Source organism: Segetibacter sp., from assembly GCF_025963695.1.
Lineage (GTDB): Bacteria > Bacteroidota > Bacteroidia > Chitinophagales > Chitinophagaceae > Segetibacter.
Genome location: NZ_JAOQAH010000123.1, coordinates 1 through 40,532 on the forward strand (window position 1 = coordinate 1; position 40,532 = coordinate 40,532).

Here is a 40,532-nt window from a genome sequence, read left to right on the forward strand (position 1 = left end):
TCCCTGAACACAGCAAGCACCAGGGCCTTGTAAAAAACATTACTCCTTACGGTGTGTTTGTTGAACTTGAGCCAGGTATTGGTGGTATGATCCATATCAGCGATTTAAGCTGGTTGAAGCGTTACAACCATCCGGCTGACTATACTAAAGTTGGTGAGAAGATCGACATCATCATCATGGGTATAGATAAAGACAACCGCAAATTGCAGTTAGGCCACAAACAACTCGAAGAAGATCCTTGGAACACATTAGAGGATACATTCGGAATTGGAACTATTCACGAAGCAACTATTACCCGTAAGGATGACAAAGGCGCTTCAGTTCAATTACCTTATGGTCTCGAAGGGTTTGCACCTGCCCGTCACCTTGTAAAAGACGACGGAAAGAGCCTCGGAATTGATGAGCATGGTCAGTTTACAGTTATTGAGTTTGACCGCAACGAAAAACGTATTGTGGTTAGTCATACCCGCATTTGGGAGCAGGCACAACAGCAGGAAAAAGATGTGGCCCGCAAAGAAGCTCGTGTAGAAGCTGAAAAGACAAATAAAGCGGTGAAGACAATCCAGACGAAGGTTGAAAAAGCTACTTTGGGTGATCTAAGCTCTTTAGCTGCTATCAGAGATAGGTTACAACAAGAAGAAGGAGATAAGGGAGAGAACAAATAAGCCGATCTCTATAAATTTTACAAAATGCCCCTGGTTTTCCGGGGGCATCTTGTTTTCTATCCATTGTTATCAGCCTTTTTATCTCTGCAACGCACTAACAAACTAAGGGTGATTTTTTAACCTGCTTTCAAATTTTGATTTGGCATGGTACTAATGAAGATGTTTATTTTTTTATTACCGGCAGCAGATTATCTATTAAACATCGTTGTGTCACTCTCTTGTACGGCAAACAAAAAAATCAGCAGGTTCATTTTACCACGTTTCAAGCCCTTTTAGGGTTTTGGCTACGCTTGCTTCGCACTCTTGTACGTCTGCAATAAATGCATCGGTACTTAAAACTTACAATTGTTAGTTTTAAAGCAATTTAATTAAGCTTATTAAAAGCGGTATTTAAACTACTATAAGTGGTTTTATCCTTTATTTTGAATGTAGCTTTGCATTCCTTTTTGTAGTGAAATTAAAGTAGTTAATTCTTGTTTTAGTTTATGAGCGCACCTAATAATAAAGTTTCAGCTGCGGGCCTTATAATAGCTTTAGGAATAATTTACGGCGACATTGGAACGTCTCCGCTGTACGTACTTAATGAAGTAATCAAAGGAAAAATAATAAATGAGCTTTTAATCATCGGAAGCCTTTCTTGCATTATCTGGACTCTTACTTTACAGACAACGGTAAAATATGTAATCCTTACTCTTAAGGCTGATAACAGAGGTGAAGGAGGTATTTTTTCACTATTTGCTTTGGTACGCCGTAGGGGGCCCTGGCTGGTATTTCCTGCAATGATTGGCGGAGCGGCTTTACTTGCCGATGGCATGATCACTCCACCCATTTCTGTAACTTCCGCTGTCGAAGGTTTACGAAACCTTGATTTCCTTGGCTACATCTCCGACCGCACCATTATTTATATTGTTCTGGCAATCATTGCTGGTCTATTTTTCCTTCAGCAATTTGGTACCAATTCTATCGGTAAATTATTTGGACCTCTAATGGGCGGCTGGTTTATTATGCTGGCGGTTTTAGGCATTAGTCACCTGTTCGATGATATCCACATCTTCAAGTCATTTAACCCTTATTATGCAATTAAACTTCTCGTCGCCTATCCCAAAGGCTTTTGGATACTTGGTGCCGTATTTCTCTGCACCACAGGAGCTGAAGCACTTTATTCCGATCTTGGCCACTGCGGCAGGGAGAATATCAGGTTTTCATGGGGCTTTGTCAAAATCAGCCTGATTTTGAATTACCTGGGGCAAGGGGCGTGGTTACTTCAAAATTACACCGGTAAGGCAATTTCCCACGAAATGATTACTGATGGCTTTAATCCTTTTTACGCGCTCATGCCGTCCTGGTTTGTAGTGCCCGGAATTATTATAGCAACCACAGCTGCTGTCATTGCCAGTCAGGCACTCATTAGCGGTTCATTTACGCTTATTAGTGAGGCTATCCGTCTTAACCTTTGGCCTAAAATGAAGATTAAATACCCTAGCGAGGCGCGTGGCCAATTGTATATTCCTGGCATTAATACGTTACTTTTTATTGGTTGTGTTTGCATAGTTCTCCATTTTCAGAAATCAATTAACATGGGTGCCGCCTATGGTCTTGCCATTACCATGTGCATGATTGCTACAACCATTCTTTTTGCAAACTTCCTTGTTCTACATCGTACCGCCCGACCACTGGTTTACTTATACCTTGCTGTTTACCTTACTATAGAGTTCTCTTTCCTTATCGCTAACCTCGAAAAGTTTCCACATGGTGGCTATGTAACCCTGGTAGTTGGAGGATTTTTGTTTGCAGTAATGTACGTGTGGTACAGGGCACGAAAGATCAAAAACAGGTATGTTGAATTTGTTCCCCTCGATGACTATATTGGCCAGTTGGAAGAATTAAGCAACGATAGATCCATCATAAAACATGCTACTCACCTGGTCTATATGACTAGTGCTGATAATCCGAGGGAAATTGAGCATAAGATTATGCATTCCATTTTAAACAGGAAACCAAAAAGAGCCGATATATACTGGTTTGTGCACGTACATACGGTTGACGAGCCTTACACAAGTGATTACACTGTAAAGCATATTATTCCTAACGACATAATAAGAGTGGAATTCAGGCTAGGTTTTAGGGTACAACCAAGGATAAATCTAATGTTCAGGCAAGTCGTAGCAGATCTGGTGGCCAACAAAGAAGTAAATATCACCAGTCGTTACGAAAGTTTGGAGCGCAACAACATTGTAGGCGATTTCCAGTTTGTTGTTATGGAAAAATATTTAAGTAACGACAACGAACTACCGTTTTTAGAAAGGCTCGTCATGAGGTTTCATTTTTGGTTAAAAGACCTAAGCCTTTCAGAGGCAAAAAGTTTTGGACTGGATACCAGCTATGTGTCTGTGGAAAAGTTTGCGCTGATAGTTGCACCAATTAAAAATCTAAAGTTAAAAAGAGTCTTCAAGACAGGGGAGGAGGCTTATTAATAAAGACTAACATTCCTTCTGTTCTTTTTTGCAATTTTCGTCTGCACCTTACCTCTTTTGTATGTGTTGAAATGCGAAAAACAAGTATCCTAAAAATAGATGTTTTATCAATTGCCCGGTGTTATACACCCTGTTGCTAGTCTAAATGCAATAATCAGGTAATATAATGGAATGATTTTTTTACTGGTATTGCTGGTCACTTAACAGGTAAATAAAATCATTAGCAATGTTTAAAAAAGAATATGTCGCCTCTTATTTGAAATGGGGCTTTTTGTCAGCCCTGGCATTTTGTATTCCTATGTTTATTTTCCTTTCTTCTGAAGATTTTGTTAGTACCTGGTTGCTATTCCTGGGTAATGCAATAGTAATGGTTGTTATTGGAGCTTACATGTTGGCACTTAATAAATCTAAAGGTGAAAACGCAAGTACTCAAACAATGGTAGCTGCAGGACACATTGCTACGATTGTGGGAATAATTATATCGTGCATAGTGGCAGCAATTGCATTGCCGATGTTTATCCCCGACATTTTTAGTGGAGGAAAATCTGATGGTGCTTTAGTAAACGCTCCATCTCAAACCGGCACAGGTAAAACGAACGGCCTAATATTTATTTTATTCATGTGTGCTACGGTTGGCAATTTTTGTTTTGGCTCGTTTGCGTCTTTCATGATCCCCTATACTGCAAGAAAGAACCAAACAAAAGATAGAAAGTCGGAAGTACTAAATAATTAACGCTTAGAAAAACTTCGTGATCATATAAAAGCTATAAAGCCTTTCGTTTTTTCGAAAGGCTTTATAGCTTTTGAGGTTCGCTTTAGTCTTACTACATTTTAATATTAGTCTTACAACTTATATCACTTTCCTTCCTTTTCTTCTTTTACGTGTCGGTAGTGGCTAGCATTGAAAGGAGTTTTCCATCTGAAATAAACCATAGTGGCAGAAACAGAAATCTCGAACTGCTCAAATACCAAAAGAAGGTGTTGTCCTTGAGAACTTTTAACCATGTGTTTTTCAATTCTTCCAAAGGTGTCTTCTAATTGTGCTCTGATTGTATCTGTTTCTTCATTAGCATAACACTTTATTGCTTTTGCTACTCCCTCTGTTTGCACCCGCTCAATAACTGATATAAAGTCTTTATACGAAGACACGCATGGGTAAATAGGCTCCTCTTTTAAAACATAGCTTTCTTCCAGGGTTATATTTCCCGCAGGTATATGCAAGGGTTGATCTGTTAGAAAAAAATAGAATTTCTGCTCATTTTCTTTTGCAGTTTCATTCCAAGATGCAAAACGGAAAGTGTTTTCGTTTTCTGCGATTACATAGTGTAACTCATAATTCAAGAACTCCGGCTTCAGAGAATACAGGTTTACATTTATTTCCAGTTGCCTTTTGTCGATAATCATTTTTAGTAGTATAAATGACTTTTATATAGGAAAAAGCTATGCCAGCTAAAGCGTGTAAAAGGGCATAATTTTTTCTTCCTTTTTTTAAAACAGCGTTATGAACGGGCTTCACGATCTTTTGGATTTACTGCTCCATCATCTTACAGGCTTATATGCAGCGGAACAACAAATAAAAAAGGCCTTTCCCACAATCATAGAAAAGGTAAATCATAGCTCTCTTAAAAATGCCTTAAAGCACCATGACAGTTTAAGCGGTCAACAATTGAAAAGATTATTGGATATACCGGCATTAATAAAAAGTAAATTACCCAACGCTTCTGTTTCAGAAATTGGTTCGCGTGTTGAAGTCTCATCTTGTAAAGGCATAACGGGTTTAATCGACGAAGCAAACGAGCTTTTACAAAAAAGTTTGTCTACCGAAGTAATAGACGCAGCAATTATTGCATCTGTTCAAAAAATTGAGCATTACGAAATTTGTGCTTACGGTACAGCTGTTGCTTATGCAAACCAGTTAAACCTGCATGTTGTGGCAGCTTTACTAAACGAGACTCTCCAGGAAGAATATGATGCAGATGACCTTTTAACAGCCCTTGCTACGGCTGCAATAAATAAAGAAGGATTGCCTGGTGGGTTTGAAACAGCTAATGCTACTGCCGTTGAAGTAAGCGATACCGAACTGTCTGAAGGAGCCAACGAAGTTGAACATACGACGGTTTCAATAAACGAACGCACAATAAATTCGCCCGGTGGCAGGGCCGGAACATCTCATAGAAGATACGGAAATGGTGAATCAAGAGGCCATTGATATTGATGGAGGTATTGTGATTAAAAGTTTTTACGGCACAAACCGGTGCGCTGCCTCTCTATTATTTGCCTTAGTTATCAGAATCGTTTATTTGTTGCTGTATGATGGAGCCAGCTATCTACCCTTCATTAGGCATGGTTGCGTCGCACTCTTGTACATATTTGCTTTTACTCAACTGACTCCGTTTCAAAATTTCGTGTTTATGTTCCTCGTTCTTCTCCAATTGAATGTCTTAATGGCACAAAGAAGTTAAACTTTATACTGGCTTAAATGTTGTATCAACTTATATCACCTTTTTTGGCGAAATTGTAAATTATGTTAGGACATAGATTTGAGAAGTTTGACCCAAACATTAATGGGAAAACAAAGTTTGAGCAATTGCTCAATTTATTTTTACAATTACTTACTTATACTAATGGTGAGGTAAGCGAGGCGTTGCAATGGCTTAACCAATTAGATACCCAATACGGCCTTACCAATGATGAGTATGGCATGGGTGACTTTTTAGACGAGCTTAAAGAAAAAGGATACATCGACGAAAACCCTGTAAACGGAACCATCTCCATTACCTCAAAAACTGAGCAGGGCATACGAAGGAGCAGTCTTGAAGAGATTTTTGGCAAACTTAAAAAGTCGCGGCAGGGAAATCACGATACTTTTAAGCCGGGCGGCGGAGATGAGATTAGTCCGGATGTGAGGCAATTTCAGTTTGGCGACACAATGGAGCAAATTGATTTCACTGAGAGTATCAGGAACGCGCAGATAAATCACGGTATCGAAAGCTTTAGCATGCATGAGGATGATCTTAAAATCAGGGAGACTGATTATAAGACTCAAACTTCTACTGTGCTTATGATCGACATTAGCCATAGCATGATTTTGTACGGCGAGGACCGCATTACGCCAGCTAAGAAAGTGGCGATGGCTTTAAGCGAACTGATAACAACCAAGTATCCCAAAGACACCCTGGATATTGTTGTCTTTGGTAATGATGCCTGGCCGATTGAGATTAAAGATCTTCCATATTTACAGGTAGGTCCTTACCATACAAACACGGTAGCAGGACTCGAACTGGCGATGGACCTTTTAAGACGGCGGAAAAATCCGAACAAGCAAATTTTTATGATCACCGATGGTAAGCCAACCTGTTTAAAGATTGGTAAACGTTATTATAAGAATAGTTTTGGATTAGATAGGAAAGTCGTAAATCGTTGTATGAACCTGGCAGCTCAATGCAAGAAGCTTAAAATTCCTATTACAACGTTTATGATTGCCAGCGATCCATATTTGCAGAAGTTTGTTACTGAGTTTACCGAAACTAATAATGGCAAAGCCTTTTTTGCCTCACTTGACAAGTTGGGGGCTTTCATTTTTAAAGATTTTGAAAGCGGTAAGAGAAAGACCGTTTATTAGTTCGGGTACTTTACGAAATCGCAGAGTTCTTATTTTAAAACAGACTTACATGACTACCACCTGCCATATGCCTGCCGGGAACTTAATGAGGCGTTTTTGCAAAATCTAAAAAATACCTTTGGCAAAAAACACTTGTTATTGCTGCTGAGGAGGATGAAGATGACTCATTCGCCAGACAACCGCGATAAATTTAAGCAATCTTTGAAAGAGCTTAAAGGAGGCGATTTAGTTTCTGTTACCCTTTACGAATTGCGAAAGTTTAGACGATCAATCTTGCTAGAACTGCATTTATTGAGTATACTTTGTGACGAAATGAAAATTGGAAAATGCAGGATAAGATAGCTGGTTTAGTAGAAGATATTACGATGCCCTTGTGAACGTCTTGGTAAGCCTGAAGCTTTAAGGCATTATTTAAAAGGTTTTTGGCGCAGAAGGATAAATGAAGAACGTTGGCTTGTTTATGAAATAACTGAAACTGCTATCAATGTTATTTTTTGCCGGGACCATTATTCCAAGTTGTAAAAGCAGCAGCGTTGAACCTACAACAAATAGTATAAGTGAGTGACACAACGATGCCCCTATGAAAAACATAAGTTGATTATCAAAAAAATATAAATGGACATTACAAACATTAAGACTTTAGGTGATTTAAGAAAAAGTGGATATAAGAACAGGACCATTAAACAAGAAATACGGGAGAACCTGATAGGAAAGATTAAGGCGAAAGAAAACACTTTTCCCGGAATTGTCGGTTATGAAGAAACGGTGATTCCCGACACCGAAAGAGCTTTGCTAAGCCGCCACAATATTTTATTTCTTGGATTAAGAGGACAGGCAAAAACGAGAATGGCAAGGCAAATGGTTGACCTTTTAGATGAGTACATTCCTACAGTGGAAGGGAGTGAAATAAACGACGACCCGCTTAGGCCCATCAGCAAGTTTGCAAAAGACCTGGTAGCACTTCGCGGAGACGATACACCTATTCGCTGGGTGCATAGAAGTGAACGTTACGGGGAAAAGCTTGCTACGCCCGATGTGAGCGTTGCTGATCTTATAGGAGACATTGACCCGATAAAGGCAGCCAATCTAAAGCTAAGTTTTGCTGATGAAATGGTAATTCATTACGGCATTATTCCCCGCAGTAACCGGGGCATTTTCGTAATAAACGAGTTGCCCGACCTACAGGCCAGGATACAGGTTGCTCTTTTTAATATTCTGCAGGAAGGCGACATCCAGATTCGCGGATTTAAATTGAGGATGCCGCTGGATATTTTATTTGTGTTTACAGCAAATCCCGAAGATTATACCAATCGGGGAAGTATTGTGACTCCACTAAAAGATCGCATAGAAAGCCAAATATTGACCCATTACCCTAAAACGATTGAGACTTCATTAGAAATTACTGAGCAGGAAGCCGATGTTTTGGAAGAGCAAACAAAAAGAATAACTATCAGTGACCTGGTGAAGCGGTTAATAGAACAAGTTGCCTTTGAAGCGAGAAACAATGAATATGTTGACAAGAAGAGCGGGGTAAGTGCGAGGCTAACAATAGCGGCGTATGAAAACGCTGTTAGTAGTGCTGAACGTCGGGCTATCATTCATAATGAAAAACAGACGCAGGTTTGGATCAGTGATCTTGTTGGTATCATTCCTTCAATAACCGGTAAGATTGAGCTGGTATATGAAGGGGAGCAGGAAGGGCCTTACCAGGTTGCCGTTAACCTTTTGGAAAAATCAATTCGTTCTCAGTTTATTCTTTATTTCCCAAATCCTGAGGCTGTAAAAAAGAAGAGAGCTACAGGAAAGGCAACTCAGCAAGCAAAAACAGAAGACGAGAATCCATACAAAGCCATCACCCGCTGGTTCGACGGCGGTAATCATCTTGACCTTTTATTGGATAGTGACGATGCGGGAAAGTTGGCTTCGCTGTATAAGGTGGAAGGGCTGCACGGCTTCGTAAAAAAATATTACCCGCAGGCAAATGATAAGGAAAACGCTCTACTTATGGAGTTTGTATTGCATGGCCTTGCCAGTTATTCGCTGATTAGTAAGAAAATGCTGGACGGAAAAATTGAGTTTAAAGACCTGATGGGAAGTATGATGAATTTTGGGGCAATGAACTATGAGGATGATTTAACAGAAGATGATTTTAAATAGATAAAATATGAAAGGGGATGCTTTAGAAACATCCCCTTTCTCTTTATTTGCAATAAAGGTATTAATCCGGTTAGAATTTATACCCGAAAGAAATTCCTGCGTAATATGGCACGAAACCTTCCTTATTGAATATCGGCACTATTCCCGCTCTAAATAAAAAGCCTCCGTCAGCAGGTTGCAAACGGTAACCGAAATTGAGGTGTCCAAAGCTGGTTGAAAAGGTTCCGTCGTTTGATCCATCATTTCCTGAAACGGCCGTTATACCACCTCCAACTTCAAAATAGTTCTTTCCATCTTTACCAAGCAAATAGTTTAGACCGACTGGTATAAATAAAATACTTGCATCTTCAATACCAAAACCGCCCACCCCAACTCTAAAACCTAATCCATCTTCTTTGCTTTGAAAACGCATGTCGTAATTGACCGACGCTAACCCTGGCCCCCCTAATTCAAAGTAAACTGATTTTGCTGCCTTTTGAGATTTCGCAGCGGGCGTCAGCGCCAAAATGAAGCAAATAATTGCTACTGTCTTTTTCATATGATTGTTTAAGCGACTGCCTTACTTGACAACGAGTGATATTATAACGTTGCTTTTTATAAAATATTAACTTCTCTCTCCAGCATAATACCAAATTTCAATTCTACACTTTTCATAATCTCTGTTGACAGTGCTAGTATCTCGCTACCTTTTGCATCTCCATAGTTTACTAAAACCAGCGCTTGCTTTGCATGGCAGCCTGCATCTCCTTTTCTGTAGCCTTTCCATCCACACTGTTCTATTAGCCAACCTGCAGCTACTTTAACCCCGTTGTTTGCAGGATGGCCAACTATTGCAGGAAATTCTTTTTTAAGGCTAACAAATTGCGATTGGGGTATGGTTGGATTTTTAAAAAAGCTTCCTGCGTTTCCGATTTCTTTAGGGTCAGGAAGTTTGCTTTGACGAATATTAATAACGGCCCTGGAAATGGCAGCGATAGACAATTCCTCTATATGCATCTTGTCAAGTTCTTGTTGAATTGCCCCGTAGCTAATATTGAAAGCAGGTTGTTTGTTTAGTCTAAAAGTAACGCTGGTAATGATATGCCGTCCTTTATACTTCCGTTTAAAAATACTTTCCCTATAACCAAATTCACATTCTTGTACTGTAAAAGTGCTAACCTGTCTTTCGTTAATATCAAAAGCCTCGAGCTCGTAAAACACGTCTTTAATCTCAACGCCGTAAGCTCCTATATTTTGCATCGGGCTTGCTCCTACACTTCCAGGTATGAGGCTTAGGTTTTCAACACCGGCAAAATTGTTATCAATACAATATAGAACGAATTGATGCCAGTTTTCTCCCGCCGCTACACGTACATATACATACTTTTCATCGTGCTTTATCACTTCTATACCATGCATTTCATTTTTAGCTACCAGGCCGCTGTAGTCGAGAGTAAGCAAAATGTTACTGCCGCCACCAATAATGAACGGGTGTTCGTTTTCCTTTAAAAAAGGCGAATCAAAGAGCTGTTCAATTTCATCGACCGAGGTAAACCTGGCGAAGTATTTTGCAGTAGCATCAATTCCAAAAGTGTTATAGGGCTTAAGTGAAATATTTTGTTGAATTTGCATGTTATCGCTTAAAGTAAAAAATATGCTATCATTAACTGCTGTAGTGTTGGGTGCAACGGGTCTTATTGGCGAACAATTAGTGCAACAATTATTAGATGATGCTGCTTTTTCAAATGTAAGAATACTTGTCAGAAGACCTGTACAATTATCGCATCCGAAGCTTGAAGTTGAAATCGTACATTTTGATGATCTTAATGAGTACCGAAGCAAGCTTGGGCGGGGAGATTGTATTTTCTGTTGTATAGGTACGACAGATGGAAAAGTAAAAGGCGATAAGGCCGCTTATAGAAAGATTGATTTCGACATCGCTGTTAACGCCGCAAAGCTGGGTAAAGATGCCGGCTTTACCAGCTACCTGCTTGTTTCTTCTGTTGGCGCAAATGAAAAAGCTGGTAACTTTTATTTAAAGCTGAAGGGTGAAGTAGAAACAGTAATTGCAGCCCTGGGGTTTTTAAGCTTTCATATTTTTCGGCCAAGTATTTTGTTGGGGAAAAGAAAAGAATTTCGTTTTGGCGAAGTGATAGGGAAGGGGGTGATGCGCGCTTTGTCAGTATTGTTTGTCGGACCACTGCAAAAGTACAAGGGTGTTGAAGCCCGAACAGTTGCGAAGGCTATGATAATAGTTGCGAGGTCTGGAAATAAAGGAAAGTTTATTTATCATTATAGTGATATAGTTAAAGCAGTCTCATAGCCTGCTATCTTATATTTTACAAGAGCGACCTAAAATTTTTCTATTTAAAGCTTTTGAATGGAAACGGGGCTTCCGTTGCGACGCTCCGTTTGTCAGTAGGTTTTCAATTGTTCGTACTTCTAATCCGGCTTAAGCGCACTTTTACGAACAGGTCAGTAACAATTTGCTGTACAAGAGTGCGACGCAACAATGTTTAATTAAAGGTGTATTTGCCTGGTCCCAAAAAAACTACTTCATAAGTTTGATACTACAAAAGAGGGAAGGACTTAGTGCCCTTCCCTCTTTTTATAAAAACAAGCTCTATTTATTGAAAATCTGCTGCAGTTACTCCTTCGTTTATTTTAACATCAGATGCCTTCATCTCAAGAGCCTGTGTTTGTCCACCGGCCGAAATTGTGATCGTTTGTGAGTAAGGATACAAAATAGCACCGGCCTTTTTATAGTCCCCATAGTCTACAGTAGTAGTCGCAGTAACATTATTGGCTGTTTTAGCTTCCTCTTTTCTTACCAAAAGTTTGCTGGCAACGTCGTAATATTCTGTTTTGGTTACCCCTGTAGGGTAGGTGATAACAAGCTTGTAAGCATCTGAACCATTTACTTTTTCCGTGCCTTTTACCTCAGTTTTAAAGGAGGGATTGTTTACGTAATCCATCTGCTCAAACAGGCCCGTTACCAAATTTTTTTCCTTGATTTCTTCGGGGGTTAAATCTTTTTTGTTTCCCATCTGTTGCTGGTATCCCGAGGTTCCATTGAAATTTGTTTTCATCATAACATTTCCTCCCATCGACATGGTCATACTTTCCATGTTTGGCTGCATGTTTTTCATCTGCACCTGTAAATTCATTCCCTGCATTTGCATTGCCATTGTTGCAAAAATGGAATTCACCTTCTTTAGCGCATCTGTTCCACCAATCGTTTTTAGATAATCATTTATAACGTCTGTAGCTTTTACATTAGCTGATACAGCAGATTTGGCACTTTCAACAACCGGATTAGCATAACTGTCATACATCTTAACAGCATAATTTAACCTGGAAAGACCTTCCTTCATTTGTGAAGTATTGCCAACCACTACTACCCTGGTATTATTGCTGTTAAAATACTTTTGAGCTACTCGTTGAATATCTTCTTTTGTTACCGCGTTAATCTTTTGCAGGTAAGTTTTATAAAAGTCTTTAGGCAAATTATTAATCAGGATGTTCCTGGCAAATGAAGCTGTGCGAGCCGGGTTTTCAAGTCCTAACGCAAACTGACCGTTATACAATGCTTTGGCATTTTTCAGTTCCTCGTCAGATACTTTTTCGTTACGCAGTTTTGAAATTTCGCTAATAAACTCTACAACCGCACTGTCGGTTTTTGCAGTTCTGACTGCCGCAGAAGAAGTAAACAAATTTTGAAACCTTCCTGCCTGGATGGACGAGTAGGCGCCGTATGTGAAGCCATGTTTTTCTCTCAGGTTATTAAACAAACGACTTTCTGAACCTCCACCCAAAATTTGGTTGGCAAGTAAAACAGCGAAATAGTCTGGATTATTCATTTTGAGGTCAACGAGGTTCGTTACTGTAATTTCAGATTGAACAGCATTTGACATATCAATTGCATTTATCTCGGTTTTGGCGGGGTTTTGTACCAGTGTCAATGCAGGCAGTGTTAAGGCGCGTCCTTTAAAAGTACCAAATACCTTCAGGGCTAATTGCTGCGCAGCTGCGGGTTTAATATCTCCTATAAAGGTCAAATACGATCTTGATGGAGTAATGTATTGTTGGTAGGCAGTCTTTATATCAGCCAGCGTTAGGTTTTTTACCGATTTTTCAGTTTCAAATTCACCCTGTGGATGTTGCTTTCCATAAGCTAAAGCGTTAACCATTCTAGCTGACACAACCTTCACATTTTTTTCGTCAGCTTTCATTCCTGTCAGCGTTTGTGACTTTAGTTTTTCGAAAGACTCTGCGGTTAAGGCCGGGCTTTTAATAGCTTTTCCCATTAACTCAAAAGCCTGGTTGAAATAACGGGTAAGGGCAGTGGCATTTCCACCTGAAGAACTAAGACTCACTTCTGCACCAATTTTATCAACAGCTTCATCAAATGCAGCTTTTGACATATCTTTTGTTCCCTCGTTAAGCATTTGTCCCATTAGTGCCATTACACCAGCTTTCGATCCTTCTTTTACCGGGCCTGCATCAATATAAAAACTTGACGAAACCCTGGGTAATTTGTGGTCTTCAACAATGAGTATGGTTACCCCGTTTGGTAGTTTATAAATGACCGGATCTTTTAGCTTGATTACCGGAGCAGGTCCTGGCTCTGGTTTTTTTGTGCGGTCTATTTGTACCTGTGCCTCGGAACCAAAAAATAAAAAGGCAGTAACGGTTAGTATTAAAAGTTTTTTCATTAGTATAAATATTTTGCTCTTGGATAAAAGGCTTTTAAAAATTTATCTAGAGGAATGTTTTTGATTAAAATAAAAAATTAGAGAGCAGTTTTGGCAGGTAAATAATATAAAACCACTCGTGCGTTGGGTTGCAAATACTTCTTTGCTGCATCCCGGATGTCCTCCCTTGACACACTCCTGATCTTATCAAGCTCCTGGTTTATGTTATTGGTATTCTTATTATAAAAAGTATAGCCTTTGGCCAGATTTTCTGCAACTCCTAACATGCGGGAATTGGCATTTACATAATTGTTTTCGAACTGGTTTTGAATTTTCTTATAATCGTCTTCGCTAACCAGGTTTGTTTGCAGTTTGATGATTTCATCATCAATGTCTTTTAATAGAACATCCAGCGAAGTATTGTTATTTGGTAAGGCGAAAGTTATATAAGCTCCATAATCTTCCAGTACATAATTAAAAGCACCCACCTGTAACGTGTTCTTTTTTTCATCCACCATTTTCTTGTACAACTTTGAACTTGCCCCGCCTGAAAGTATTGCCGAAATCATTTCCATTGCTGTGGCATCTTTACTCGTTAATCCCGGAACCCGATAGGCGGACATAATTGCAGGTATCTGGATGTTTGTATCATAAGCAGTATCGACCATCATTTTGGTAATTGGCTGCTCTTCTGCTTTTTTATATTGAATAGGCTCACCTTGTGGAATTGGAGAAAAGTAAGCGGCAACCCATTCTTTGGTTTGATCAACATCAATATCGCCCGCAATAGAAAGTACAGCATTGTTGGGAATGTAATACTTTTTGAAAAAAGCCTGAAATTCTTCCAGCCTTGCAGCATCGAGGTCGGCCATCGAACCAATTACCTGCCACTTGTAGGGGTGGTTATAAAATAGCCTCTTAAAAATTTCTTCGGTAAAATGTCCGTATGGCTGGTTGTCAATTCGTAGCCGTTTTTCTTCTTTCACTACTTCATTTTGTGTTCTTACACCCACTTCATTGATAACCGGATGCATCATTCTTTCACTTTCCAGCCAAAGTCCCAGCTTTAACTGGTTAGATGGGAAAACTTCATAATAAAAAGTTCGGTCCTGGGTTGTATTAGCGTTGTTCTCGCCGCCATTACTCGAAACAAGCTTCATAAACTCGCCCCTTTTAATATTGTCGGAACCCTCAAATAACAAGTGTTCAAAAAAATGAGCGAAGCCTGTTCTTTCTGTTTGTTCGTTTTTTGAACCCACATGATACATAACCGATACTGCAACAACAGGCGCCGACTTGTCCTGGTGCAGAATGACGTGTAATCCATTTGGTAAATCGTACTCTGTAAATGCTACTTTTTGTGCATATCCTGCCGCAGACATTAAAACGACTACTGCTGCACTTAAAAGTGTTTTTTGTAATAACATACTAGTTTTAGTTTAATTAAATACTGATCTGATTTTTGACATCACCTTAGGTTATCGAATAACAGTGTCTCAAACATATTGATTTATTCGTGTATTTATTGCCTTATTCAATATTATTTTAGTTGCATAAAAGTTATTGCTATTCTTAACCTTTATCAACTAGTTTTTATCTTTTCTTAAGCATAGGACGAGGATGGCGAAATCCGCAAGAAAATTAAAAACACCAGTTCTTGTACATCAGTTTTACATTTGATTTTTATAAAATTTATTCAATATGGAAGTAAGATTTGAAAGCTCTCCGCGAGAAACACAAAGTATGAGCACCGAAGAACTGCGCGATAATTTTCTTATTGAGCATTTGATGGTGGATGATAAAGTGAAGTTGGTGTACTCGCATTACGACAGGGTAATAATTGGGGGAGTAAAACCTGTGACCGAAACTTTGGCCCTGGGAAGTCACCCTGAACTAAAGGCAGAATTTTTTCTGGAGAGAAGAGAATTGGGAATCATAAATGTGGGTGGAAATGGATTGGTTGAAGCAGATGGGGAAATACATCATTTATCGCGACTCGATTGTATCTATATTGGTAAGGGTGTAAAGTCAGTCACCTTTAAGAGCGAAGAAACCCGTACGCCGGCTAATTTTTACTTGCTTTCTGCACCTGCTCATATGACTTATCCTACAAGGAAATTACCTAAAGAGGAAGCTACTCCAACAACTATCGGTGATCCGTCTACCTCAAACCGAAGAACGATTTACAAGTATATTCACGCTGAGGGTATTAAAAGCTGCCAGTTAGTAATGGGCCTCACCGTTCTCGATAGAGGGAGCGTGTGGAACACAATGCCTGGTCATACACACACCCGCAGAATGGAGGCATACTTTTATTTTGATGTAGCTGAAGGGCAAGCCGTGTTTCATTTTATGGGACAGCCACAGCAAACGAGGCATCTTGTACTACAAAACAATACTGCTATTATCTCCCCACCCTGGTCGATCCATTCAGGATGCGGTACAGCGAACTATGGGTTTATCTGGGGCATGGCCGGCGAGAACTATAATTACACGGACATGGATCCCGTAGCTATTGCGAAAATGAGATAAAACAATCAGGATTAGAAATTAGGAATGCTGGCAACATTTTAGAAGCAGGGACACTACACGAATTGGATAGTTGAACAAGCGTTTCCGGTATACAATCTTGTCCTAAGAATTTACCGCAACAAGACGGTAGTGCCTTTTTGAGTGTACTCCCTTCCATCTATACCTACGCCTTTGACCATCCATACCACTGTTTGTGTTGTTTGAGCAACGCTTTTAAAAACGCCATCCCATCCGGGCAGTGCTTGCTTGGTTTCAAACAACAACTGTCCCCACCGATTGTACACTCTAAAAAAATGAAGGTCTTTTAAACCAATCAATATAGGTCGCAGATAATCGTTTCTTCCATCTTTATCAGGAGTAAAGGCAGTAGGTACATAGATTTCTACACTCTTAATTATTTTTACCAATTGGGTATCTACAGTCAGGCAGCCGGTATTTGTGAGAAGTTCGATGGTGTACAATTGTTCCTGGGATCCCTTAAATGTGGGAGTAAAACTCGTGGCAGTATTTAAATTGATTGCAGGTTTCCATAAAACATTTTCGCTGATTTGTCGTGCCCCTAGAGTCAACGGCGAGTTACTGAGGGCATATTCTACCGCATAAGCGGTCGGGGGTTTTGCAATGTCAATTACAATAGGTTGTTTCTTAGTTGTAATACTACAGCCAATATCATTCTTTAGTAATGCATGATAAGTACCGCTCGAACTCACCCTAATTGTGGGTTGTGTAGCTCTTGAAATTGCAAGATCATTTTTAAACCACTGGATACTATTTGCAGGGTTGACATTGAGAATAGCACTATCGTTATTTCCGAAACAATAACTTGCTTTACCTAATAAACGCAAGGAGTCGTTAATTACTGATGCCCGCACTACCACGGTGTCTGTAATGCGACAGCCCCCACCGCTGTTGGTTGTTGTTACAACATAAGCAGTGGTCTTACCAGGAAAAGCCATGGGATTTGCAATTTCTGCATTACTGAGCCCCGTCGCTGGTGTCCAGGCATAATGCAGTCCCGGCCGGGGCGGAATTCCAATAGGAACCGGACTCAGGTTACACGACAGGGTATCAAACCCGGCATTTGCAGTAACTGTTAGCGAGTCTTTTAATTTAGTAAACATGGTATTGGGACAACCATATCCATAATACGGCTCCAGCTTAACGGCAATCGTTGTTCCTGAAACAGGTGGCGGAGACAAAGAAAGTACTTGTTGCGAACCAAGCGGAGTGGTTAATGAGCTGTCGTACCAGGCATAACTGGCATACCCATAAGGAGCAGTCACATTTATTACGGTATCATCGGGGCAATAGGTAGCACCCACAAATCTTCCGCTGCACTCAGAGTTTACATCTATATAGGCGTAACCAAAATGCCTTCTAAAAGTACAGTCAGCTGTTTTAAAAAATAACCGGATAGTTTTACCTGCATTTCCTGATAAATCAATAGAAACGGGAGACCAATCCTTGTACAAAACAGCAGTAGTATCGGTTGAGTTAGAAACCTGGAATCCGGGCAAGGATGTGCCGACAGCGATAAAACTATAAGAAGCACAACTGATGGTAGTATTATCAGTTACATTAGTAATCTCAATTTCCATTCTTGGTTGTTCGAATGTGCGGTGGTTTGGGGACTGAAATACTACGGCATAATTGTACATCAATGTATATGAGTTCTCATTTGCGGGAATGGTAAATTCATATGAAACTCCTTCTGCTTCACCACCTGCTTGCGTACTTCCTAACTTGATGGAGTGTCCGCTACCGTTTGGGCAATTTACAGGGAAGCCGCCAAAGGGGTCAACTTCATTAGAATTAGCATTATATATCGTGTGTTTCCCCGGGATTGGCCCGGACGGAGAAAGCGAGATTTCATTCTGACCTCCAACTGCTGCTGTTCTACCTGAATAGCAAGTCCAACCGTTGAAGGTGCCAGTCTCAAAATCAATATTATAAGGACAAGTTTGGGCTTTTATAACAGATGAAAAGACGATTAAAAAAACATTTAATAACAACAAAGGCTTTGTTTGTAAATAAAGCCGCCTTCTTCCTCGTAACAATTCTATTACAAAATGCACGCTATGAATTTAGTTTTTTAAAGTTAGTATTATTTCAACCTCAGCAAACGAATACAAATTAATTCTTCCAATTTTCCTGGACCACCAACTTTGCGTGTTTTTATTTAACGATCGACACGTCTGTTATTTAAGTTTATACGAATAAATGAAAGCCCTGGTTGGTTATTACAAGGGCCAAAGAAAATAAATTCAAGGTCGATGCTATGTTAGCAAACGAGAAACATTTAGAGTACCGTTGTTAATGCCAGATGGCATTTTTGAAGTAAAGGTTGGCTGTAAGACTACTCTCCTGGGTGGTATTGCTTTTCAATGTGTTTTAACACGTCTTCTTTGTAAAAGAGAACATCTTTGAATTGACCATTTATGTAACCTTTTGCCTGGTCAGTATAATGCTTATTAGCAGGATCAAATGATTGTCCGCCTGTGATAATTGACTTCGCTTTTACTCTTTTGCCAAATTCGACACAGGCGATAAAACTATTTCCTGAAACGCCATAACGTTTATTCAGACCATGCAAACGACGGGAAGCAAATGAAGGCAATGAACCAAACGTGCCTGCAGCAAGGCCAACCGGCATGCTTGGTTTAGCATCATCAAATTTACCGTCAGCAGAACGTTGGTAACGGTTCACTTCTCCCCACGGTGTTTTCCATGTACCAAACCTTTTTTCAATATCTTTTAGCGTTTCAGATAAAAGGCTCATTCTTTCGTCTGAAGTAGTCGCTCCTAATGTCGCTTGTAATTGTTCGACTGCATGAGATGTTTTGTAAGGATTAGCCGCGGCAGGTGCTTTCTGTAAAAAGCGATAACCAAATTCAATGGCAATGGTTGACGCTACAGAAGTGTCAGAAGCGTTTTTACTCCAGCTTTTCAACAGCCCTATTGCTTCAGCTAGTTCATTTTTTAATGGCTGTGATGCACTTAATGCGGCATAATCTTTAAACAGGGCCGGAACCAGGTAATCAAAAGTTGTAAGATGACCATTGTACCCCACCTCATGAATCATTTTATCGATTGTAAAATCTTTTAGGCTACTTAGTAGGCGTGCTGCATTTAGCCCGCGGAAATTTTCCCCATCGGGCGCCATATAAGTGGGATAGTTTTCCTTTTTCGGACTGCTTTTGCCAGAAACCGTAAAAGGGGTAGAATTGCAATTTTGAATAAATCCCGTTGTAGGGTTGTAAATATGAACAATTTCACTCAAGGGATGAACACCTTTCCAATCACTTTCCGATGTACTGCCGTCAACCGGTAAGCTGTAGTCTACATCTTTATTTCTCTTAGGAACATAGTTTCCATGCCAGTACGCAATATTTCCTTTGGTATCCGCAAAGACCGTGTTGTCAGAAGTATTGGACCGCAAATCCATATTCTTTTTAAAATCATCGAATCCTTTCGCTTTTGTGCGAAGCCATGATTGCATTAAAGCGGTAAGTGACCGATTGTTTTCCCTCAGGCTTAACCATTTTCCATCCCTCATTCCCATTACAGGACCATGATTGGTATAATAAGTAATAAATGTTTGTTCTGCAAAACCATCTCCTTTTTTATACCGTATAACCACGGGTTTTGTTTTCACAGGTACCAGCTGGTTATCGTATCGGGTGTATAAGGAGTCGCCTTGCTTTACAATGGTTTCAATATACAGGTCTGCAACATCCGTAGCGCCTGAAGTATGCATCCACCCACAGTATTGATTAAATCCCTGGAAGATAAAAAAGGTACCCCATGTGACGGCTCCGTAAGCATGCAAACCCTCGTCACTTACCATGTGAGACTCGGACCGGAAATAAAATGTAACATGTGGATTTATATAAAGGATTGCATTTTTAGAAGCCGTTTTAGAAGGGGCGACCGCAAAACCATTAGACCCCGTAGGGTCTGCATCATAAAAGGGAATTTTTTTATCGATATAGGAAACAGCGGTATTTGTTGCAGGGTAAAGGTTCTTAAGGTCTTGTGTGCTAATACCTCCATTCTGGGTAGCGGAGATACTACCGTTTGTGCGCAGCAGTGCAAACCAAGGTTCAAAGCGCGTTAAGACTGCCGGTTTTACTTCAGGATGTTTATAGAGATAATAGTTTACTCCATCAGCCGCAGCATCTAATAATTTACGTAACCAATCAGGACTTTTCTTATAATCAGCAATGGCAGCTGCGGTATTATAAATAAGCCGCATTTCAAGGTCGTTGTACAATTGTTCCTCGCCATACACCTCCGACAACCTGCCCAACATCTCAAGGTTATTCTCTTCAACTTTTTTAAAACTCTCTTCGCATTGGGCGTATAACAATCCAAACACTGCATCTGCATCGGTCTTGCCGTACACGTGAGGAATTCCCCACTTGTCACGGATTATTTTTACCTGCCGTGCCTCTGTTTTGTATCGTTCAATCTCTGCGGGGGAAAATGGTTGTGAGATAGCAATGAAGGGAATGAAAAGTAGCGCAAATAGAAATCTCATGTATTTTTTTCGATTGGTCCTTCAAAATAACAGAATTGTTCTCAACTTAATTCTGCAACAAAAAAGGTGCTAGCCAAACTGGTGATACAGGTATCTTACGAAGGTGTAGATCAGCCAGATTACTCCCGCAAACAAAGCCCCAAAAAGTATGAGTACTGGCAGAATTACTTTCCACGCGCCGCCTTTATGGCGGCCTTCTACATAATGCTCCCTCATCAAACGCATGTTCCGGGTATTAGACTTAAACCCTATATCAAATAAGTCACCCACTAAAGGGATAGCTCCTATAATAGTGTCAATCAAAACATTTAAAATCATTCTAGCTAGCACAAAACCGCTTGCTCCGTTTTTTACCATTACAAATAGCATAAACGTTGAGATGCCAAAGGTGGAGAGATCGCCCGCTCCTGGTATCAAACCAATAATTGCATCAAGGCCAAAACGAAAATTTGTTCCGGGTACTTTAAACTGGTTATCCATTAGGCGGGCAAGAAAATCGAGCTGTCTTAATTGAGGATTATTTACAGGAGCTTTGTCGGACATGTAGGTTTTTAATATTTCTGTTACCGTTCAACTAATCAAAAATGCTTCCAACATTTAACGGTAAAAAAGCCGTGGTTGTAGTAAACATGTGGTTGCCTGGCTAATCCTTCCAGAATTATTTCCGTCGTTCATTGCTATTTACTAGGTTTAGTTTGCCATTATCACCCCACCAATATGAAATTTAAACAATTGCTTCTCCCGGCTTTATTGCTGATATACTCTTTACAACTCGTTGCTCAACCGCCCCGGTGGATACTTGTGGCGCCAGGTGTATGGAAAGCATTGATAGGCAAACCTGAGGCTTACAATTTACTTACTGCATCGGGGGCTAAACCATTTGCGGCAGGTTTAGAAAAAATGGGCAGCGTAAGCTTCCCTTTTGACCAGGCTGAGCTTGCAGCTACAATTAGTGATGGTAAAACATCTTTGCGTTTTCCTTTAGACGAAGATGAACAGTTGTACGGCTTTGGTTTACACTTTCAGACCGTTCATCAACGGGGGAAAATTTTGCAATTGCATGTAGACCATTATGGCGGCAAAGACAATGGACGAACTCATGCACCTACACCTTTTTATGTATCATCAAAAGGATATGGTGTTTTTGTTAATTCCGCCCGTTATATAAATGTGTACGCGGGCAGTGGCGTTCGCAAAGACAGTAAAAATGCGCCGACGGAGAAAGACAGAAACACAGATAAAAGCTGGCCTGCTCATCCATACTCCGATGCAGTAGAAATGCTGGTACCTGCAGCCGGAGTAGAAGTGTATATTTTCGCCGGACCTACTGCTTTGGACGCGGTTAGGCGTTTCAATCTTTTTAATGGCGGGGGTGTATTACCTCCCCGCTGGGGTCTTGGGTTTACGCAAAGAGTGAAGTCTTTGTTTACAGATGAAGAGGTCGCTAAAGAAGCTGCTGCTTTCGAAGAGAAAGGTTATCCGCTAGACTTTATTGGATTGGAGCCGGGTTGGCAAAGCAAATCTTATCCCGGCACTTTCGAGTGGGATAAGAATCGCTATCCTGAACCACAGAAGTTCGTGAACCAAATGTTAGCTAAAGGGATTCGTCTAAACCTGTGGATCAACCCGTACGTATCCAGGTCAGCACCTTTTTATAATGCCATTAAACCATACACCGCATCACACACCGTTTGGGTGGGCGAAATTCCTGATTTTAATATTCCCGCTGCAAGAAAAATTTTCTTCGACCAACTGCAAAAAAATCAGGTTGGCATTGGAGTAAGCGGTTATAAGATTGACGAGGTGGATGGTTACGACCATTATCTCTGGCCTGATGTAGCAACCTTTCCTTCCGGAATAACGGCAGAGCAAATGCGCCAGACCTACGCCATGCTGGCTATGCGATATACCATGCCCATGTTTCGCAACCAAAATAAAAGAACATACGGCCTGGTTAGAGCAAATAATGGCAGTGGAGTTTCTTTTCCTTATGTTATTTACAACGATTATTACAATCATGAAGATTTCATTACTGCACTTATAAATAGCGGTACTGCCGGCGTGTTATGGACGCCTGAGGTTAGGGCATCTAAGACAGGTGAAGAATGGTTAAGGCGTTTTCAAACTGTTATTTTTTCACCTATGGCAATGATCAATGCATGGTCAAGCGGCACAAAACCATGGTCATACCCGCAGGTGGCCGAGCAGGTGAAAGAGCTTGCACTCCTGCGTATGCAAATGATGCCGTACTGGTACAGTGAATTTGCCAAATATCACTTCGCAGGAACGCCACCATTTAGAGGAATGCATCTTGAACCTGGCTTTCATGCTGAAGTAAAAAAGGAGGCAGGAAGTAGCAGTCTGGAAGAGAATCCTTACGCAGAGGCTGTCTTAAAAGAAATTAAGGATCAATATATGGCCGGAGAATACCTGCTTGTAGCACCTTTATTTACAGGGCAGAAAACGCGTAAAGTAGTCTTGCCAAAAGGGAAGTGGTACGACTTCTATAGCGGAGAGTATGCAGGCGATGGTGAGGTGCTAACCATTGAACCCGGTCTAAACAAAATACCAGTGTATGCAAAAGACGGGGCAATTATTCCAATGATGAAACCAAGGCTGCACGCACCGAAAGCTGGTGAAAAGGTTGATCTCCTAATTCGCTTTTATGGCACAAAACCTTCACAGTATATGTTGTATGATGATGACGGGGAGACCTTTAATTATGAGAAAGGCGACTACACTTTTCACCAATTGAAGGTCGAAAAAAATAAGGCAGGCTCATTAATCGGAACAATTTCAAATGCACCCGCGGGAAAGCCGAACACGGTTGGAAATGTGACGTGGAAGTTTATGACGGATACCGTAAAATAGTATAAAACCAACAAGACCTTTGCCTATAAATGTTATATTTCCAACTGTTGGTTGTTACAGCAACATCGTTGCATCGCACACTTGTACAAAGCATCCCGCCCCATCTTTTCGCGATGTACTGTAGGGACATTTGTAGGTAGGGGCATTTGTAGGGTAGTAGAAGAGATGGTGAAGGGGCGACCCGATTTAAAGGTGCAGGAGCAGGTAATGTGATGCACAAGACATAAAAAGACTACGATTCGTCATGCGCGTCGTGTTGCCGAAGACGCGCAATGGCATCGGAAAAGCCTCCATTTTATACTACCAACGATGGCCCCGTAAAGCTGGGCTGGAGTTATTCTATTGACGAAATATTCACTTTTATATTAAAACTATCTCAAGTCATCTTCAGCTTTTAGACGGCCTGTTGTTTTATTTCATCCGATTCACTTTTCATACTGCCAGCAATTGTATTTACCGATCTGTTGACAGAGTTTAGACGCTGGAAAGTATTTTTGAGAAACGATTCAGACTATTTCCAGGTTAATTCTTTTTAATGACAAGATTTTTACTTTTTACAATTTTAGGCTTAACCATTTCCTTTCCTTCTCTTGCTCAACAGACCAGGACAATAAGCGGTTCTGTAAGTGATACATCGGGTGTTTTCCTTAATGACGTGTATGTAAAACTGGTTGCAGAAAAAGATAGCGTCACTACAACTACAAATGCTACCGGAGCCTTTCACTTTACAAAGGTTGCCTTTTCTGACTTTACGATAAGTGTAACAAGGATAGGTTATCAAACATTTACCAACAGTTATTCCATTACGGCAAAAGACATTAGCACTTTCAACATTGACCCTATAAAACTTACAACACAGCCCAATCGCCTTACCGATGTAGTGGTGGTTGCCATAAACCCGGTTATAGTTAAAGAAGATACGGTTGAATACAAAGCCAGCGCATTTAAAGTGCGAGAAGGAGCGCCGGTTGAGGATGTTATAAAAAAACTGCCAGGTGTAACCGTTGACAAAGACGGAAAAGTAACGGCACAAGGCAAGCCTGTTGCCAGAATCAGGGTAAATGGGAAAGATTATTTTGGCGGCGATGTACAAACTGCCACACAAAACCTGCCTGCGGATATGATTGAAAACATCCAGATTATAGATGACTATGGAGATAGGGCAAATGTTACAGGTATTAAAGAGGGCGAACCTGAAAAGATTTTAAATATTACTATTCAAAAAGGTAAGAATAAGGGCAACTTTGGTAATGGAACTTTTGGAGCGGGAACACAGGGCAGGTACGTAGCACGGCTATCGGTAAACAACTTTAATGAAGACAGGCAGATTTCTATATTAGGATCAGTAAATAACACCAATGCTAATATATTTAATTTCAATGGTGGCGGAAGGGGCGGAGGAGCGCGGGGAGCAAATTTTGGGGGGTCCGAACGTACAATAGGTGGAGATGGTATTAATAATGTAAGGTCGTTAGGATTAAACTACAGGAATAAATGGGGTAAAAAAATTACATCGTACGGTAGCTACAGTTTTTCGGGAAACAGTAACTTTCTTACAGGCACTTCCTTTCAGCAAGACTTTAATCCTAAAAATATCAGCACCACCGGGCGCACCAGCACTAATAATACAAATAACAGTAATCACAGGGTTACATGGAACCTGGAGTATAATATTGATACGGCAAACTTTCTGAAGATATCTCCCTATTTTTCGTACGGCACTTCTAACAATAGCGGCACGAGTATTTCCGAGATTAGCCGTCAGAAGTATTATACACTGAATAACAGCTTTTACTCTAATCATTCTTCGTCACCAGCTGGGGGTACTGAGTTTTTCTTCAACCATAAATTTAGTAAACGTGGTAGAAACCTCAGCTTAAACGCTAATGTTGATTACTCGGAACGCGGCCAGGAGAGAAACGCAAATAACAATTATCATGACATTGACTCTACAATGCCCAATTACCTGCCAAGGGACAGTAGCAGAATACAGTTCATTGTAAACGAAAGTCGTAATACCTCAACAAATCTGCGCATTTCCTATGCAGAGCCTATCTCAAAATTCACTTCTGTAGAGGTAAGTTATAACAGGAATAATTCAAATACTCAAAGCCTGAAAAATGTAGACGATGTCGATCCGCTTTTTGGTGGCAAGACTAGAAACATAAAGCAGAGTAATGATTACAAGTACGGTTTTACCACCAATCGTTTTGGCATTAGTCTTCGAACCTTTAAACAGAAATATAACTATGTACTTGGTTTTGTTGCTCAGCCTACCAACCTTACTGGTAACGATCTTGGGCGTAAAATAACTACCACAAATCGTAACTTCTACATTATACCAAATGCGCGATTTGTTTACAATTTTGCCCGTAGCAACAACCTGACAATTACTTATGGTGGAGGAAGCCGTGAACCAAACTTTATACAATTACAGCCTATTAGCGACAGTACAAATTTGAGGAATATAGTTATTGGCAACCCAAACCTAAGGGCCGAGTTTACCAACAGGCTGGGCGCTCAATACAATAAGGTGGGTATTTTAACAGGCACTTCTTTTTTTGCAAACCTATCTTTCGACCAATCGCAGAACAGGATAGTTACAGCACGCTTCAACGATCCAAGAGGTACGGGCAGAACAATTACTTATTTAAATACAAACGGCTTTTACGGCTTTAATGGAAACTTTGCTTATACAAAACCGTTTGCGCAACGCAAGTTTTATGCAACCATTAGTACCTCTGCAAGTTTTGATAACAATATTTCCTTTACTGATAATTTTAGAAATAATGGTCAGAATTGGGTTATACGTCCTGGTGCCCGTTTTAGACTTGACCTCGAGGATATAATAGACGTCGACATCAATTCAAACTATAACATAAACAAAACCGTTACTCAATATATAGATACCTCTATCGCAACGGAGGTTAGATCTTTGACGTTTGGATTAAACGGGAAAAATTACTTCTTCAAGAATTGGACGATAGGGTATGACCTTACCAAGATCATCAACACCGGTTATTTAAACACTAAAAATTCCAATCCAACTTTGCTAAACATGTTTGCAGAGCGCAGGTTCCTGAAGAATAACAAAGCAACTATTCGCTTACAAGCCTTTGATCTTTTTAACCAAAATACGGGTATATCAAGAGATGTAAATGGAACCACTGTTACTGACGTACAAAACAACCGACTGGGTAGATACGTGCTTTTGACTTTCAACCTCAGGCTGCAAAAATTTTCAGGAAAGGCCTTGCAGCGTTACCAGGAGAGCAGGGGCGGTAACAATCGTTAACCAAATGAGCTTCCAAATTTCATTAACACATATAACAGGTTGAAGAATATTTTTGATACCAGCCGATCTTTTTATAGCCACATCGTTGCTACGCTCAGTTTAAATTCAGAAAAGACAGCGTCTTTTTTCAGTGTTTGTTGTTCAAAATGTCTTTGCAGCAATTGTGGTTAAAACAGAAGAATAATTAGTAGGTGGGTGTTGGGGCAGAGCTATAAAAAAAATGGCTCCTCCGTAGAAACGGAGCAGCCTCTAACGATTGCTTGCCATATGAAAATCTTAAATATTGTATCTATCAGCTAAAAAGCTTACTAAAAATCTTATTCCTGTAATAACCTTCGATCATTTATTAAATGATATTTTGTTATTATTCTTCAAAAGTAAAGCCTTCTATCAATCGTTCTTGTCTAATAATTGCTCATTTAATTATGGCTAATTACTTCCAAATCTTTTAAAACCCTTGCTGGTAGTGTATTTTATACACATTGCTTTATTATGGCCAAGCTTAAAAAAACCTTTAAAATCTTAGGTAATTAGCTAACATTCGTACCGGTTTTACGGTTACATCTTCTATTTGCCGCTTAATTACTGTGTGCATTTAAATTGTAGCTGTTGGTCAGCAACACTATTTAAATGCACGCCGTTGTGGGCCGCCGCCCATTATTTTATTCATCTGCCACAATTAAGGGTGCGCGCTAATTAAGCCGAATAAAGATTTGCAGTAAAAGTGTGTGACACAACGATGTTGAGGATTTTTTGAATGCTTGTCTAAAAAAAGAATTACAACACATTGTTGTTATAATAACAGTCCCTTAAGAAACATGTAAGCAAAACTGAAATAAATAATCAGGCCGGTAACGTCAACAAGGGTAGCGACAAAAGGTGCAGAAGAAACCGCCGGATCAAAGCCCAGTTTCTTCAAAAGCATGGGAAGCATCGATCCACTCAGTGTTCCCCACAAAACAACTCCGACCAGTGATGAGCCAACGGTAAAAGCTATGGGAGCCCAATGTTCTCCATAAATCGGAATAAACTGTTGCCATATAGAAATTCTTATGAAACCAATTATTCCTAATACAGCCCCAAGCATTATCCCACTTAACAGCTCACGTCTTAATACGCGCCACCATTTCTCAACAGTTATTTCGCCTACAGCCATTGCCTGTATAATAAGTGTTGATGCCTGCGAGCCGCTGTTGCCGCCGCTTGATATAATTAAAGGGATAAAAAGTGCAAGCACCGTTGCTTTTGCTATTTCATCTTCAAAATAACGCATTACAGTAGCGGTAAGCATCTCGCCGATAAACAATACAACCAGCCACCCTACTCTTTTTCTAAAAAGTTTTAGCAACGGCATTTCAAGGTAAGGTTCATCAAGTGCTTCGGTACCTCCCATTTTTTGCATGTCTTCGCTAAACTCTTCCGTTGCTACCCAAAGAATATCGTCGATGGTAATAATACCGAGTAAAACGTTGTTATCGTCAACCACGGGAAGTGCATAGCGATTGTTCATTTTGAAGATCTGGTTGGCGTGCTCCTGATCGTCGTTCGCATTTAACGCAATTACTCTTTCATCCATCAATTCGTTCACCTGGGTGTCGGGAGCTGCCAGTATAAATTCCTTTATCCTCAAGTCATCCATCAACTGCCCCTGGTCATTAATTACATAAATAACATCTATCGTTTCTGTGTTTTTGGCAAATTTTCTGATGATCTGAAAAACCTCCTCAACGGTATTATGTTCGTACACATATACATAATCGGGAGTCATCAACCGGCCAACGCTATCTTCGGGATAACCGAGCAGCGAAAGCGTAATGAGCCTTTCTTCGGGATCGAGCAATTTTATTAAATCTCTTAAAACCTCTTTTGGAAGGTCCTCCAAAAAGTCGGTGCGGTCATCGGCCTGCAGCTCGTTTAGTAACTCGGCAGTTTTGAAGGATGGAAGCTGTGAAACAATACTTTTTTGGGTAGGGAAATCTAAAATTTTAAAGGTGCTGGCAGCACGATGTATGGATAAGTTAGCAATGATCTGAGATTCGTAGTCAGGATTTTCATTTATAAGGTCGGCGACGTCTGCTATATTCTGATCATCTAAAAACTCGCGAATGGCAAGTTTGTCTTCAGTTGTTATCAATTGTTCGAACTGTTCTTGTATGCTTTGCTCTTCAATATTCTCCATAGCCATGGCTGCAAATTAAGTATTTTGGCAGCTCAATTTTTATTACTGTCTTTCAATTTATATAACTTAGCCCGCAAGAAATCAATATGCTTCTACCCAACCTTGTTATTGCACCTTCCCAAAGTCGTGGAAGAGGGGTTTTTACAACTAAAAATATTCCTGCAAATACAGTTATCGAAATTTCTCCTATTATAGAATTGTCTCCTAAGGAGAGAAAGCAGATTGAGGGTACCAAGTTGTTTCACTACATTTTCGAGTGGGGTAAAAGCAAGCGTAAAGCTGCAGTAGCACTTGGTTACGTGTCAATGTACAATCACTCTTTTCAGCCAAACTGCGAATATGAAATGGACTATGAGAGTGGCAACATGACTGTGCGAACTATAAAACCAGTAAGAAAAGGCGAAGAGCTTTGTTTTAGTTACAATGGAGATCCAAATGACCAGTCGCCCCTATGGTTTAAAACGGTATAAATGAGTTGATAGTTGCGAGTTTTGAACCCAAAATCAAGATTAATTTTCTGATCACAGATGCTTCATTACTTCTCTCTGGTTAAGGGGGCGAGATGGTGTTGGCCTGGCAAACATCTTACCCATTCCAAATTTGTTCTTGCATATTCACTTAAAACCCACCCAATTGCTTTTTGTATAAAGCATTTTTTCGGCGAAGCGGGATGTGAAATATAGCTGGAGAGTAATGTGTTATCGGTGTATTTCTTATAGCTTTTTTGAAACAACAAACTGCTTCTTTGGAGGCACATATTTTCTGAGGTATTCCATCTGCCGGTTATACTTCTAATAAATTCTGAAAACATTTTAAAATAACTGCCCGAGCAGTCAGAAACTAATGTGTCAACTGTATCCCACCAACTTTTAGTAATAGTCAGGTAGTGAATAGACACATGTTTTCATTTTTGGGGTAGCAAGCATTCAATTTCAATATAACAGTGTTGCGACGCTCCGTTTTAAATTTTTGTTCTTTGTTCTACTATTCTTACGTGTGTAACTAAGTTGTTTTTAGATAACGATAAAAGAAGGTTTTAATATAAATAACGGCAATTACGTGCAAACAAAAGAGGTTGCCATACGGCAACCTCTTTTGTTAAAAAAAATTATTGTTGCTATGCTTGAGCAGCAGCCAAAGCATTTTTGCGAATAATATTTAGTGCGGCACCGGCCTTAAACCATTCGATCTGTTGTTCGTTGTATGTATGGTTTACAATAATGCTTTCAGAAGTTCCATCAGCATGATGCAATACAAGCGTTAAAGGCGTACCAGGTTCAAAGTGGTTCAATCCTTCTATATCAATTGTATCATCTTCCAGAATTTTTTCATAGTCTTCCTTATGAGCAAAAGTTAAGGCTAACATACCTTGCTTCTTCAGGTTTGTTTCGTGAATACGGGCGAAAGATTTTACCAGAATGGCACGTACACCTAAATGTCGTGGTTCCATAGCAGCATGCTCTCTTGAAGAACCTTCACCATAGTTCTCGTCACCTACCACAATGCTTCCTAAACCTGCAGCCTTATAAGCCCGCGCTGTTGCAGGAACAGGTCCGTATTCTCCTGTCAACTGGTTCTTTACTTTATCAGTGCTGTCATTAAAAAAGTTTAATGCACCAATCAGCATATTGTTTGAAATGTTATCGAGATGGCCGCGAAACTTTAACCACGGACCTGCCATAGAGATATGGTCAGTTGTACATTTTCCACGAGCTTTTATCAAAAGGCGTAAACCTTTGATGTCTGTTCCTTCCCATGCTGCAAATGGTTCTAGTAACTGAAGGCGCTGAGATTCGGGGCTAACTAAAATGTGAACTTGGCTTGGGTCCTCCGCCGGCGCCTGGTAACCTGAGTCTTCTACAGAAAAACCCTTAGGAGGTAACTCGTATCCTTTAGGTTCGTCTAACTTAACCTGCTCTCCGTCTTCGTTTAATAAAGTATCCGTTAGTGGGTTAAAAGTAAGATCACCGGCGAGTGCAAAAGCGGTAACAATTTCCGGAGAGGCAACAAAGGCATGTGTGCCCGGAAAGCTATCATTACGCTTTGCAAAGTTTCGGTTAAAGGAAGTTATGATAGAGTTTTTACGGGTAGGGTCATCAATATGACGAGCCCACTGACCGATACATGGCCCGCACGCATTAGCTAATACAAGTCCACCCATACTGTCATATGCTTTTAACCAGCCATCTTTTTCTACAGTATATCTTACCAGCTCACTGCCTGGAGAAATCGTAAACTCAGCTTTTGCTTTAAGGTTTTTGTCTACAGCCTGTTGAGCTATTGATGCTGACCTGCTAATATCTTCATAGGAGCTGTTAGTGCAAGATCCAATTAAAGCAACTTCCAGCTTTTCAGGCCAGTTGTTCGCTCTTACTGCCTCTGCAAAACGGCTGATAGGCCATGCCAAATCAGGTGTATAGGGTCCGTTTACATGCGGCTCCAGTTCATTTAAATCTATTTCTATTACCTCGTCATAGTATTTTTTAGGAGCAGCAATAACCTGCGGATCAGCACGAAGATGTTCTTTTATACCATCGGCCAGTTCGGCAATATCGGCCCTGTCTGTCGATTTCAGGTATGCGCTCATTCTGTCATCATATCCAAAAATTGAACAGGTAGCACCTACTTCAGCACCCATATTGCAAATAGTTGCTTTACCTGTTGCACTTATAGCGTCAGCACCTTCACCAAAATACTCAACGATGGCACCTGTTCCACCTTTAACGGTAAGAATACCCGCAACTTTGAGAATAATATCTTTAGGAGCGGTCCAGCCACTCATCTTACCGGTAAGTTTAACGCCAATTAGTTTTGGCCATTTAAGCTCCCAGGCCAGTCCTGCCATTACATCGCTCGCATCTGCACCACCTACCCCAATCGCCACCATTCCCAGTCCACCAGCATTAGGCGTGTGACTGTCCGTACCAATCATCATTCCACCCGGGAAGGCATAATTTTCTAAAACTACCTGGTGAATAATACCTGCACCCGGCTTCCAGAAACCCAGGCCGTATTTATTACAAACCGAGGCTAAAAATTCGTATACTTCTCTATTTGTGTTTAATGCTGTATGTAAGTCTTCGGCTGCTCCTGTCTTCGCCTGTATCAGGTGATCGCAGTGAACAGTACTTGGCACAGCGACCTGGGGACGGCCTGCCTGCATAAATTGCAATAATGCCATCTGGGCCGTTGCATCCTGCATGGCAACACGGTCGGGAGCAAAATCTACATAGTGTACCCCACGCTCAAAATTTTCCAGCTTCATATCCGTATGCAAATGTGCAAAGAGTATTTTTTCTGCAAGGGTTAGTGGTCTGCCAACCGCAGTGCGGGCTGCTTCAATTTTGCCGGGCAGTTCTTCGTAGACTTTTCTTATCATTTCTATGTCAAATGCCATGTCTAAAGATGATTTTAAGGTGTGAGAAAAAAGTTTAGCAAAATTACGTCAAAACAGTTCTCAAGCGAAATAGATTTCTGTCTCCAATGATTATTAATTTCTTTAATTTGCATAGCAGTTTCGCAGATGGCAACCCATTAAAAAGTCATGTTATGAAAAGTGTAAGAGAAATAATAGAGTTACATGCTTTTGGTGTTTGTTCAGCAATAGGAGAGAAGATGGGAATTGCATCTACAAGAATTCGCATGTGGTTTATTTATATCTCATTTCTAACTTTTGGCTCCCCTTTAATTATATACATGGTTCTTGCGTTTTGGATTAATATCAAAAATTATATTTACTCCGCCAAAAGAAATCCTTTACGTTATTTGTAGTAAAAATTAGCTGCGGTGGTAAAAATTGAATTTGATCATACTGATTATGCAGAGTTATTAGGTTATTACGCAGAAGTATTTAAAGGGAAAGTAAAGAACAATAAACTTGAATTACCTCCCGATATTGGCAGTGGCTTTATAAAGCTGATTGAACTTCCAAATGGTCTCCAGGGCCTTGTTTCTGATTATACTGTTAACCAGGATTTGCTGCTCACCCGCTCAAAAATTAATAAAGATTATTTTACGCTCCGCTTCGATGAAGTTATTATTCCTGACGCTGTGCCTATTGACACAGGAGAGGCGTCTCTGATGGAAATAAGCCCGGTTCGTTCCGCCGTATTTTTAGGTAGTACTAAATTTGACTGGATGTTTCTTAGCACAAAGGGAACACGGGTTAAGGGGGTAAACATTTTGTTTAGCAAAGATTGGCTGGAACAATTTTTAGAAGTGGAAAGCGTTGGAGATTTGATAAAGAAATATCTCAGCTTAAAAATGAGTGCGTTCAACTACGAGCCGATGGATATGGAGTATAAGCGAATCCTTGCTGAAATAGTTGAAACCAATGTAGATCCTTCTTTTGAAACACTCATTATTCAGAATCGGGTAATGTTGTTGCTCGAAAGGTTTTTTACACGCATTTATTACAAGATGAGTGACATGCATTTTGATGTAAAGCTGAGCAACGAGGATATCAACCGGTTGAAGATGATTGAAAAAGAACTTGTAAAAGATTTTTCTGTCGAGCCTCCGGGAATAACCAAACTAGCCAGGTTGGCTGCAATGAGCCCCAGTAAACTTAAAAATAGTTTTAAAGAGATTTTTGGTTTACCAGTATATCAATATTTTCAGAAACACCGGATGAATAAAGCCAAAGCAATGTTGCTTAGCAGAAAATATTCGGTAAGAGAAGTGGGGATAGAACTCGGCTATAGCAACCTGAGTAATTTTGCAAAGGCTTTCAAAAAGTCGTTTGATCAGTTGCCAAGCGATCTTTTAGACAGGTAAAAGCGGAAGTGATATCATAAATCTGTTAGAATATAGCACCGGTGTTGAATTGGTGAGAAGTTGCACATAACAAGCTGCGAAATGGTTTGCAGATGAAGTGATTGCGACGCAACGATGAAGCCACATTCTCTAATGTTGGTACCCGTAAATAATTTTTAAACAGGCTATTAAAAGAATAGTTTCACCACTAGTAAAAAATCCTATATGCAATTGGAAAAACCAGACTTTGTTGAGTTATTGCATTTGCTTGCCCCCGACTTTAAAGCCAAGGTTACAAATAACCAGGTTGCAGTGCATGCGCAGGTGGGTAAGGGCTACTGCTGGGCCGAAAAACTTCCATCGGGTATAACCGTTTTAGTTTCAGATACGTGCTTAAGAGAAAGTGTGGTAGTAGAAAGACCTGAGGGAGAGGAGCATTTTTTTACTTTGCAGTTTAACGAAGAGGCCGCCGACGAAACAGATCTCGCGGTAAAACCCAAACGTAACGTAGAAGAGTTTGAGTCGTTCGTAAAACTCAGTCATACCCTTTTACCTGAGACTTTTATATTTCCAAAAACCAAGCGCTTACGGTCCGTAAAATTTTTCTTTAATAAAGAGCATTTGTCAACTTTAGTAGGCAAACAAGCTTTTGAAGAGGTGCTAAGTCAATATTTTCCTGTTGAAATGAATTCGAAAAACCTGGAGCCCATTGCTACCGAGTACCGCGTAATGCTTGACGATTTGTGGACTGATAGAATGAGCCAGCCGCTTAGGCTGAATTACATACAGAACAGGGTGTTGTTATTGTTGGAAAAGTACATTGTGAAGTTGTATGAAAGGAGAGATCTGAAAGGAAAAAAAGTAAAACGAAGCGAAGATGAAACTTTGCGATTGATGAAAGTGGAAGCCCTGCTGGTGAAAAATTTTGCTGTTGCTCCTCCCACTATTGATGAGCTTTCGCGAATATCAGCAATGAGTCCAACAAAACTTAAAAACGACTTCAAAGCCCTATACCGTTTGCCGATATACGAATATTATCAAAAAAATAGAATGTTGAAGGCTAAGTCTTTATTGGTACTTGCCAAATACACGATTAAGGAAGTAGGTATTATGGTTGGCTATTCTAATCTTAGTCATTTTGCCAATACTTTTAAAAAAGAATTTGGTTTTCTGCCGAGTGAGATTGCAGCAAAAGATGGGGTGCTGGTGTATAGTAAATAGTGGGTACCGTTACGTTGTTTTGAGGGCAGCTATTAATAAATTTTAAAATACCGGCAGTTGTTTTTTTAAGCCACATGGTTGCGTCGCAATCACTTCATCAGCAAACCATTTTCAAGCTTTTTTTAACACTCAAATAAGGCTACATCGTTTTATTCGGGTTGATATACAATTTTGACAACAGCGTTTTTTTGTTCGGTTGAAGTTACAAACAACTCGTACCGTTGAGAGCCGGCGGTTACAATCATCAACGCAGTATTTGGAGGGATGGAACCAAGATTTTCCGCTACCATAACAAATTCATGGGCAGCATTGTTTTCATCAGCTTTTATAGTGAAACCAATTGGCTTGTCTGTAAGCGTTTTGTTAGAAACGATTAGCTGATTATTATGATACACTGTAATTCGGTCGCCATCAACTTCTCCGTTATCGTATAAATCTATCTTAAACTCTTTAGCGTGTGTGGTAATTGTTTTTACAATCTCATTCTCCCTGCTTTTTAGTATTTCAGGCCTTGGAAGGGTTTTAATTGCAGGTGGCTTTATTGTTTGAACGGGTTGTTCTTTTTTAGGTACGACCACAGTTTCAGGCGCTGGAGGAAGCGGTTTTCTTTCGGGTTTTGTTATCAGGTTTTGCTCAGCACCCGGCTTCAGCATAGGCTTCTTAGGAAGCGTATTTTTTGCAATTGGCTTATTCGAAGTTGCAGGTTTGTTTATAACAGGTTTTGCTTTTTTCTTCAGCTCATTTTCTCTTTTAGTAACAAAATCTTCTTTAAAAAAGTCACTTGTCAGCTTTTTTTCCAGGTATACTTTGCCGCTGCCACAATCGCCCTTGTCATTTGTATTACGACTTGAATAAGTTCCGGTAAGTGTTTCAAGTTCGCCCATCCTGTTATATTCCAGATAGCAGGTCATTAAGCAAGGCTCACTTTTCTCAGTAATTTTCAGGTCAACTAACTTCAGCTCGTTCAAGATGATGTTGTTGGTCTTTATTGTATTAATACCTTTTGCCTCTGCCTTTCCATAAAATACAGTTGTTTTATAGGAGTAAGTAACACCATTTAGCGCATTGTTCGGCAACTGTGCAAGTTGCACTTCAAACCGGTAGCGGTCCTCGGCAAATCCAAAACTGTTCGAAATAAAATAACCTTTCCAAATGCCGGTGATATTTTTAGAATTGCTTTCAGGAGCAGGATCAGCAACGCCCGAGTTCAATTTACCCTTATTATCATTTACGCTTTCCTGGTTATTGCTGTTTGAAATTGTTCCTTTTTTGGGCAGATAACTACTCTTACTTTTTTGACTTAAACCAGGCTTCCGGGTACTCCTATTTTGAGCAACTGATAAGTTTAAAGTAAGTAGTAAAATGGAAAACAGAGTAAAAATTATCTTCATAAAACAAATGTAATCTGCAATCAGCAATAAGGGTACAAAGAACAGTTAAGGTTTTTTTGTCTGAAGAAATGAATTTCGTTTGCGAAAAAAACTGGGAGATGTAGTTTTTAAGGTGTGTCAAAAACCTGCATTCTGGTAGGTATTTCAGATTTCACCAATTTACTTTCCCATCCTTTTGATTTCAGAATATTGTATATGTTGTTGTGCTTCCACGGCTCCATATAGGGATGGGTGACGATGGAGAAATCAAGGTTATGAAGATTTTGAAGGGAAAGCTCGAAGAACGAGTAAGTTTTATTGTTGCTGTTTTGTACAGCCAGAAACCGGAACTCTTCCTCATGTTTGTAGCTAAGGTCTTTTAAAAAACCTTTGAAACGGTGACCTGCATTTTTTAAGCTTGAATCCTTAGGGTCAAAAGGGGAAATTTTAAAATACTCGACCTTTCCATGAACCATTAAATTAAAATCCGGATTGTCGAAATTTCTGCAAGACTCTATTATTGTTTTACACAGTCGCTCGGGATTAAATTTTAGCGCAACACTGTCTTTATTAGAATAAGTATCCCACATTGCCAAAGACTCGCGCACACCCAGGTACCAGCAGCTTGCAAAATAGGTTTTTTGAATTTCCTCGAGGTTACTTTTAAACCGTTCTTTTACCTCGTGCTTTTCTTCCTTTAGCTGTTCTTTACTTTTTTTCGACAATCCTTCTTCTTTTTCTTTCCGATGGTCTAAAGCATCCAAAAACTCTTTATCGTGAAGATGCTTTTCTGCTATTCCTTCCAGCGGATCAAAAAAACTATTGAGTGGAGAAAAGAAAATGTTTTCTGAATTTAGAAAATAAATGAGGCGGTGAAGGTCCATGTAACGCCATAAAAACTGATCGTTCTGAAAGCTGTATTCTTTGTTTCTTTCAATTTGCATAAGTTATGTATACTCCCCGAAAACCTCACGCAATACATCTGATATCTCTCCAAGGGTACAACAGTTCTCAACTGCGTTTATAACCAAAGGCATTAGATTTCTTCCATCTTTGGCAGCTGTTGAAATTTCTGCAAGGCATTGTTCAGCTACTTGTTGGGTCCTTCGGGCTTTTATATTTTTTAATTTTTCGGTTTGAATTGCCCTTATGCTATCATCAATTTTAAAGCCACTTGTATTATTTGTTTCTTTTATATGAAACTTGTTAACCCCAACAATTATTTTCTCTCCCGTTTCAATATTACGTTGATATTCGTACGCACTTTTGGCTATCTCATCCTGTATAAATCCCTGTTCAATTGCCGCAACACTACCTCCCATTGCATCTATTTTCTCAATCAGTTCCCACGCCTTTTGTTCCACTTCGCTTGTGAGACTCTCTACAAAATAAGAACCTGCCAATGGATCTGCGGTGTCTGCAATCCCACTCTCAAAACCTACTATTTGTTGTGTTCTCAAAGCTGTTCGTGCAGCCTCTTCGGTTGGAAGATTTAGGGCTTCATCATAGCCATTGGTATGCAAACTTTGTGTGCCACCTAAAACAGCTGCCATTGTTTGTATAGTTACACGGCTGATATTATTTAAAGGCTGTTGTGCTGTTAACGTACTTCCACCAGTTTGTGTATGAAAACGTAGCATCATGGCTTTAGAATCTGTTGCTCCCAACTCTTTCATCATTACCGCCCACATTCTTCTCGCTGCCCTGAATTTAGCTACTTCTTCGAACAGATTGTTGTGAGCATTGAAGAAAAAAGACAGCCTTTTGCCAAAGCTGTTAATATCCATACCCTTTGCAAGAGCGGCTTTTACATAGGCTTTTCCATTACTTAGTGTAAAAGCTATTTCCTGTACTGCCGTACTGCCGGCTTCGCGAATGTGGTACCCTGAGATAGAAATGGTGTTCCACTTTGGTAATTCTTTGCCACACCACTCAAAAATATCGGTAATTATTCGCATGCTAGGCTTAGGAGGATAGATATAAGTTCCTCTTGCAGCGTATTCTTTTAAAATGTCGTTTTGTATCGTTCCCGTAATCTTGCAAAGATCTGCACCTTGCCTTTTGGCTAATGCAACATAAAAAGCCAGGAGAATAAAACCTGTGGCATTAATGGTCATTGAAGTGCTCACATCTTCCAGTTTGATATTATCAAACAAAATTTCCATGTCTTCTAAAGTATCGATAGCAACACCCACCTTTCCAACTTCACCTTCCGATAAAGGATGATCACTGTCATAACCAATTTGTGTAGGTAAATCAAATGCAACACTTAATCCGTTAACTCCCTGCGAAAGCAGATAATGGTAGCGCTTATTGCTTTCTTCTGCAGTTGAAAACCCGGCATATTGCCGCATTGTCCACAGTCGTCCCCGGTACATGTCTGGCTGAACCCCGCGGGTGTAGGGAAAAGAACCGGGATTTTCGGACGGAAGGGGATTTTTGGGAGGATAATAAACAGGATTTATTTCAATACCGCTGTCAGTAAATTTTGGAGTCATTAGAACGGGAATTATGGGATTTAGCAGAAATAACCGAGATTTTGGGAGTTCTTGAATTAATGGGAATATCTTGATTTCGGCGTTCTATCCAGGATTATATTTCTTATTTAATAATCGTTTGTGTTGTAAAGATTTTGCCCCGAATTAAAAAGTAAACCGAAAGTATTGTTATCGGCTGAGTACAAACAATATTTACATCTAATCCAAAAAATCCAGCAATCCGGTTCTACAGCAGTTTCTTCGCCTCATAACTCAACACCTCACTAACCACTTCATGAAGCTGTCCTTTTTTATCGGTCATCAGGTATTCAAGTAGCAATTTATTTAGGTCAAGGCCGGTGGCATTCGGAGGTAGTGCGCTGGCAAGTTGGTTAATCACCAACATATTTTGTTCCTTTAAATTCTTCAAAGCATTCCACGCGTCGGCAGAAACATAAATCTGTTGGGTAATGTTATAGTCAAATTCTTCTTTTACACCCCTGGTAAGTAGCATTTGCATTTCCCTTGCACTCACTCCATTTTGATTTACCCTGCTTATCAGGTTCGGCAGCGCAATTCTGTCAACAAGCAATGTCAATCTTTCATACGCCTGTAAACGCATTGCTCTTGTTGCCGAGTCCATATTTTCTCCATCTTCTGATTTTGGACTTTTCTTTTTGTCCTTCATTAGCACAAAAGCAACAAGTATTCCTATCAGCAATACAATCATTGTTATCAAAATTGCAGTTGAATTCTCCATTAGGTGTCTTTTGGCAAAAATACAGTAAAGGCAGTCTTTTTAGTAACTGCTATAATAGTTAACGTTTTCCTGCATTCGAAAATGGAACGAATGGTCACAAATTTGATTATTAGTATTTTTGTAAAAAAGAAATTATGCAAACAGCAATTGATACACCGGTTACTTTAACAGCAGGAGCTGTAGCAGAACTGAGGAAGCTGATAAACGACCCGGGATTTGACAATAGTCAATACTTAAGAGTGGGAGTAAAGGGGGGCGGCTGTAGTGGAATGACTTATGTCTTAGGTTTTGATCAAAAGCAGGATAACGATGATGAATTTGAAATAGAAGGCATTCGTTGCGTCATGTCTCGTTCTCACGAGATCTACCTGCAGGGGATGGAAGTTGATTTCCAGGGCGGATTAAATAGTCGCGGTTTCACTTTCAGCAATCCCAACGCAAGCAAGACCTGCGGTTGCGGAACCTCGTTTGCGGTGTAAAACCGGGATTAAACGGATTAGTTGAGTTGGAAGATGAATTTAAAGGATAGGGGATTTTGCCCATTATTCATAAAATAAGAAAAGCAGACTTTTGGGTCTGCTTTTCTTATTTTGCTAACATTTGTTATTTGTGAATCTCCGGTTGTGTCACTCCCTTGTACTGCATTTTTGTATAGCAGCTTTTTTCAAAGCGCGTAATCAACTTTACTTCCTTCTTTCTCCGTCAACTAATCTCCAAATGCCTAAGGGATTATCATCTTTTAACTCTGCAGGTAATAAGCTTTGAGGAAAATTCTGGTAACAAACGGGGCGGGTAAAACGATGAATCGCCAGGCTGCCTACCGATGTTGTTCTGCTATCAGTTGTTGCCGGAAACGGACCCCCATGAACCATGGAGTGACATACTTCAACACCTGTGGGATATCCATTTAGTAATAGCCTGCCGACCTTCTGTTCCAAAAT

Annotated in this window: 31 protein-coding genes and 1 pseudogene; 16 read left to right on the forward strand and 16 right to left on the reverse strand. The window is 40.0% G+C overall.

The window, feature by feature from the left end; all coding sequences use genetic code 11:
• The 3 genes from JWR87_RS20065 to JWR87_RS20075 all read left to right on the forward strand — a co-directional run.
• The coding region (locus JWR87_RS20065; protein ID WP_297823664.1) for a S1 RNA-binding domain-containing protein at positions 1–665 on the forward strand (665 nt) is incomplete at its 5' end.
• 485 nt (positions 666–1,150) lie between these two features.
• Positions 1,151–3,139, forward strand: a complete 1,989-nt coding sequence (locus JWR87_RS20070) for a KUP/HAK/KT family potassium transporter (RefSeq protein ID WP_297823666.1) — start codon at positions 1,151–1,153, stop codon at positions 3,137–3,139.
• A gap of 226 nt (positions 3,140–3,365) precedes the next feature.
• A complete protein-coding gene (locus tag JWR87_RS20075; RefSeq protein WP_297823668.1) occupies positions 3,366–3,872 on the forward strand; it encodes a hypothetical protein in 507 nt (168 codons plus the stop codon).
• Positions 3,873–3,994: 122 nt separating this feature from the next.
• On the opposite strand, the gene JWR87_RS20080 is transcribed toward JWR87_RS20075, so the two are convergent.
• Complete coding sequence (locus tag JWR87_RS20080) at positions 3,995–4,543, reverse strand: hypothetical protein (RefSeq protein WP_297823670.1); 549 nt, start codon at positions 4,541–4,543, stop codon at positions 3,995–3,997.
• A 97-nt stretch (positions 4,544–4,640) separates the two neighbouring features.
• On the opposite strand from JWR87_RS20080, the gene JWR87_RS20085 reads away from it, so the two are divergent.
• From JWR87_RS20085 to JWR87_RS20095, 4 genes are all read left to right on the forward strand, one after another.
• A complete protein-coding gene (locus JWR87_RS20085; RefSeq protein ID WP_297823672.1) occupies positions 4,641–5,348 on the forward strand; it encodes a DUF892 family protein in 708 nt (235 codons plus the stop codon).
• Positions 5,349–5,663: 315 nt separating this feature from the next.
• Positions 5,664–6,761, forward strand: a complete 1,098-nt coding sequence (locus JWR87_RS20090) for a VWA domain-containing protein (protein ID WP_297823674.1) — start codon at positions 5,664–5,666, stop codon at positions 6,759–6,761.
• A 357-nt stretch (positions 6,762–7,118) separates the two neighbouring features.
• Positions 7,119–7,283, forward strand: a complete 165-nt coding sequence (locus JWR87_RS20340) for a type II toxin-antitoxin system YoeB family toxin (protein ID WP_366091098.1) — start codon at positions 7,119–7,121, stop codon at positions 7,281–7,283.
• A gap of 93 nt (positions 7,284–7,376) precedes the next feature.
• The gene (locus JWR87_RS20095; protein WP_297823676.1) at positions 7,377–8,918 is read left to right on the forward strand and encodes a sigma 54-interacting transcriptional regulator; all 1,542 of its coding nucleotides are present in this window, start codon (positions 7,377–7,379) and stop codon (positions 8,916–8,918) included.
• Positions 8,919–8,988: 70 nt separating this feature from the next.
• Here the strand turns inward: JWR87_RS20095 and JWR87_RS20100 are convergent, their stop codons facing one another.
• Both JWR87_RS20100 and murB read right to left on the reverse strand, forming a co-directional pair.
• On the reverse strand, positions 8,989–9,456 hold the full coding sequence (locus JWR87_RS20100; protein WP_297823678.1) for a hypothetical protein: 468 nt from the start codon (positions 9,454–9,456) through the stop codon (positions 8,989–8,991).
• A gap of 56 nt (positions 9,457–9,512) precedes the next feature.
• Positions 9,513–10,529 carry a UDP-N-acetylmuramate dehydrogenase gene (gene murB, locus JWR87_RS20105; RefSeq protein WP_297823680.1) on the reverse strand — a complete coding sequence of 339 codons (1,017 nt, stop codon included), beginning with the start codon at positions 10,527–10,529 and terminating at the stop codon, positions 9,513–9,515.
• A 22-nt stretch (positions 10,530–10,551) separates the two neighbouring features.
• On the opposite strand from murB, the gene JWR87_RS20110 reads away from it, so the two are divergent.
• On the forward strand, positions 10,552–11,220 hold the full coding sequence (locus JWR87_RS20110; protein ID WP_297823682.1) for an NAD(P)H-binding protein: 669 nt from the start codon (positions 10,552–10,554) through the stop codon (positions 11,218–11,220).
• A gap of 304 nt (positions 11,221–11,524) precedes the next feature.
• Here the strand turns inward: JWR87_RS20110 and JWR87_RS20115 are convergent, their stop codons facing one another.
• Both JWR87_RS20115 and JWR87_RS20120 read right to left on the reverse strand, forming a co-directional pair.
• Positions 11,525–13,612 (reverse strand): pitrilysin family protein, encoded by a 2,088-nt coding sequence (locus JWR87_RS20115; RefSeq protein ID WP_297823684.1) that lies wholly within the window; start codon positions 13,610–13,612, stop codon positions 11,525–11,527.
• 77 nt (positions 13,613–13,689) lie between these two features.
• A complete protein-coding gene (locus tag JWR87_RS20120; RefSeq protein WP_297823686.1) occupies positions 13,690–15,018 on the reverse strand; it encodes a pitrilysin family protein in 1,329 nt (442 codons plus the stop codon).
• A 274-nt stretch (positions 15,019–15,292) separates the two neighbouring features.
• Here JWR87_RS20120 and kduI point away from each other — a divergent pair, with 274 nt between their 5' ends.
• Positions 15,293–16,123: a 5-dehydro-4-deoxy-D-glucuronate isomerase gene (gene kduI, locus JWR87_RS20125; RefSeq protein WP_297823688.1), complete on the forward strand. Its 831-nt coding sequence runs from the start codon at positions 15,293–15,295 to the stop codon at positions 16,121–16,123.
• Positions 16,124–16,233: 110 nt separating this feature from the next.
• Here the strand turns inward: kduI and JWR87_RS20130 are convergent, their stop codons facing one another.
• From JWR87_RS20130 to JWR87_RS20140, 3 genes are all read right to left on the reverse strand, one after another.
• The gene (locus JWR87_RS20130; RefSeq protein WP_297823690.1) at positions 16,234–18,198 is read right to left on the reverse strand and encodes a gliding motility-associated C-terminal domain-containing protein; all 1,965 of its coding nucleotides are present in this window, start codon (positions 18,196–18,198) and stop codon (positions 16,234–16,236) included.
• A gap of 281 nt (positions 18,199–18,479) precedes the next feature.
• Entirely contained in the window at positions 18,480–20,663 is a 2,184-nt protein-coding gene (locus JWR87_RS20135) for a penicillin acylase family protein (RefSeq protein WP_297823692.1), read from the reverse strand.
• Between the two features lie 69 nt (positions 20,664–20,732).
• A complete protein-coding gene (locus JWR87_RS20140; RefSeq protein WP_297823694.1) occupies positions 20,733–21,206 on the reverse strand; it encodes a DUF4112 domain-containing protein in 474 nt (157 codons plus the stop codon).
• A gap of 174 nt (positions 21,207–21,380) precedes the next feature.
• Here JWR87_RS20140 and JWR87_RS20145 point away from each other — a divergent pair, with 174 nt between their 5' ends.
• Together JWR87_RS20145 and JWR87_RS20150 are read left to right on the forward strand one after the other, a co-directional pair.
• On the forward strand, positions 21,381–23,534 hold the full coding sequence (locus tag JWR87_RS20145; protein WP_297823696.1) for a TIM-barrel domain-containing protein: 2,154 nt from the start codon (positions 21,381–21,383) through the stop codon (positions 23,532–23,534).
• Positions 23,535–24,069: 535 nt separating this feature from the next.
• Positions 24,070–26,829, forward strand: a complete 2,760-nt coding sequence (locus tag JWR87_RS20150; protein ID WP_297823698.1) for a TonB-dependent receptor — start codon at positions 24,070–24,072, stop codon at positions 26,827–26,829.
• Positions 26,830–27,622: 793 nt separating this feature from the next.
• Here the strand turns inward: JWR87_RS20150 and mgtE are convergent.
• Entirely contained in the window at positions 27,623–29,008 is a 1,386-nt protein-coding gene (gene mgtE, locus JWR87_RS20155) for a magnesium transporter (protein ID WP_297823700.1), read from the reverse strand.
• Between the two features lie 86 nt (positions 29,009–29,094).
• On the opposite strand from mgtE, the gene JWR87_RS20160 reads away from it, so the two are divergent.
• A complete protein-coding gene (locus tag JWR87_RS20160) occupies positions 29,095–29,478 on the forward strand; it encodes an SET domain-containing protein (protein ID WP_297823702.1) in 384 nt (127 codons plus the stop codon).
• Between the two features lie 65 nt (positions 29,479–29,543).
• On the opposite strand, the gene JWR87_RS20345 is transcribed toward JWR87_RS20160, so the two are convergent.
• Both JWR87_RS20345 and JWR87_RS20165 read right to left on the reverse strand, forming a co-directional pair.
• The gene (locus JWR87_RS20345; RefSeq protein ID WP_366091093.1) at positions 29,544–29,906 is read right to left on the reverse strand and encodes a DNA alkylation repair protein; all 363 of its coding nucleotides are present in this window, start codon (positions 29,904–29,906) and stop codon (positions 29,544–29,546) included.
• A gap of 219 nt (positions 29,907–30,125) precedes the next feature.
• Complete coding sequence (locus tag JWR87_RS20165; protein ID WP_297823703.1) at positions 30,126–32,405, reverse strand: aconitate hydratase; 2,280 nt, start codon at positions 32,403–32,405, stop codon at positions 30,126–30,128.
• Between the two features lie 152 nt (positions 32,406–32,557).
• On the opposite strand from JWR87_RS20165, the gene JWR87_RS20170 reads away from it, so the two are divergent.
• The 3 genes from JWR87_RS20170 (at position 32,558) to JWR87_RS20180 (ending at position 34,984) form a co-directional block, all read left to right on the forward strand.
• Positions 32,558–32,779 carry a PspC domain-containing protein gene (locus JWR87_RS20170; RefSeq protein ID WP_297823705.1) on the forward strand — a complete coding sequence of 74 codons (222 nt, stop codon included), beginning with the start codon at positions 32,558–32,560 and terminating at the stop codon, positions 32,777–32,779.
• Between the two features lie 15 nt (positions 32,780–32,794).
• Positions 32,795–33,784, forward strand: a complete 990-nt coding sequence (locus JWR87_RS20175) for an AraC family transcriptional regulator (RefSeq protein ID WP_297823706.1) — start codon at positions 32,795–32,797, stop codon at positions 33,782–33,784.
• 204 nt (positions 33,785–33,988) lie between these two features.
• Entirely contained in the window at positions 33,989–34,984 is a 996-nt protein-coding gene (locus JWR87_RS20180) for an AraC family transcriptional regulator (protein WP_297823708.1), read from the forward strand.
• Between the two features lie 149 nt (positions 34,985–35,133).
• On the opposite strand, the gene JWR87_RS20185 is transcribed toward JWR87_RS20180, so the two are convergent.
• The 4 genes from JWR87_RS20185 to JWR87_RS20200 all read right to left on the reverse strand — a co-directional run bounded on the left by JWR87_RS20185 (position 35,134) and on the right by JWR87_RS20200 (position 39,591).
• The gene (locus tag JWR87_RS20185; protein WP_297823711.1) at positions 35,134–36,375 is read right to left on the reverse strand and encodes a hypothetical protein; all 1,242 of its coding nucleotides are present in this window, start codon (positions 36,373–36,375) and stop codon (positions 35,134–35,136) included.
• A gap of 107 nt (positions 36,376–36,482) precedes the next feature.
• Positions 36,483–37,298 (reverse strand): hypothetical protein, encoded by an 816-nt coding sequence (locus JWR87_RS20190; RefSeq protein WP_297823713.1) that lies wholly within the window; start codon positions 37,296–37,298, stop codon positions 36,483–36,485.
• 3 nt (positions 37,299–37,301) lie between these two features.
• Positions 37,302–38,852: a methylmalonyl-CoA mutase family protein gene (locus tag JWR87_RS20195; protein WP_297823714.1), complete on the reverse strand. Its 1,551-nt coding sequence runs from the start codon at positions 38,850–38,852 to the stop codon at positions 37,302–37,304.
• A 226-nt stretch (positions 38,853–39,078) separates the two neighbouring features.
• Positions 39,079–39,591 carry a hypothetical protein gene (locus JWR87_RS20200; protein ID WP_297823716.1) on the reverse strand — a complete coding sequence of 171 codons (513 nt, stop codon included), beginning with the start codon at positions 39,589–39,591 and terminating at the stop codon, positions 39,079–39,081.
• A 134-nt stretch (positions 39,592–39,725) separates the two neighbouring features.
• Between JWR87_RS20200 and JWR87_RS20205 the strand changes: the two genes are divergently transcribed.
• Positions 39,726–40,070 (forward strand): iron-sulfur cluster assembly accessory protein, encoded by a 345-nt coding sequence (locus tag JWR87_RS20205; RefSeq protein ID WP_297823718.1) that lies wholly within the window; start codon positions 39,726–39,728, stop codon positions 40,068–40,070.
• 204 nt (positions 40,071–40,274) lie between these two features.
• Here JWR87_RS20205 and JWR87_RS20210 read toward each other — a convergent pair.
• A pseudogene (locus JWR87_RS20210) lies at positions 40,275–40,532 on the reverse strand (aldehyde dehydrogenase (NADP(+))); the annotation flags it as partial.

Bases quoted from the DNA above. Each gene is read 5' to 3' on its own strand.
- JWR87_RS20070 (WP_297823666.1), top strand. From the start codon at position 1,151: ATGAGCGCACCTAATAATAAAGTTTCAGCTGCGGGCCTTATAATAGCT.
- JWR87_RS20075 (WP_297823668.1), top strand. From the start codon at position 3,366: ATGTTTAAAAAAGAATATGTCGCCTCTTATTTGAAATGGGGCTTTTTG.
- JWR87_RS20080 (WP_297823670.1), bottom strand. From the start codon at position 4,543: ATGATTATCGACAAAAGGCAACTGGAAATAAATGTAAACCTGTATTCT.
- JWR87_RS20085 (WP_297823672.1), top strand. From the start codon at position 4,641: ATGAACGGGCTTCACGATCTTTTGGATTTACTGCTCCATCATCTTACA.
- JWR87_RS20090 (WP_297823674.1), top strand. From the start codon at position 5,664: ATGTTAGGACATAGATTTGAGAAGTTTGACCCAAACATTAATGGGAAA.
- JWR87_RS20095 (WP_297823676.1), top strand. From the start codon at position 7,377: ATGGACATTACAAACATTAAGACTTTAGGTGATTTAAGAAAAAGTGGA.
- JWR87_RS20100 (WP_297823678.1), bottom strand. From the start codon at position 9,456: ATGAAAAAGACAGTAGCAATTATTTGCTTCATTTTGGCGCTGACGCCC.
- murB (WP_297823680.1), bottom strand. From the start codon at position 10,529: ATGCAAATTCAACAAAATATTTCACTTAAGCCCTATAACACTTTTGGA.
- JWR87_RS20110 (WP_297823682.1), top strand. From the start codon at position 10,552: ATGCTATCATTAACTGCTGTAGTGTTGGGTGCAACGGGTCTTATTGGC.
- JWR87_RS20115 (WP_297823684.1), bottom strand. From the start codon at position 13,612: ATGAAAAAACTTTTAATACTAACCGTTACTGCCTTTTTATTTTTTGGT.
- JWR87_RS20120 (WP_297823686.1), bottom strand. From the start codon at position 15,018: ATGTTATTACAAAAAACACTTTTAAGTGCAGCAGTAGTCGTTTTAATG.
- kduI (WP_297823688.1), top strand. From the start codon at position 15,293: ATGGAAGTAAGATTTGAAAGCTCTCCGCGAGAAACACAAAGTATGAGC.
- JWR87_RS20135 (WP_297823692.1), bottom strand. From the start codon at position 20,663: ATGAGATTTCTATTTGCGCTACTTTTCATTCCCTTCATTGCTATCTCA.
- JWR87_RS20140 (WP_297823694.1), bottom strand. From the start codon at position 21,206: ATGTCCGACAAAGCTCCTGTAAATAATCCTCAATTAAGACAGCTCGAT.
- JWR87_RS20145 (WP_297823696.1), top strand. From the start codon at position 21,381: ATGAAATTTAAACAATTGCTTCTCCCGGCTTTATTGCTGATATACTCT.
- JWR87_RS20150 (WP_297823698.1), top strand. From the start codon at position 24,070: ATGACAAGATTTTTACTTTTTACAATTTTAGGCTTAACCATTTCCTTT.
- mgtE (WP_297823700.1), bottom strand. From the start codon at position 29,008: ATGGAGAATATTGAAGAGCAAAGCATACAAGAACAGTTCGAACAATTG.
- JWR87_RS20160 (WP_297823702.1), top strand. From the start codon at position 29,095: ATGCTTCTACCCAACCTTGTTATTGCACCTTCCCAAAGTCGTGGAAGA.
- JWR87_RS20165 (WP_297823703.1), bottom strand. From the start codon at position 32,405: ATGGCATTTGACATAGAAATGATAAGAAAAGTCTACGAAGAACTGCCC.
- JWR87_RS20170 (WP_297823705.1), top strand. From the start codon at position 32,558: ATGAAAAGTGTAAGAGAAATAATAGAGTTACATGCTTTTGGTGTTTGT.
- JWR87_RS20180 (WP_297823708.1), top strand. From the start codon at position 33,989: ATGCAATTGGAAAAACCAGACTTTGTTGAGTTATTGCATTTGCTTGCC.
- JWR87_RS20185 (WP_297823711.1), bottom strand. From the start codon at position 36,375: ATGAAGATAATTTTTACTCTGTTTTCCATTTTACTACTTACTTTAAAC.
- JWR87_RS20190 (WP_297823713.1), bottom strand. From the start codon at position 37,298: ATGCAAATTGAAAGAAACAAAGAATACAGCTTTCAGAACGATCAGTTT.
- JWR87_RS20195 (WP_297823714.1), bottom strand. From the start codon at position 38,852: ATGACTCCAAAATTTACTGACAGCGGTATTGAAATAAATCCTGTTTAT.
- JWR87_RS20200 (WP_297823716.1), bottom strand. From the start codon at position 39,591: ATGGAGAATTCAACTGCAATTTTGATAACAATGATTGTATTGCTGATA.
- JWR87_RS20205 (WP_297823718.1), top strand. From the start codon at position 39,726: ATGCAAACAGCAATTGATACACCGGTTACTTTAACAGCAGGAGCTGTA.